This window comes from Marinobacter sp. (assembly GCF_039977835.1).
Taxonomy (GTDB): Bacteria; Pseudomonadota; Gammaproteobacteria; order Pseudomonadales; family Oleiphilaceae; genus Marinobacter.
Genome location: NZ_JBDWCL010000060.1, coordinates 1 through 57,671 on the forward strand (window position 1 = coordinate 1; position 57,671 = coordinate 57,671).

The following is a 57,671-nucleotide window of genomic DNA, read 5'->3' on the forward strand; positions in this document are numbered from 1 at the left end:
GGGATTGCTGGAGAGTGAAAGTACGCATGAGCCAAATGCACTGACTGGGTGAATGGATGTCAGGTGCCATTATATCGCTTAAGGCTCTGTTATTGCAGGCTTTAAGCGCAGTTTTAGCCGATTGAAGTCACTGATTCAGGAGTATATTCACAACGTTCACAGTCAAAAACTATGCGGCTATGCCTTCCAAAACATTTGGAAAAGAAAACCAAAAGCAAAGGGTAAACGAGACACGAGTAGATAATTACGCAAAATGCGAAGAAATTAAGCTGGGCCATGGACAACCTCTTATTAGCTCTTTTCCGAACTCAGTCATACTTGGGCAATCTCGGTCGCTTAACATGAGCCCAATCACTGCTTAAAGTTTCAGGCAGTACACAATTACGTAGACACTTACAACATGTATAATAGTAGCACATGTATATTCTATGGATAGCTCAAATAAACCAGGCGTCCTCAAGAAAGACAAAGGTTCGGAGGTCGTCGGCAAAGACACCTACCGCAGGACATATGGGCAGAAGACCAAACTCGATTTCTCACACCAGGGGGAGCCCACTGCCAATGCGACCCTGGAATCCTTGAGTAGGCGGCTACGACACGAGTGTCTGAACGCAAACGAGTTGTTGTCGCTGGCGGCCGCCCGAGAGAAGCTCGAAGCGTCGCGGACGCTCAATAACCAAGTTAGCCCCCACTCCGAATTGGAGTGGCCCACACCCTCTGACGACGCCAAAGAATATGCGGTTTATCCACTGAAACAGCACGCGTCGGAGCCAGATTTTTCCAAGTCTGAGTCGACCTAACACAGGGTCAGTAGGCCGTAGCAAAAAATTAACATCGCCGGAGGGCGGAAAGTATTTGTTTTAGGTATAGGGGCGGCTATGTTCACAACCACTAACTGCATACAGTGAATTTTCTTTATCTCACTGGGCATATGGGTGAAAGGTTAGCTCACTACTCACCCGATACTCAAATGAGCCGCTGCCCATTGCTCACCTTGTGATCGGCACTCACCAGTGTTATCGCACCTTCCTCCGTCTTGATCCCGGTGACCAGGCACTCCGACATGAAGGGGCCGATCTGTTTCGGCGGAAAGTTGGTCACGGCGAGCACCTGCCTGCCCACGAGCGACTCGGTGTCGTAAAGATCGGTGATCTGCGCACTGGATTTACGGACGCCAACCTCCGGACCAAAATCGACTTTCAGTTTGTAAGCCGGTCGGCGGGCTTCCGGAAATTCTGCCACTTCGATGATGGTGCCGATTCGCAGCTCTACGTTTTCAAAGTCTTCCCAACTGATCATGCCTGGTTTTTCCTCTGTTCGTTCAACACACGTCATTATTGTCGATGGTCTGCGAGCAGGGTTCCAACGGTGAACGCCACGTCCTCGTGGGCGGTATCCCGCCAGGGTTCTGCCAGCGCTTCCTCCTCCCACCGCTGCATGCTGCTCAATCCCAGAACCCTCTGCACATAGGCGGCAGGCTCATTGCTCAATTCCAGCCCGTAAGTACGTACCCGGAAGACCACGGGGGCGAAGAAGGCGTCCACGGCGGTAAAATGCTCGCCAGCCAGGAAGGGGCCACCAAACTGCTGCAGGCCATCGCGCCAGAGACTGTCAATTCGGTTGATATCCTTTTGCAGACTCTCGCTAATGGTATTCATGCGGATACGCAGGCCCACGTTCATGCTGCAGATATCCCGCAACAGCTGAAAGCCGGAGTGCATTTCAGCTGCAGCACAGCGGGCCCAGGTTCGAGCCCTGGCACTCGTGGGCCAGATACCATCATGGTGTTCGGCCAGATACTCTACGATTGCCAGGGAGTCCCAGACCATCGTGCCCTGGTCGACCAGGCAAGGAACCTTGCCACTCGGGCTTTGGCGCCGAAACGCCTGCCACGAGGATTCGTCCCCAAAGACGATCAGCTGTTCGGTGAATTCAATGCCCAGTTCCTTCATAAGGACCCAGGGCCGTAACGACCAGGACGAGTAATTCTTGTTGGCAATATGAAGGGTGTACATCCCTGTCTCCATCGCGGTGGTGTGGTGTTTGTTGCCGAATACTTTGGCTTCGTATACAACTAGTGTAAGTCCGTTAAAAATAACACAAGGAAAGCACTATGCCCTTCTCTTCCCACCACATTGATGAACTCAATCTGCTTGCCATGTTCGACCTGTCTTCCGCCCAGGAAGGCCTCAAGGTCCACCAGCACTCGGCAGCGCCGGAAATGGTTGCAGCCGCTGAGCGCCTTCACTCCAAGGGTTTGATCACGCAAAAGGACGGCGGATACCTGACAAGTCTTGGCAGTGAAACCGCCGAACACGCGCAAAGAGTGTTGTCGGTGCTGACCAGCCAGTAAACATTGAGGGCCAGAACCGACTATAAGCGAGTTCTCGGGTGTCTGATTAATTTACACTCGAGGCTCGACCACTTCCACTTAGCGAATGATTCAAAAAGATTTTTCAGTACTGGAACAGTACTTGCTGTTTCCTCATAACGACCTGGCGTGTACAGCCAACACCAGTCCCGGCCCCTGAATTTCGGGCGTGCTCCTTGCTTGGCTGCAAGATGGAGATCACAAACAATGGAACTCAGCAAGTTACTTAAGACCGCGTTTGTCACTACCGCTTTCATGATGGCCTCAGCGGCGTCACACGCATTGATACTGGAACCGGGCAACGCGGATTATGATGGCAATAATGTTGCTGGCCCGTATGGCCCCAGCAACTGTGAGCCTGACTGCATAAATGACCTGTTCGGAACGTCGTTCGTCGGCAACGACGCACTGCTGTACAAAAACGACTACGATGGTGGCGTCGAAGAGGGCAGTTTTACTGGCTCGTACAACATGAGCTGGTCCCTTGATGACGGTGAACCCTCAGGAGGCACATTATCCTGGGTGGTTGATACAGACTATATTGTGTGTGGTGAGTGCTACGTGGCCGTGAAGGATGGAAATATCGACCCTCGCTACTACTTCTACGATATCAGCGCTCTGTGGAATGGGCAGGAAGACCTTGTATTCAGCAACTTCTGGAGTAATGGCCCTGGCGCCATTTCCCATATATCTATATGGGGCGCCTCCGCAGTCGAGGTTCCGGAGCCAGGCACAATTGGACTTCTGGGCCTGGGATTGTTGGGTTTAGCCTATTCCCGGAAGCGCAAGGCAAACCAATAGCCCCGACGCTGTCAGAAATTTTTACGCTTTTAATAACCCCTCTCTGAGGGGTTATTTTTTTGCCTGCACCCAAAAACCCGCAACAGTTCACAACTCTCCGTAACAGAAAAAAACACTTTCCGGCCTGATAAGACTCTGTAATTCCGTCATTTTTAAACCATCTTTCACTGGCCAGTGGTCATTCCGACATCCAAAGCTGTCAAAAAAGCCAACGTCCCGATAAGACAAGAACACTACACTGCTTTTCGAACAAACGTACCAAGAACGGTAATCAGCCCTGACACCCACCACGGGTGCACGGCGAAGGTCAATAACAAGACAAATGAATGGAGTGTGTTTCATGGTCCCGACCTCCCGCTTTTCCCTGCGTGCGATGACACTCGCCGTGGCAGCCGCCTCTGCCGGCTTATCACTCAATGCCCACGCCAGCATGGGCAATCTGGGCACCACCTATGGCGTCATGCCGGTGGATGTTGCTACCGCCCAGTCTCTGTCGATGTTCAACGAACAGGTATCGGCTACCTATTACAACCCGTCCTACCTGACCAGCGACGAGCGCGGCGAACTCACTGGCGGCATACTCCACGCCGAGCAGGAGTTGCGGTCCAGCCGCTCTGATGCCGACGGCGATATCGTCTCGGATTCACCGAGCCAGCATGTGCTGATCGGCATGAAAACCAACCTTGCCTCCCTGACCCGTTTCAAGCATCCGATTTACCTGGGCTTTATTGCCGGTGTTGAGAAATATGGCAAAGAGATGCTGGCCTTCTCTTCCGAAACGTCTGAAACCGGTCAATATCTCCAGTACGGCAAGGAACCACTGTTTCTGAACATTGGCGGTGCCACCCCGCTCTGGCGCGGCATTTCGGGTGGGTTCTCAGTCCGGGTAACTCTGGAGGCGGCCGCGCAACTGGACGCCGTCTCCACGCTTGGCGGGGAAACCAGCCGCGAGCGCCTGGCAGTTAACGCAGAACCGTCCCTCAAATCCATTCTCGGCACCACCATCAAGTGGGGCGATACCTTCTGCCCGGAAAGCAACTGCTTCCTGGACGGATGGGAGTCTGCGCTGACGTACCGTACCAAGTCCTCTGCTTCCACGTCGGTTGACTCCAACATCATTGTCACCCAGACCATTCCGGATCCGGGCCTGAGTCTCGCGGTTGCCACCATTGATTCCTTCCAGCCGGAAACCATAGCGATTGGCACCCAGTACAAGGGCGATGGCTGGCGTGTCGGCGGCAGCATCGAGCAGCAGAACTGGTCGGAACTGGAAGACGAGTTCGCGCGCGACACCATCAAGGATCAGGAGAGTGTCAGCGCCGGGAACCGCATCGGCTTCGACGACATACTGGTTCCGCGCATAGGCGCCGAGTATCAGCTCAGCCGCAACTTCGCTCTACGAGGCGGCCTGGCCTACGAAGAATCTCCCCTTAAAACCACACGCAACCCAGAGCTGAACTATCTGGATACGGACAAGATTGTGGCGGGACTGGGCATCAGCGCTACCTACGAGCGCACCCGCCTGCTGGCCTACCCGGTGCGCCTGGATATTGGTTACCAGTACCAGCAGTTGCAGGAAAGGGATTTCACCATCGTTGACTTTGACGGCAACGAGCAGGAAGCAACCGCCGACGGTGATATTCATGTAATCAGCGGCTCCATCACCCTGAAGTTCTGAGGAGAGGTTTGCCATGAAATATAACAAAACACTGGCACTGATACCCGCAATGCTGCTTGCAGCCTGCGGGGGTGATAAACAGTCCGTTAACGAGCCCGCCACACCGGGTTCGGTTGTCTATTCCTACCCGGCTGACGGACAGAGCGAGGTCAGCCCGAAGGCCGACCTGGTGCTGCGGTTTTCCAATGCGCTCAGTGACAACGACCTGAACGGCAAAATACGCCTTACTGATGGCGATGAAGATATTGCGTTCTCAACGGAGAGCGTCGATCAGGGACGAAGCCTGAAGATCTCGCCGAACAAAAAACTTCGCCCTGGCACCGAATACACCATCGAGTTCAGCGACGATCTTGAGGCGGAAGGCAACCGACGTATCAGCACACCCAACGCCATTGGTGCCGAGGGCATCCAGTTCACCACACGTGGAGCCCTCAGCGGTATCGCTGCACTGGATAACCTCGACTCCAGATTCACCGTAACCGAGATGATTCCATCCCCGGGCAATACCTTCAAGCCAATGAACTTCTCCACCTTCCGGCTGCGTCTGACACAGGCAGTGCATCCCGAGTGGAAGGAGCGCGGCGGGGTTATCGAGCTCACAGACAGTGACGGTGAAGCCGTCCCGGCCACCGTGCTGGTCAATGGCCGCTACATCACCATCGATCCTTGCCTGGCCGAGAGCCCCGAACGTTGCGGCCGTGAAGACGACGTTCTGAACTCCGGTGAGACCTATACGGTTTCGGTCAGGAACTTACCAGGCATCAATGGCGATACACTGGCTGAGTTCAGTGAAGAAATAACCCCACGGGATACCAGTCCAACGGTTGTGCTCTTCCAGGAAGTCATCGATTCCGGGTTGAACGCCGGCCAGGACGACGACAGCGCCCGCCGCTCGCGTCTCAACGGCCAGATCATCAACGGCGTCACCCTGAACTCGGTTCTGCAAGGCATAGCCGGGCCTTCACAACAAACCGGCGGTCTGTTTGCAGAGCTGGCCTATGCGCCCGCTTTCGAAGCCGATGAGCCCCTGCCCCTGCGTGTTCCCAAAGGCAGTGTGCTGAACAGTACCAGCCTGGATGTGAAGATTAACGGTAGCGTGCCCGTCATTGACCCGGCCACCGGTGAGATGCAGCAGACCGGCAACATCAAGGTCACCATGCTGTCTGATGCAACCGGGTACCTGATGCCCAACCCGTACACCGATGACATGAACGCCCCGCGCCACGTCAAACTGTTCATGGACGTTTCCATGAACACGGAAGAGGCACAGCCAAACGCCTCCCTGTCACAGGACCTGCTCGGCGTGGAGCTTACCGGTATCGCCATCGTAGAAGACGGCGTGCTGACCATCGACGCCATCGGCATGGTTGAACCCAACCTTCTGGGCCAGGAATTCACCGACTCCACCATCGCCTTTCGCATCGAAGCAGCGACGGATTCCACATCCGCCCTCAACGCCGCAGACCAGCGCGATGAGGAACTGGCGGACACCACCGGCCCGCAACTGGTGAGCTGGATGCCGGGGCCCGAAGACGCCCTGCCCGATACCCGCCAGGATATGCAGCGCCCGGGCGACCCGGTAATACTGAACTTCGATGAGCCGCTGGCCGGCGCAACAATTGCCGAAGGCATCGTCCTGTATGAAGGTGGCACCCCGCTGACCACGGGCGAGGGTACACTCAAAGCCAAGCTGGACGGGACTGCCCTGGTGCTGAACCCAGAAGGCGGGCTGAAGCACGGAGTTAATTACACGGTGCAAATCAGCAATGCACTGACAGACCTGGCAGGCAATGGCACCATGCCTCAGGACCTGACCTTCGCCCTACCGGATGTAGGAGACGACTCAGTCCCCCAGAGGTCACCACTGGCACTGACCACCTACCCCGGCTACCCTTGTGTGACCACCGACGTCGACTTGAGTGCCGGCTCCCATGGCGTCTGTCAGGATGCGGTTAACACCTCCGGCGGAAACCTCGACTACCCGGCAGGCCAAACGCCAGACGAGTTACCCATTACCACGCTGCCAACAGACCGGCCGATCACCGTGGTCTTTTCCCAGTCCATGGATCTGAGCACCATAAACGCAGATACCGTCATCGTAGAGAAGGTTTCAGATCCCGCCACAACGGTGGGCGACGGCGAAATCGTTTTGGGGAGGCTCGAGAAGAGTAACCAGCGCATCCGCTTCTATCCGAACACTCCCTGGGAAGAAGGCACTCACTACCGGTACACGCTAGCCTCGTCCAGCTCCGGAACTTGTGATCCGGGTGCCATCTGCGGAGAAAACGGCCTTCCTCTGGAAACCAATCTTTTGGTAGATCCCACCGAGGCGCCCGGCGGCCCGTCCATGACCATTTACTTCAAGGGCGCACCTGCGAACCAGTCGGTGTTTACACCGCTGCGCAATCTGCCTATTCGCGACACCAACTCCAATTACGTGGTGGATTGCGGAACGCTGGGGGGCATTGACTGCCTGGAGCCATTTAAGCACGCAGATGATGGCGAGGGTGGCTTCCTGCCTTCGGCAAATGCTGCAAGGCTTGAGATTAACCCAGCACGAGACCCGAGAGTGCTTGGCAGCGACAACAGTGAAGCGCGTGTCGGTTGTCAAACAGCGGGGGCTGATTGCCCAGAGAAAAAGTTCATCTACCAGACCTACGGATTAAATACCGAAGTGATCGGCCCTGCAGTTGACCCAGAAACGGGCAAAGAGGGCGTGCGAGTACTTTTATATCCGACTCTGCTTGCGACCACCTCCATAGAGGTATATCTGGACGACGGGAACGGGCTGACCGACTTTCTTCTATCTCCCGAAGATCCACAAGTCACAGGGCCACAGATTCTACGCATGCGATACGCCAAGGACGACGCGGACTGCGAGGAAAACTGCACTCGAAACAGCTTGATTCGTGGAATCATTGTAGAGGGAGATGATGGCCGGCCAGTGTTCAAAACCGAGGCAGACCTGACGCTGGACGCACCCAATCTTGCATTGCCTTTGGGCGACGTTTTACGCCATAACCTCTTCAGCTATCCCTTCACGCTGAAACTGGAAGGCCCGATAAGCTTCTTTGATGACGGCCGAATGCAAATCGAACAACGCAACGTTGAGAGCCCGGAGATCAATGTTCTAGTCACCACGGAGAGCGAGGTATTGGACGGAGCCCTCGATCTGGGCACCTGCCTGATCGGCTTCCTTGGTTTTGACCTGGGAGCTTGCGAAGATTTGTTTAACCCACCCGCAGCGGACGAAGACGGCGCCGTCTTCATCCCCTTGGCAATCCCGGCAAATGGCCTGTACCTCAACTTCATCTCAAACCCAATCAAGGAAATCCCGGCAGAGTACTAACTTCAGGCTCCGCTACTTATGGCCAGCCTTCGGGCTGGCCTTTTTTGTGGCCTGACGAGCCAGAAAACCGGTTTCCCCCTCGTCTGAATTTCCTGCTAATCTGGTTGCCTGTTGAAACCAACTCCGAAGTCCGGGGCCAGGCGGGGACGGTGTTCCGAAACCGTGCGGAGCCATGGATGGCGGAGCCCGAGCGTACAGGGATGTATTTATAGCGTGTTTCGGAACACCGTCCCCGCTTGGCCATACTCAGATCAAGACAATAAAAACCTGTTTGGAGAGACCCATGGAAAACGGCACCCACTATCGCACCTGTCACCTGTGCGAAGCCATGTGCGGCGTAGCAATAGAGGTTAGGGACGGCCATATCGCCTCCATCAAGGGCGACGAAGACGATCCTTTAAGCCGTGGTCATATCTGCCCCAAAGCGATAGCGCTGCAGGATCTTCATGAAGACCCTGAACGGTTGCGTAAACCGGTACGCAAAACCGCCGAAGGCTGGCAGGAGATGGAGTGGGAGGAGGCCTTTGACCTGGTAGCAGAGCGCCTGCACAGTGTGCGCAAGAACCACGGCCGCAACAGCATTGGCGCATACCTGGGCAACCCCAACGTTCACAACCACGGTTCGCTGGTGGCAACAATGCCGTTCCTGCGGGCTTTGGGCACCCAGAACCGTTTTTCCGCTACCTCCAACGACCAGTTGCCCCATATGCTGGCGAGCCTGGAAATGTTCGGACACCAGGTCCTGTTTCCCATCCCCGATATTGACCGCACCGAACTGTTTATCTGCATTGGCGCCAACCCCATGGCTTCCAACGGCAGCCTGATGACAGTGCCTGACTTCCGCGGCCGGCTGAAAGCCCTGAAGGGCCGCGGCGGGAAAATGGTCGTGGTGGATCCGCGCCGCACTGAAACCGGCAAGCTGGCCGACGAGTTTCATTTTATTCGCCCCGGCACCGATGCACTGCTGCTGATGGCGATGGTGCACACCCTTTTCGAAGAAGACCTGGTAAATCTGGGCCACGCAGAACCGTTTACCAAGGATGTGGATCTGATACGGCTTGCTTCTCTCGGGTTCACACCGGAAGCGGTGACAGAACAGACTGGCATGCCGGCAGCCGATATCCGCAATCTCGTCCGCCAGCTGGCCACAACTCAACGAGCCGCCCTCTACACCCGCATGGGCACCAGCACCCAGGCCTTCGGCGGCGTCGCAACCTGGTTGGCTTACGTGCTGAATATCCTGACAGGAAAGCTGGACACTACCGGCGGCATGATGTTCACCCAGCCTGCAATTGATCTTATTGCGCTAGGAGGGATGGCCGGCCAGAAGGGACATTTTGCCAAGCGTTTCAGCCGGGTGAAGAAACTGCCCGAGTTTGGCGGGGAATACCCCTCCAGCACCATTGCCGATGAAATACTGACTCAGGGCGAAGGCCAGATCCGAGCATTCGTGACGGTGGCCGGTAACCCGGTACTGTCGAGCCCCAACGGCGGACGTCTTGACGAGGCCTTCAGCGGCCTGGACTTCATGGTTTCCGTGGATTACTACCTCAACGAAACCACTCGTCATGCGGATGTCATCCTACCACCGACTGCAGGCCTGGAACGCAGCCACTACGACCTGATTTTCAGCATGTTCGCCGTGCGTAATACCGCCAAGTACAGCCCCGCCCTGTTCGACGCCGGGAAAGATGCCCGCCACGACTGGCAGATTCTGCTGGAACTGGCCCATCGTCTTGAGAAAAAACGAAAAGGCGGGCAACTACCGATGCGGGCTGAAATGGGCTGGCGTGCGTTCAAGCAGATCGGGCCCGACCCGATACTCGACATGATGCTGCGTGCCGGCCCCTATGGTGCCGATATCGGCCGCGTCCGCGGGCTGGTTCAGCCAGCCATAGATCTGGTGATGGACATTCTCCCCGGGCGGCACCCGCTGCGCGGCCTGGCGAAGCTCAGCCCGTTGAACCGACACTGGCAGGACCTGCCCAAAGGGCTTTCGATCAGCACCCTGAAACAGCTGCCCAACGGCGTTGACCTCGGGCCGCTTAGCCCGTGTATGCCTGGCCGGCTGTTTACCCGCGATGGCAAGATAAATCTGGCCCCACGCCGCTATCTTCAGGACCTGGACCGTCTGCATGCGCTGCTGTCCGCCCCTTCCGCCGATGGCCTGAAGCTGATCGGGCGTCGGCATGTTCGCAGCAATAATTCCTGGATGCACAACAGTCAGCGGTTGGTAAAAGGCAAAGAGCGCTGTACCCTGATGATGCATCCTCAGGATGCCTCCCGTTGCGGGCTTCAGCCCGGTGATGCGGCCGAGGTTGCATCCTCTGCCGGCAAGATTGTTTTACCGGTGGAAATCACTGACGACATCATGGCCGGGGTGGTTTCCGTACCCCATGGCTGGGGCCACCATCGTGAAGGCACCCGCCAGTCAGTCGCGGTCGCACACGCCGGGGCCAGTATCAATGACGTCATCAGTGACCAGCTAACAGATCCGCTGGTAGGCACATCCGTACTTAATGGACAGACAGTGGATGTGAAAGTGTGGCGCTCGGAGCGCCCTCGCAAACGGGCCTGACCCCTGAACGGAGAAACCTATGCCCCCGTGGCTTCAATGGACACTGATTATTGCCGGCCTTCTGGCCATCGCCTTGCTGGTTGCGTTTATCCTTCGCCAGTCTCGTGCACTGCAGGAAGGGAGGAAACGACAGGCCAAAACCGAAACGTTCCAGAAGGAGCGCAGGAAAAGCATGGTGGAAAGTATTCGGGTGCTGGCAATGGCCGTGGAGGAGGACCAGGTGGAATACTCTGAGGCCTGCCTGCGCATCAAGGGGCTGCTGGATCACGTGGCTCCGGAATTGCTGGAACAGTCACCTTTCCGGATTTTTCAGGAAGTACATGATCGGATCCAGCACATGCCAACCCACCGGGCACGGCAGGAAACCGAGGGCAAATTTGTAGAGAAGATGGATCGGGAAAGACTTGCGGTTGAGAAAGAACACGCCGATGCCATTCGCCGTGCGGCGACAGCTATCCGCCACCACCCGTTTGGATAAACCGGTTCGAAATTGGCTCGGAGGAGCCAGGGATTCATTTTTGTAACTTTTTGTAAACGGATTTTGACTCATGAGGTATGATTAGCTTTACAAATCAACCTCTTCACGTTTTACAGATATATGACGCCCCGCTCATTCACCAAACCCCCAGCCGGCCAGCTTTTATTTCCTTCCATATTGGCTAAGTTAAATAGAGACCGTTGCCATTACCGACCCTGCAACGGTTCTGATTGTTATCTCCTGAACACGTTTGGTTTGATCTGCAACAAGCGGGTGAGCTTGCCGGCCTCAGGGCCGGCTTTTTTTGTGGTTACTGGTTCATCATCCCGGCCATGGCCATGATGCTGTCCTTGTTGTGAACGAGTTCATCGAACTGTTCCTCAACCCTCTGCGGATCAAGCCCGAGTGACTTATAGAATTCTGCAGTCACTGCCTCTCCCGCCCCGAGAGCAACACCACGGCGGGTCAGCAATTGCCGTCCCAGCCACAACAGTTTTGCGTAAACGGCATGGGGGCCCTCATAGTCCGGATTTTTCTGGTTGCGAATGGCAAGGCAGACTTCGTCCGGCATCCCCCAGTTCTGCATCAGCTCTGCCGCAATCTGCTCGCGGGTAACGCCCAGCAGGTAGTGCTCGATCAGCGATGAGTCCATATGGGGATTGGCTTCCAGGGCACGGCAAACCAGCTTGAAGTGGGGCGGAAACACCTGGGCCAATACCAGGTAACCGAAGTTATGGAGCAGTCCGGACAGGTAAGCCAGGCCGAAAACCGGGCGCTCACCGCGCGGCATCATACTGGCCAGGATGCCGGCTGACTGGGCTTGCCAGATAGCCTGCTGCCAGTAGTCCACGTAACCTTCGGGGTGATCCTGGGGTTGCTTCAGTGCACGCCCCAGGGAAAGTCCCATAGCCAGGTTCATTACCAGATCGAATCCCAGAATCCGCGACACGGCATCATGCACCGAGCGCACCTGCCCTGCAGCCGCGTAGAAAGACGACGATGCCCAGCTGACAACCTGGGCCGCCAGGCTGGGATCACTTTCCACAACGTCCACAAGATCGCCCATGACCGTATTGGGATTAACCCGCAGGTGAATGATCCGCTGGGCCGTTTCAGGCAGCGGAGGCAGTTCCAGTGTATCTTCCAGGCGCTGCTGGATGCGCAGGGTGGTAAATCGCCGGATAGCGGAATGTAACTGGTCGCGATCCCGTTCGGGGCTGTTCAGGTTTACAGCGATGGAGTCCGGCAACACCGTAAACGCCCGCCTGTCGGCGGCGGCGGTAATCGCCCTGAATTCATCGCCTGGCATAACCATGCAAAGGTTCTGCTCTCCCAGAACAAGGGCGACGTGGGCTTGCGCATCAACCCTGACGTCCACCACTGTGGGCCAGCCAGTCAGAGACGGCAACGCCGGCAGTTCAGTGAGCCCGGACCGCTCCCGCGCACGGGCCTGTTCACGACGCTTCATCACCCGCAGGTCCCGGCCCAGTTCTTTATTCAGGGCATTGATATCAAGCAGATCCCCCTGCCGACAGATGGCCTGGAGATTTCCCTGTTCGTCTGTGAGCAGCACCATGCGCAACAGTTCGTCATCTCTGGCCTGACTCACATCACGCAGGGAAACACCGGCGGCAGAATCGCCCAGTGCCTGCCGGACTACAACAGGTAGCTCCATAAGTCTCTCCCAAAATATTGACGGTACCGCTTGGGGCACATGAGTTATTGTGCAGTATAGGGTACAAACAACAACCCAACTTTGACGTCGGACTAGTTTCTGCCAGCTTCCGGCGCGAATCCGGCCCGGTTATACGTCGCCATAGCGAATTCGTTCACCCAGCCAGCGGCGAATCAGACCATTAACCACGGCCGGTTGTTTCATCAGGCCAGGCGCCATTTCCCGCACAGGCACAATCCAACCCTTGTCGCGCTCGAAATCCGCCAGGCGGAACTGCATCATGCCGGTCTGGCGCGTACCAAGCACTTCCCCTGGCCCCCGTATTTCCAGATCTTTCTCGGCAATCACGAAGCCGTCCTGACTTTCCCGGAGCGCCTGCAGTCGAGCCTTGCCATTCAGTGACAAAGGGGGGTGATACATCAGAACACAGAAGCTGGCCTCTTCACCCCGGCCAACCCTCCCACGCAACTGATGGAGCTGCGCCAGGCCCAGGCGCTCGGGGTTCTCGATAATAATCAGTGAGGCGTTGGGGACATCGACACCCACCTCAATCACTGTTGTGGCCACCAGAAGATCCAGCTCCCCGTTCTTGAACTGCTCCATCACCGCTGCTTTCTCGGCAGCCTTCATGCGGCCATGCACAAGTCCCAGTTTCAGGTCTGGCAGGCGTTCCGCCAGCTCCTGGGCAGTCACTTCCGCCGCCTGGCACTGCAACGCCTCGGATTCCTCGATCAGCGTGCATACCCAGTAGGCCTGACGACCTTCCCTGCAGGCTTTGCGGACACGATCAGTCACGTCATCACGGCGACTGTCGGGGATGGCGATGGTTTCAATGGGTTTGCGGCCGGGTGGCAACTCGTCAATCACCGATGTATCCAGGTCCGCGTATGCACTCATGGCCAGGGTGCGGGGAATGGGCGTTGCCGTCATAATCAGCTGATGTGGCACCAGGGTACCGCCGACACCCTTCTCCCGCAGAGCCAGGCGCTGATGCACCCCGAAGCGGTGCTGCTCGTCCACGATCACCAGCGCCAGCCGGCTGAAAACAACGTCTTCCTGAAACAATGCATGGGTGCCGATGACCACGGAGGCATTACCGCTACCAATGTCCTCCAGGGCGTCCCTGCGCGCCTTCCCCTTGATCTTCCCGGACAGCCATGCCACGGGGATATCGAGGGGCGCCAGCCAGCTTTGAAAGTTCTGGTAATGCTGTTCAGCCAGTATTTCTGTTGGCGCCATCAGGGCAACCTGTGCTCCGGCACCAATCGTTTGCAGCGCTGCCAGGGCGGCCACCACCGTTTTACCGGAACCCACATCGCCCTGAACCAGTCGCAACATGGGAACCGGCTGGCTCAGATCCTGGCGGATCTCGCTCATAACATGTTTCTGGGCACCTGTGAGCCTGAACGGAAGAAGTTCAAGAAAACGTTCCGGCAAATCACCGGTGGGTAGTAATGGCAAGGCTTCCCGCGCCTGAACCTGCTGGCGAACCTGCAGCAGGCTGAGCTGATGGGCGAGCAACTCTTCCATCACCAGGCGCTGCTGGGCCGGGTGCCGGCCTTCTACCAGCAAATGGACCGGGGCGCTGGCTGGGGGTGAATGCACCAGTTCTACCGCCTCGGTTATGCCGGGCAGTTGATAGTTTGCCAATAGCTCTGCTGGCAGCCATTCGCGGATCGGATAACGTTTCAGGTAACCCAGGGCCTGCTGGCACAGGCTCCGCACCCGTGGTTGCTGGATGCCTTCCGTCAGGGGATAGACCGGCGTCAGGGTTGCTTCGCCCCTGGCTGGCATAGGTGGAGGATTCACCTGATATTCCGGGTGATAGAACTCGTAACCGGCACGCCCTGGTCGTACCTCCCCAAAACAACGTACCCGCGCACCCTCTGTAAGCTGGTTCTTCTGCGCTGCGTTGAAATGGAAAAACCGCATGACCAGAAACCCGCTGTTATCTTTCAGGGTAACCTGCAGACTGCGTCGCCGCCCCATCACCAGGTCGGCCTTCATTACCTCGCCTTCCACCACCCCAACATCGCCGATACGAAGGTTCCCCATCGGAATAATACGGGTGCGATCCTCATACCGATGTGGCAGGTGGAACAACAGGTCCTGGAGCGACCGGATGCCCAGTTTTGCAAGCTTTTCCTCCAGGGCGCCACCAACGCCCTTCAGAGTGGTGACCGGGATGTCTTCCAGTGACGTCATATCCGGACTCAGGCGGTTGCAGCGGCGGCGGGGGTTTCAATCTTCGCTTTCTCGATGACACGGCACTGGCTGGCTGCCAGGGAAAGAACATCAATCGCCTTGGGACGGGGGAAAGTCACCCGCCAGGCCAGGGCAACCGTTCGGAAAGGCACCGGTGCCGCGAAAGGCCGTACCGCCAGGATGCTCTCGTCGTATTGCATTGCGGTCGCCGCGGAAAGTGGCAATACCGTGATGCCAAGGCCGGAAGCCACCATGTGGCGAATGGTTTCCAGGGAACTGCCCTCGGTAACCAGTGACGGCGCTTTGGCGCTCGGATTGCGGGTGACTGCATCCACCAGCGGAGGGCAGGACTCCAGCACCTGGTCACGGAAGCAGTGGCCAGGGCCAAGCAACAGCAGCTGCTCCTGGGCCAACTCTTCCGCCGTCAGGCTCTGCCGCTCGGTCAGCGGATGGTCGCCCGGCAGGAGCACCACAAAGGGCTCATCATACAACGGCAAAGTCACCACTTCGGGCTCTTCAAATGGAAGCGCGATGATTATGGCATCCAGTTCGGACTGGCGGAGTTTCTGGCGCAGGGTGGCGGTGTAGTTCTCCTCAATATACAGAGGCATATCCGGCGCTGCACGGCGCAACTCAGGCAAGAGGTGCGGAAACAGGTAGGGCCCGATGGTATAGATCGCGCCGACTTTCAGCGGTGCGTTAAGCTGATTCTTGCCATCCTGGGCCATGTCGCGGATAACCCCCACCTGGTCCAGAACCCGCTGCGACTGCTCAATAATCCGCTTGCCGGTTTCGGTAACGCGGATGCTGTTTTTGCTGCGTTCAAACAGGGGAATACCCAGCTCGTCTTCAAGCTTCTTGACCGCCACACTCAGGGTAGGCTGGCTGACATGGCAACGTTCGGCCGCGCGGCCAAAATGCCTTTCCCGTGCGAGGGTAACAACGTATCGTAACTCGGTGAGAGTCATGGTGGGCTCCGGTCATATCTCGTCCAGCTCAGGGGGCTGTGCAGCACCCTTTTAATTTATTAGCCAAAGCATAAGGATTGATATTGCCTATGGCAATCACTGAACACAAGCAAAGACCGCGCATACTGGTCGCCGGTTGCGGCAAACTCGGTGGCGCTATCGCAGAAACACTATCCCGCCACGCCGAGGTTTTTGGTGTACGACGCAATCCGGACAGGATTCCACAAGGGGTTCATGCCCTTGGCGCAGATCTGTTGGACCGCACACAGGTTGAATCAGTGATACCGGATAATCTCGACATCGTCATCTACTGCCTGACACCCTCCAGCTACGATGAGGAAGGCTACCGTAACGCCTACGTCCATGGCCTCGAGAATCTGGTCGCCGCGCTCGACTCAAAGCCCCTCAAGCGCCTTGTTTTTGTCAGCAGCAGCAGTGTCTATTCCCAGAACGACGACTCCTGGGTTGACGAGACAAGCCCCACGGAGCCGGCCCGGTTCAGCGGTCAGGCGGTTCTGGAAGGCGAACGGAGCGCACTGGACAGTGGCGCCCCGGCAACCGCTGTAAGATTCAGCGGCATTTACGGCCCTTCCCGTCAACAGTTTCTGGACGCGGTCATCAATGGCCGTATGGATCCGGCTTCCCCGGCCCCGTTCAGCAACCGGATACACGAAGCCGATGCCGTGGCGGTGGTATGCCACCTGGTTAACCGGGCGCTGGAAGGAAACCCCCTGGAGACGTGTTATCTCGCCAGCGATTGCGAACCGGTCAGATTGGACGAAGTGGTGGCGTGGGTACGTGAGCAGGTGCCGTGTGCAACGCCCGCCCCGGACGCTCGCAAAGGCGGCCGCGCAGGCAGCAAGCGTTGCAGTAACCGACGTTTGCTGGAGTCCGGGTTCGAATTTCGCTATCCGGATTTCCGGGCGGGGTACCGGGAAATGATTGCCCGGCACAAATAGAAAAGACGGCCTGCAGGAGGCCGCCTCATCGATTCGCGGGAGAGGCAATCAGCTCAGTACCATCACCGCTTCCATCTCTACCGGAACGCCCTTGGGCAGGGCGGCCACGCCTACGGCAGCACGGGCCGGGTATGGCTCCTGGAAATAGGTGGCCATAATTTCGTTCACCGTGGCAAAATTGCTCAGGTCAGTCATATAGATATTGACCTTGACGATGTCCTTGAGCTCTCCACCGCTGGCCTCGCACACAGCCTTGAGGTTTTCGAACACCTGGCGGGTCTTGGCGGCGAAGTCGCCTGCTGCAACCTCCATGGTCTCCGGCACCAGTGGAATCTGCCCGGAGATATAGACAGTATCGCCAGCCTTGACGGCCTGGGAGTATGTACCAATAGCCTGCGGTGCGCTTTCAGTCTGGATTACGGATTTATTGGTCATGACCTCGGAGCCCTCTGTTTCAAAACGCCAATCCTCACCTCTGGGCCGCTAACCTGTCAACAAGCGGAAGGTCGCGGCTCGGGCCTGTTGATTGTTCATTGCTTCAGTGTCTCACCCGGTTTATATGGGTGACCGCACGAATATTCCGGATCCGCCGCATTACCCTGGCCAGGTGCCTGCGTCCGTTCACGTGAACCACCAGGCTTACAATACCCAACCTGGCATTCTGCTCTTCGACGTTGATGCGTTCGATGTTGCCATCTGCCATGGCCACGGCGTTGGCCAGCTCTGCAATCACGCCGCGCTGGCGTTCCAGCTCGACCCGAAGCTCGACGGAAAACTCGTTGGCAATGTCTTTCGCCCACTTCAGGTGGGTCAGACGCGCCCGACCCTCGTCGTCTTCCGGCAACTTGGAGCAGGTATCCGAATGGATCACCATGCCCTTTCCGGAATCCATGACGCCCACCACCGGGTCCCCAGGGATTGGTTTGCAACAGCTGGCAAAGCGAACCAACAGGCCCTCAGTGCCCCGTATGGTGACCGGGCTGTTGTCGGATTTGTCCATGACAGGGGCCGATGCGACATCCGACTCTTCGCCCTCAACGCTGCCACTGACCAGTTGCCGGGCAACCAGGTAGGCCATGCGATTACCCAGGCCAATATCGCTGATCAGGTCGTCGAAGCTGTCCACCTGGTTATGATTGACCACAGCCTGAACCTGGTGCTCACTGATCCTGGAAAGGCTCGTTCCGAAGCCCTTGAGCGACTTCTTGAGCAGCGTTTTGCCAAGCTCCAGGGACTCGGCCCGCTTCTGGTTCTTCAATACGTGGCGGATGCTGCTGCGTGCCTTGCCGGTAACCACGAAACTGAGCCAGGCAGGATTCGGCCGGGCTCCCGGCGCTGTAATAATCTCCACCGTCTGGCCGCTTTGCAGAGGCTGGCTCAGTGAGCCCAGCGTACGGTTGATGCGACAGGCCACACAGGCATTACCAATATCGGTGTGTATGGCATAGGCGAAGTCCACGGGAGTAGCCCCGCTTGGCAACTCCATGATCTTGCCTTTGGGCGTGAACACATAGATTTCGTCCGGGAACAGATCCACCTTTACGTGCTCGATGAATTCCAGCGAATCGTCCGCCCGTTCCCGCATTTCCATCAGACCTTTTACCCAGCGGTCAACCCGTGACTGATTAACGCTGGTCACGTTGGAAGGTTCGTTCTTGTACATCCAGTGCGCCGCAATACCATTGTTGGCAATGTGCTCCATCTCCTCGGTGCGGATCTGGATTTCGATATTCACATGCATGCCAAAGAGGGTGGTGTGCAGCGACTGGTAGCCATTGGCCTTGGGCATGGCGATGTAGTCCTTGAAGCGCCCCGGCAGTGGCTTGTAGAGGCTGTGCACGGCACCAAGGATGCGGTAACAGTCATCTTCGGTATCAGTGATGATCCGGAAGGCGTACACATCCATGATTTCATGAAAGGACTTCTGCTTGAACTTCATCTTGTTGTAGATGCTGTTCAGATGTTTTTCCCGGCCCAGGATCCGTCCCGGCAGACTGCGCTCTTCAAGTTTCTCCTGCAGTTTGCCCCGGATGTCATCAATAATTTCCCGGTGACTGCCCCGCAGTTTTGCGACCGCCTTGGAAATGTACTTCGAGCGCATCGGATACAGCGATGCAAATCCCAGGTCTTCCAGCTCGGTACAGATCGAATGCATGCCCAGGCGGTTGGCAATCGGCGCGTAGATATCAAGCGTTTCGTTGGCGATGCGCTGGCGTTTCTCATAGGGCATGGGGCCAAGAGTGCGCATGTTATGCAGGCGGTCGGCGAGTTTGACCAGGATCACACGGATGTCCCGCGCCATGGCCAGAGTCATTTTCTGGAAGTTCTCGGCCTGGGCCTCGGCACGGGAGCGGAATTCAATCTGGGTCAGCTTGCTGACGCCGTCCACCAGTTCTGCCACGTCTTCACCAAACTGCTCCGCCAGCGCATCCTTGGGAATACCGGTGTCTTCAATGACATCGTGGAGCATGGCTGCCATCAGGCTCTGGTGGTCCAGCTTCAGGCCGGCAAGAATATGGGCAACCGCCAGAGGGTGGGTTATGTAACGGTCACCGCTTTTGCGCATCTGCCCTTCATGGGCCTGTTCGGCATAATAGTAGGCTCTTCGCACCTGATTGATGCGATTGGTATCAAGATAGGTACTTAGCTCGTTGGCCAGCACATCAACCGTTGCCTCTGCCGACACCGCGCCTCCGTGGGATACTGAATTTCAGGGATAAAAAAACCCGAATGCATGCATTCGGGTCCTTCCGACGTACGTCCGGTAATGCTTATAGATACACTATAAAACCGCAGTACCAGATTTCAATGCTTGCGACGGGTTAACAGAAAAATATTCCCGCCAAGGCACCCTACTCGTCGTCGTCCTCGGTGAGGAGATCACGACTGATCTTGCCTTCGGCAATTTCGCGCAGGGCAATAACGGTTGGCTTATCGTTCTCTTCGGCAACCAGTGGCTCGAAGCCTTTGGTTGCAATCTGGCGGGCGCGTTTGGTGGCCAGCATAACCAGCTGGAACCGGTTATCAACGTGCTCAAGGCAATCTTCAACGGTAACTCGTGCCATAACTTCCCCGACAATAGCAATAATGACTGATTTCAGCAGACCGCGTAGTTTAGTCTTTCTGGTTCAATTTGTATACAGGCAAAGCATCCGGCTCACTCAGCTGAAAGCCTGGCCAGCAATCCGGAATGTCGCACCTGCTGCACCTGCATGCGTAACCGCTGACTGCGGACAATCGACAATAGATCCTCAAGAGCGATCCCGAAATCGTCGTTGACCACCAGATAGTCGAACTCCAGGGCATGCCTGCATTCGTCCGACGCCTCCTTCAGGCGGCGCTCAACCACTTCAGGCGCATCAGTACCACGACCCGTCAGGCGTTCTTCCAGTGCTTCCCGCGTTGGCGGAACAATGAAAATACTGACACAGCCAGGCATCAGCCGGCGTACCTGCTCTGCCCCCTGCCAGTCAATTTCCAGGATGACATCCTTCCCTCTGGCCAGGGTCTGGTTCACCCAGACCTGAGAGGTACCGTAGTAATTCCCGAAAACATCCGCGTGCTCCAGAAAATCACCCCGGGCAATCATGGCCTCGAATTCGTCACGGCTGACGAAGTGATAATTTATGCCGTCCTGCTCCCCCACCCGCATGGGCCGCGTTGTGTGGGACACGGAAACGCCGATTTTCTCATCCTGCTCCAGCATTCCTGCCACCAGGCTGGTTTTTCCGGCGCCCGAGGGTGCGGAGATCACATACAGCGTGCCTTGTTCTGATTCGTGGCTCATGGGGAAAACAACTCCGGAGCTTGACTGATTTTCAGCTGGCGCGGGAAAAACCCACCACCACAATACTGGCGAGGGCGGGATTATACGGTTTTTATTCCAGGTTCTGCACCTGCTCCCGCATCTGCTCGATGAGCACCTTCAGATCGACAGCGGCCCGGGTTACCCGGGCATCAATACTTTTGCTACTGAGCGTATTGGCTTCACGGTTGAGTTCCTGCATCAGAAAATCCAGGCGGCGACCGATGGCATCGTCACTCTGAAGGGTTTCCGACACTTCGGTGATTTGGGCATCCAGCCGGTCCAACTCTTCGGCCACGTCGCTTTTCTGGGCCAGCATCACCATTTCCTGGGCTATGCGATCTGGGTCGATCTCCACCTTCGCCTGTTCGAAACGATTTTTAAGGTGTTCCTCCTGGGCACGGATTAATTCCGGCATGCGCTTGCGCACCTCGGAGACCAGTTTACCCATGGTGCCCAGCCGGTCCTCAAACAGCGGCCGCAGACGCTCGCCTTCCCGCTCCCGGACCGTTACAAGCTCACAGACCGTGCGTTCGAAAAGCTCGCCTGCTGCTCTGCGGGCCGGGCCGTAGTCCTGTTCGGTGGAGGCAAGCACACCGGGCCACCTGAGAATATCCAGGGCGCTGATGTGCGCCGGGTTATCAAGCATCTTGTTGATGTGATTCGCCGCCTCGTTCACGGCATGGGCCACATCCTCATCGATTTCGAAACCCCGGGAGAGGCTTTCCGTTGTCTGCAGTCGAATGGCTACATCCACCTTGCCCCGGCACAGTTGTTTGCGCAGCTGTTCGCGGAAACTGTTCTCCAGTTCCCGGAGGGCCTCCGGCAGTCGGAAGGACGGCTCCAGATAACGATGGTTGACCGTGCGAATCTCGCAGGTAAGCGTGCCCCAGTCCTCCTGGGTATCCTGGCGGGCAAAGGCCGTCATACTTCTGATCATGGTGACTCCGCGTTTGCAAAGTAGCAGAAACTTCAGTTTAGCAGGGTCACTGCCCACACAGCGAACAGGCGCCCCGAACTGCGTGTTATACTCCCCCGTCTTTCGATACTGCAATCGACCGGGACTGACGGCCCGCCTGGCTAATTCATTAACCCGGCGGGCAATTTCCCCGGACACTCACTACTGATACCAGGAATGACTATGAGACCGAGCGGAAGAACGCCGGAACAATCCAGAGATATTCGCATCACGCGTCACTATACCCGCCACGCCGAAGGCTCCGTACTGGTGGAGTTCGGTGACACCAAAGTGATCTGCACCGCCTCCATTGAAAACAAGGTTCCACCTTTTCTTCGCGGCGAAGGCAAAGGCTGGATCACCGCTGAATACGGCATGCTGCCCCGCTCCACCGGAAGCCGCATGGGTCGGGAAGCCGCCCGCGGCAAACAGGGTGGTCGTACCGTGGAAATCCAGCGCCTGATCGGCCGCTCCCTGCGTGCGGCGGTGGACCTGAGCGCCCTGGGTGAGCACTCGATTACGATCGACTGTGATGTTATCCAGGCTGACGGCGGCACCCGCACAGCGGCTATTACCGGTGGCTGCGTGGCGCTTGTGGATGCACTGAACCACCTGGTCAAGGAAGGCCGGTTGAAGAAGTCGCCGCTGAAACAAATGGTGGCGGCATTTTCTGTGGGTGTCTACAAAGGTACCCCGGTTCTGGATCTGGATTACCCGGAAGACTCCGAAGCCGAGACGGACATGAACGTGATCATGACGGATCAGGGCGGGTTCATTGAGATTCAGGGAACGGCCGAGGGTGCGCCATTTGAGCAGGAAGAGCTCGATGGCATGTTAAAGCTGGCCAAGCTGGGTATTTCGCAGTTGTTTGAGGCGCAGAAGGCAGCTCTAGCCAGCTAAGGTGCAACCTTTCCGCGTGTCCGGAGAGGATCTCTTTTCCGGACACGCTAACTTCCAGCAAGTCCTCTGACAGGCGTCAAATCAGAAGCCAATCTCGATGTCGTAGTCCATAACCACCGGCGCGTGATCGGAGAACCGGGTGCTGTCATCGATCCAGCCATCGCTGATGGTCTTTCGGATGCCCGGTGTCAGAAGCTGGTAATCCACACGAATGCCGGCATTCTTGCGGGAACCCTCGGCCTGCTCCGGCCACCAGGTGAACTGATTGCTTTGCTTGTTGATATCACGGAATGCATCAACACAGCCCATTTCATCAAACAGGCGGTCCAGCCATGCCCTTTCATGGGGCAGAAACCCGGAGAAATCCAGCTTGTGATACAGGGGGCTGGCGTCGGTCACGTGGTGAGCTGTCTGCAGGTTGGCGCAGAAGATGAACTGGCGGCGCTTGCGCAGGGTTTTCTGCATATGGAGGCCGAACGCTTCCATGAAGTCGTCCTTGTGATCCAACACGGTCAGGTCGTCATCACCAATCAGTTCCTCTTCCCGCCCAAGGGCGCATGGAGAGAGAACACAGGCAACGGACACCTTGTCAAAATCCGCCTGGATAAAGCGGCCCTCGCGGTCGGCCTGCTCGTTGGCGAAACCATACATGATAGCTTTGGGAAAGTGGCGGGTGTAGATGCCGACACCACCGTCTTCATTCCGCTCGCCGTCAATGAAATAGGCTTCGTAGCCCTCCGGGATAAGGTTGTAGTCCTCGATCTCGTAGGCCCGCATGCGGTGGTCCTGAACGCAGACCACGTCAGCGTCCTGCCTGGCCAGCCATTCAAAGAAACCTTTTTCAACAGCCTGGGCCAGGCCATTGACGCTGATTGATACTACCCGCATACGTGTTCCCTGATTCGGTTTGTGTGTATGATACCGGTTTTACGCGTTAATTAAAGATCCACACCCGCCAGAAGCCCTGTCATGTACGACTATCAGCAACAGTTTATTGAATTTGCCATTCGCCGTAATGTTCTTCGTTTTGGCGAGTTCACACTCAAATCCGGCCGCACCAGCCCCTATTTTTTTAACGCAGGACTGTTCAACACCGGGGAGGACCTGCTTGAGTTAAGCAAGGCCTATGCCGCAGCCCTGCAACGCAGCGGGCTGGATTATGACATTATTTTCGGCCCTGCCTATAAGGGCATACCGTTGGCGACTGTAACCGCAATGGCACTGGCAGCGGATGGTGAGAACAAGCCTTTTGCCTTTAACCGCAAGGAGAAGAAGGACCACGGTGAAGGCGGCACTATTGTCGGCGCCCCGCTACAGGGTAAGGTACTGATTGTTGATGATGTTATCACTGCCGGCACGGCTATCCGGGAATCCATCAACATTATTCGTGGCGCAGGCGCAACTCCTGCCGGGGTATTGATTGCCCTTGATCGGCAGGAACGCGGCGCGGGCGAGCTCTCTGCGATACAGGAAGTGAAGAAGGAATTTGGCATCCCGGTTGTCAGTATCATTACGCTCAACCAGGTGCTTGACTACCTGAAAAGCAGGCCAGGTTTCGACGAACATGCCCAAAAAGTCGCTGCTTATCGGGATGAGTACGGCGTCTGAAACCGGGCATGGTTTATCTCCCAGCTTTTGTTATGCTTCTTGCTGACACAATTCGTTTCTAGCGGAGCATCAGTCCATCACCATGAACCGTCTGACCAGGTTTTCAATCGCTGTATCTGCCGTGGCCGCATTGATGATGGCCACCATTGCAGAAGCCAGGATGTACCGTTACACGGATGAAAACGGCCAGGTTGTCATCAGCAACACCATTCCCCAGGAAGCCTCCAGAAGAGGCTACGACATCCTCAGCAAAAACGGGCGCGTCATCGAGACGATTGATCCCGAGCCCACCGAAGAAGAAATAGCTGCCAGAGAGGCGGAAGAAAAGCGCAAGGCCGAGGAAGCACGGCAACTAGAACAGGATCGCAAGCTGCTGGAGCGCTTCAGCCACCCGGACGAAGCTGTGCGTGCAATGCACAGAAAAATCCGGGAACTGCAGGGGCTGACTCAGCTTAAAAAAGGCAATATTTCCGTTATCGACAGCCAGCTGGACAGCGAGCAAAGCCGGGCAGCAGACCTCGAACGCTCCGGCCGCGACATTCCGGAAGCCACACTTGAGAAGCTAAGGCGGCTAGAGGCACAGATTCGGGATATCGAACGGGAGATCACCTCTCAAAACGCCGACATCAAGGCTTTGAGGGAACAGTTTGAACAAGATATCGAACGGCTTGAGGAAATAACGGGGAAGGAAAGAACCCTCCCGCTGGACCCGGATGAGGCAGAGAAGTAACAGCCAGACTTCCCCTGATCAGACCGGGCACAAAAAAGGTCACCTTAACGGGTGACCTTTTTAGCTTACCGAACTTCCGTCTGCGAATCAGGCAGTGGCAGAAGCTTTCTTGGCAGTGCTGGTGCTCTTGCGGGCTGTGGTTTTGCGCGCAGCCGGCTTCTTGGCCTGAGCAGTGGCCTTGGTGGACTGAGCGACGCTGGTCACTTCATCCGCCGCGTCGGAAACTGCATCAGCACCTTCCGCCGCTTCTTTTTCCAGTTTGGCTACCAGATCAGCGGCAAAGCTGCCGAAACGGCTGTTCAGATTACGCAACTGGTCAAACAGGTTTTCACTGTAGCCATAGTAACGGCTACGCAGGGTCTTTACGCTGTACTCGCGTGCTTCTGACTCCAGCTTTTCAGCGTATTCAAAAGGCTTGGAAGACAGCTTCTTCTGCTGCTCTTCTGCGGCATTGATACCCTTCTCTACGATGTCCTGCAGTTGTTCCTGATAGCTCTTGAGTTTACCCATAATGGATCTCCTTGGTTTGTGGATGCATAGCGTTAAATAGTTGCATCGTCTCGGCCGGCGAATCTGCACCGACCTGTGATTACAGGAGCCACACTACGGCTTTAAATTAGAATGTTCATACTAAACCCGGTTGTTTTCGTTTTTTCGATATGCGAACTGCTCACTTGATCATTATTTCCGTTTGGGCATAATTTGCGCCGACTATCGCATGACGAGACACACCATGGAAGGAACGAAAATCAACCGGAGAACTGCTGGCAAGGCGTCACTCCGCACAATGCTCGCTTTGGGACTGCTCCTGCTGGGACTGGCCGGCTGCCAGGAAGACTCCGGAGCCTCGCGGGCGGCCTCCAGCCAGGCTAATGAGGTGTCGGCGAAACGGCTTGATAATGCCATCTCTTCTTTTCGCGACACGCTTGGACAATCCGGCGAAGATTCCCCGGCTCCCAGAGCCTTGCGCTGGGAAGCTCCGCTGACCAGGGAAGACGGCTCCCGCCTCTATTCCGATGACATCAGTGGCTATCGCATTTATTATCGGCTGCGTCACGAAAAGAGGTTTGATGTGATCCGACTGCCGGGCGGCGCCGACGCCGAATACCCGCTGGACAGTTTCCCTCCCGGCGCTTACGAATTCAGCATCACGACCATTGACGACAACGGCCTCGAAAGCCGGCGCTCTGACGCCATCGTGGTTGATCTGATCTGAACCGTTACCAACGGAAAATAACCCAGCTGGGTACCAGCATGTCGGTTTCACTCTCACGTATCCAGCCGCCGCCATCAGCGGGCACCAGGTAGTACTCGGGGCCCACCTCGGGCACGACCTTGATCTCCATCAACTGGCCGTTGACCCGGTATTCATAGAACACTTCATTCTCACCGGGGCGGATGACAATCTGGGGCCCGCCGGCCGATGGCTGGTAGTCCGATACCACCAAAGGTTCCTGGGGTGTCTGAACGACGTCGCTGCCCTCCATGCCTTCCTGTGCCAACACAGGCCCCCACAACAGCCCCAAGACAAGTCCCGAGCAGGCGCTAAATTTGATTTTCATGTTACTCTTCCATTCAGTTTAAGGACGCTCAAAGCCGCCCTGACACTTCGAACCAATGCCGTCGTACTGTCAGAGTTGCACAAGCCATTCAATGCTTCAATCAGAATCCGGATCCGCTTTGATATGACACAACAACAGACTCCGCCCGTGGTTCTTGTCGACGGCTCGTCGTACCTTTTCCGCGCCTATCACGCCCTTCCTCCGCTGATGACCAGCAAAGGGCACCCTACGGGCGCCATCAAGGGCGTTATCAGCATGATCCGGAAGCTGGAACAGGACTTTCCCGGCTCAAAAATGGTGGTGGTGTTCGATGCCAAGGGCAAGACCTTCCGCAACGACCTGTACGAGGATTACAAGGCGACCAGGCCACCAATGCCTGACGACCTGGCCGTACAGATCCAGCCCATCCATGAGATGGTTCGCGCCATGGGCCTGCCACTGCTGATTGTCAACCGAGTGGAAGCCGACGACGTCATCGGCACCCTTGCAGACGAGGCCACAAGCAAAGGAATTGACGTGGTGGTCTCCACCGGCGACAAGGACATGGCACAGCTGGTGAGCGACCACGTTACCCTGATCAATACCATGACAGACACGCGCATAGATCGTGACGGAGTAGTGGCGAAATTCGGTATTGCGCCGGAACAGATCGTGGACTACCTGGCGCTGGTGGGGGACAAGGTAGACAACATTCCCGGGGTGAACAAATGCGGCCCGAAAACCGCCGTTAAATGGCTGCAGACCTGGAATAACCTGGACGACATTATCGAGCATGCCGATGAAGTGAAGGGCAAGATTGGCGAGTACCTCCGGGAGGCCAAAGAGACCCTGCCACTGAGCCGCGAACTGGCCACCATCAAGACCGATGTTGAGCTTGAATTCGGGCTGGAAGATCTCAAGCTGAGAACGCAGGACGACGCGAGTCTGCTCGAACTGTTCCGAGAGTACGAACTGCGCTCCTGGATTGCGGAACTGGAGGAGGCTGACAACAATGACGCTTCCAGCCAGGAGGACAACAACACCGGCAGCGGCAGCAACAACCAGCCTGCCCCGAAAACGAACAGGTACTCTGTGATTACCGACCAGGCAGAGCTGGACGAATGGGTCGACCGGCTCGGCAATGCCCCGTTGTTTGCATTCGATACGGAAACCACCAGCCTGCGTTACATGGATGCTGAAGTCGTTGGCGTTTCATTTGCTATCGAAGCTGGCGAAGCGGTCTATGTTCCTTTCGGCCACGATTATATGGGCGCACCGGAACAGCTGGACCGGGATAGCGTACTGGCGCAGCTGAAACCGCTGCTGGAGGACCCGAAAAAAGCCAAGCTCGGCCAGAATCTCAAGTACGACAAGAACGTTCTGGCCAACCATGGCATCAGCCTGGAAGGCATTGCCGAAGACACCATGCTGGAGTCCTACGTGCTCAATTCAGTGGGCTCACGTCACGACATGGACTCGCTGGCCATGCAGTACCTTGGCGAGAAGACCATCACCTTTGAATCCATTGCCGGCAAAGGCGCCAAACAACTGACGTTCAACCAGATTGACCTGGACCAGGCAGGCCCCTACGCCGCCGAGGATGCTGACATCACCCTGCGCCTGCACCAGGTGCTGCGCCCGCAACTGGAGAAGACCGGCCGGCTGCAAGAGGTATACGAGCGCATTGACCTGCCACTGGTGCCGGTGCTCTCCAGGATGGAACAAAGGGGCGCCATGATCAGCGCCAGCACTCTGCGCAAGCACAGCCAGGAGCTGGCCGAGCGGATGGCAGAGCTTGAGAGAGAGGCCCACGAAGAAGCCGGTGAAGCCTTCAATCTCGGGTCCCCCAAACAACTGCAAGCCATCTTCTACGACAAGATGGGACTGCCTGTGGTCAAGAAAACACCGAAAGGTGCCCCATCCACGGCCGAACCCGTGCTTCAGGAACTGGCCCATGAGCACGCCCTGCCCCGGCTGATTCTGGAGCATCGCAGCCTGAGCAAGCTGAAATCCACCTACACCGATACCTTGCCGGAGCTGATTCATCATCGCACCGGCCGGATCCATACCTCCTACCATCAGGCGGTGACGGCCACCGGCCGGCTATCGTCGTCGGAGCCTAATCTGCAGAACATCCCCATCCGCAGCGAACAGGGGCGTCGTATCCGCCAGGCCTTCGTGGCACCGGACGGCTACAAACTGATGGCGGCAGACTACTCCCAGATTGAATTGCGGATCATGGCCCACCTGTCTGGCGACAAAGGCCTGTTGACTGCGTTCGAGAAAGGCGAGGATATCCACCGTGCAACGGCGGCGGAAGTGTTTGGCGTGACAGTGGAAGAGGTTTCCGCTGATCAGCGCCGCAGCGCCAAGGCCATCAACTTTGGCCTTATCTACGGTATGTCGGCCTTCGGCCTCGCCCGTCAACTGGATGTGGGCCGTAACCAGGCCCAGGAATACATTGATCGTTATTTCGAGCGTTATCCCGGGGTTCTCCGTTACATGGACAACATCCGCAAGCAGGCACACGAGGACGGATACGTTGAAACTCTCTACGGCCGCCGCCTTTACCTGCAGGAGATCAACGCCCGCAACAAACAGATGCAACAGGCCGCAGAGCGCACTGCCATTAACGCCCCCATGCAGGGAACCGCGGCGGATATTATCAAGCGGGCAATGGTCAGCGTGGAAGACTGGCTGCTGGCCAATCACAGGGATGACGCCCGGATGATCCTGCAGGTGCACGACGAACTGATCCTTGAAGTGCGGGAGGCCGCGGTGGACAGGATTCGCGAAGGCCTGGAGCAGCGCATGTCAGCTGCAGCGACGCTGGACGTTCCCCTGTTGGTGGAAGCCGGCGTCGGCAACAACTGGGACGAAGCCCACTAGACCACCCTGCCGCGCGCCGGTTTGGGGCATTCCCTAAAGGAATGCCCTGTTTGCGACCAGTAGTTGGGCGCCGGATCGCGTAACCACGCCTTTTCATAAGACGGCATGAAATTCGCTTGGTACCAGAGTGTCGGCCCCTGCCTGACCGGGCAGGGGCCAGGTTGTGACACATCTTTCCCGAGGCCGTTACCATGACATCTCTGTCATCTCAAAGAAGCTGGCTATTAAACCCCGGCCTGCTGAAACTGGTTCACCAATGCCGACGCCTGATTCACACCGAATTCGGAGTCAAACTGCATCTCACGGAAGAGCATCTGGAACAGCAACTGGCAGACTACGCCCGCAAAACGCGCTCCAGTCAACTGACCCGCACCTGGGCAATGCTGACCGAGCAGGTGCCGCAGCTCAGAATGGCAGAGCCCGAAGAGAAGAAGGAAGCTGACGAGCAAACCTATCGTGGACAGGCCGTCGCAGAGGAAGAAACGCCCCGGCCACAGCGATCCAAGCGGATCTATCGTGGCCAGGTGGTCGGCTGACCGGTAAAGCCGGTCAGCTCAGGGGAGGTATTATCAGAACGACTTGCTGACCTGGACCCCGGCGCTCCAGGCATCGAGTTCGTAGGTGCCCTGATAACGAGCCGCACCCGGCATCGGGTCATCGTTGACGTCGTAATTCTGCTCATCGACGTCCTGATCATCAAACAGCAATACACCCGCCGCAACGTCAACTGTCCAGCCGGAACGGGCATCGGCGTACTGCGCACCCAGGGTCACCCAGTCACGGTCACCCGACGGAATTCGCGCCGTACGGAAATCGTCGTTCACCGGCGATTCATCCCAGGCGTAGCCCGCCTTGAATGCCCATTCCGGAGTGGCTTGCCAGATAGCACCAATATTGGCTTGCCAGGTATCTTTCCAGTTCTCAGACACGTGGGCAATCAGCCGCTCATCACCCAGTCCCGGTCCTGCCTGGGAAGAAACCGGACCGTTACCCTCACGGCTCACGATGTCCAGAGCTTCAAAGCGGCTCCACTTTGCCCAGGTTGCCCCTGCCAGGAGCGTCACCGTGTCGGTTATCCGGTGCCGGGCACCAAAGGTGATACTCTCCGGAATTTCCAGGGGAACTGTCGCCTTTTCTGTGACTGTGGACTGCCCGAACGTGATGCCGCCGGGGCCGATGCCGCCCTGGGGGAAATTGCGAATCTCCGCCTCGCCATCAAGGTCGAGCTCGGCTCCGGTCTGGGCAGAGATGCCAAACTGGGTTCGCTCGGAAAGCTCCCACAGCATCCCGAAGGCAAAGGTGAGCGCAACGTCATCCCCCTCAACATCCGCGTACCCGTCATCCAGGGTCCCGGGGGGCAAGCCAAAGCGTGCTTCCGTGCCGCTGTAATCCTGAAACTTGGTAAGTTTGCCCTCGGCATAAATAACGTTGATACCCGCCCCCATGGACAGACCATTGCCGTCATTGACGGCAATGGATGGACTGAATGCGATGGCAGTCAGCTCGGTCTTGTCAGCGAAAAAGCGGCCCTTGAAGTCATTCTCATAATCGGCAGCCAGACCATAGGGCGCGTGCAGCCCGAAGCCCACGTCCAGCCAGTCGTTAACTTCATGGGTCATGTAAAGGTTCGGGAGAGCCGCCGGGTCGGCGATATCACCGCCATTACCACCGCTAACAGGACGACCGTCATCACGGACGGCCCGGCCGGTGCCTTCTTTGAGTTCCGCATCGATATCAAGTACTGCAGCACCAAATGAAAGGTTGGTGCCCGACAGCTGGCTCATACCGGCAGGGTTGAAGAAGACCGTTGTGGCGTTCTCGGGGTTCGCTGCCGTTCCGGCATTGGCAACCCCCATGGCGCTGGCGCTTTGTTCATTCAGGGAAAAACCGCCAGCCATGACGCTCGCCGGTGCAGCAGCGGCGAGCACGGAAAAACGGATAGCTGAGTACAGGTTGGATTTTTTGTTACGCATAAGTCCTCCGGATGACATTGCCGGGAAGTATACGCACCATGAACCAACGGCCTCAATTGCCAAACCTAATGGTTAACCCCCCTAACCGTTTAATACTAAAGTCTAATTTGGCGACATATCGATCAATCGTCCTGGATCGACAGCTTGTCGACACTCGAAGCCAGCTTGTCAGCGCCCTGCGAGTCGGTACCCAGTTTGATCATCAGACGCAGGTCGTTGGCGGAGTCGGCGTGGGCAAGCGCGTCTTCATAGGTGATGGAGCCCTCGGCATAGAGCGTATAAAGCGCCTGGTCAAACGTGCGCATACCGGTTTCATTCGATTTGGACATCAGTTCCTTGAGCCGGTGCACTTCACCTTTGCGAATCAGGTCCGCAACCAGCGGCGTATTGATGAGCACTTCGATCACCGCTTTCCTTCCCTGCCCGTCCGGAGTCGGGATCAGCTGCTGGGCCACGATAGCTTTCAGGTTCAGGGACAGGTCCATCCAGATCTGATTGTGCTGTTCTGGCGGGAAGAACTGGATAATCCGGTCCAGCGCCTGGTTGGCGTTATTGGCGTGCAGCGTGGCCAGACACAGGTGGCCGGTTTCGGCAAACTGCACCGAGTATTCCATGGTCTGGCGGGTACGCACCTCACCAATCAGGATAACATCCGGTGCCTGGCGCAGCGTATTCTTGAGCGCCACCTCAAAGCTTTCGGTATCAATGCCCACTTCCCGCTGGGTAACAATGCAGCCCTGGTGCTGGTGAACGAATTCGATGGGGTCCTCGATGGAAATGATGTGACCCCGGCTGTTGCGGTTGCGGTGACCCAGCATGGCTGCCAGCGAGGTGGACTTACCGGTACCGGTGGCACCGACAAACATGATCAGACCACGTTTGGTCATGGCCAGTTCCTTGATCACCTCTGGCAGAGCCAGGTCATCGATCTGCGGAATTTTCACCTCAATCCGACGCAGTACCATGCCACAGAGGTTACGCTGGAAGAAGGCACTGACACGGAAACGGCCAATGCCTCTGGCACTGATGGCGAAGTTGCATTCGTGAGTTTCCTCGAACTCGGCCCGCTGCTTGTCGTTCATGGAACCGTAAACGAACTCACGGGTCTGCTCCGGGGTCAGGGCGTTCTTGGTGACGGGCAACACCTTGCCATTAACCTTCATGGAGGGTGGTACACCGGCGGTTATGAAAAGGTCTGAGCCGCCTTTTTCCACCATCAAACGAAGCAGTTTTTCGAATTCCATGACTTTTTACCTAATTCTGACTATCGGTGTCCGGGTGTCGGGCAGGACCTGTTCCAGGGCACGCTGTGAATACGTCCTGCCCGACACCCTCCGCACATGTGCCAAGCCTTCTACCGAATTTAGAAGTTGTCCGGCATTTTCGCCTTCATTCTCGCCGCTTCGCGGGAAATGAGGCCTTTCTTCAACAGTTTTTCCAGACACTGGTCCAGGGTCGTCATGCCCAGCGAGCCACCGGTCTGGATGGCCGAGTACATCTGCGCAATCTTGTCCTCGCGGATCAGGTTACGGATCGCCGAGGTGCCGATCATGATTTCATGGGCCGCAATCCGGCCCCCGCCCATCTTCTTCATCAGGGTCTGGGAGATAACCGCCTGTAACGACTCCGACAACATGGAACGGACCATGGATTTTTCTTCCGCGGGGAACACATCCACCACCCGGTCAATGGTTTTTGCCGCCGAGGTGGTGTGCAGGGTGCCGAATACCAGGTGACCGGTTTCCGCGGCGGTCAGCGCCAGGCGGATGGTTTCCAGGTCCCGCAGCTCGCCCACCAGGATAATATCCGGGTCTTCCCGCAGCGCCGAGCGCAGGGCTTCATTAAAACCCAGGGTGTCGCGATGCACTTCCCGCTGGTTCAGCAGGCATTTCTTGGATTCGTGTACGAATTCGATGGGATCCTCAATGGTGAGGATGTGCTCGTAACGGCTGTCGTTGATATAGTCGATCATCGCCGCCAGCGTTGTCGATTTACCGGAGCCGGTAGGCCCCGTAACCAGCACCAGGCCGCGGGGCACCGATGCGATGTCCTTGAATACCTGGCCCATGCCAAGGTCTTCCATGGTCAAGACCTTGGAGGGGATGGTCCGGAATACAGCGCCGGAACCCCGGTTCTGGTTGAACGCATTGACACGGAAGCGGGCAACCCCCGGAACCTCGAAGGAAAAGTCGGTTTCCAGGAACTCTTCGTAATCCTTACGCTGCTTGTCGTTCATGATGTCGTAGATCAACCCGTGGACTTCTTTATGTTCCATGGGCGGAAGGTTGATTCGGCGAACGTCGCCATCAACACGAATCATTGGAGGAAGGCCGGCCGAAAGGTGCAAGTCTGATGCGCCCTGTTTGGCCGAAAAGGCAAGCAGTTCAGTAATATCCATAGGGGTCCTCGGAAGGCTTTTTGCTTTTATTCCGGTATGCGCCAGCTTCCGGCAGCAGGCCCCGAATAGCTTCACTTGGCATTTCAGTGACCTGCGGGTAACGTGTCACCCTATCAGGGACAGACCGGAGACGGCGGATTCGCACTATGAGCAGCATAGCAGACAACATCGGGAGCGTAACCCGACGCATACAAAAAGCAACATTGAAGGCGGGCCGCAAGGCAAGCTCGGTGAAGCTGCTGGCTGTCAGCAAGAAACGGCCTGCGGATGACCTTCGTGCCGCCTTCGACGCCGGTCAGCGTGCGTTTGGTGAAAGCTACGTCCAGGAAGCGCTGGACAAGATGGAAGCCCTGGCTGATCTGGACTCGATTGAGTGGCACTTCATCGGCCCGGTCCAGTCCAACAAGACCCGCCAGATTGCCGAAGCCTTTCACTGGGTTCACAGCGTCGACCGCATCAAGATTGCCCAGCGGCTGAATGAGCAACGGGACAGCGCCCTGCGACCGCTGAACATCTGCCTGCAGGTAAACATCAATAACGAAGACTCCAAGTCCGGCTGTACACTGGAGGAGCTTACTGAACTGGCAGACGCCATCGAAGAGATGCCCAATCTCTCACTCCGGGGCCTGATGGCGATTCCAGACCCGGACCAGCCAGAGGCGGAATTGCGCGCCAGCTTCCGTAGACTGGCCAATGCCCTGAAAAAGCTCCGCCAGGAAGCACCGGCATCAGGCCCCCTGGACACGCTGTCCATGGGTATGTCCGACGACCTGGAAATGGCGATAGAAGAGGGCTCTACCTGGGTCAGGGTTGGGACTGCCCTGTTCGGCCCCAGGTAAGCGGAGGCTGACCGGCCCAGTTCCTGTTATCATCACCAGCAGATCGACAACTGACCTTACTGATCCAAATGCGGAGTCTACCTTGAGCACATCACCAACGATTTCCTTTATCGGCGCAGGCAACATGGCCCGCGCCATTATCGGTGGCATGCTGGACAGCGGCTTCAAGGCCGCCAACATCTGGGTAAGCGCCCCCGATGACAATCACCTTCAGTCTATCCGCAAGCAGTTTGGCGTCAGCGTTACCACTGACAATCGCTACTGCGCCCAGCAGGCGGACATGGTGGTTCTGGCCGTCAAGCCCCAGGTAATGGCGGATGTCTGTTCAGATATCGCCCCGGTGGTGCAGAATACCCGACCGCTGATGGTGTCTATCGCGGCAGGACTGGAAGCAGCCACCCTGGACGAGTGGCTGGGGGGCGGCCTGCCACTGGTGCGGGTGATGCCCAATACACCGTCACTGGTGGGCAAGGGGGCAGCGGGCCTCTATGCCAACAACCAGGTCAAAGACAAACAGAAAGCCATGGTGGAGTCCGTCTTCAACAGCATAGGCTCCGCCCTGTGGGTGGACGACGAATCCCTGCTGCATGCGGTCACGGCTCTGTCCGGCAGCGGCCCTGCCTATTTCTTCCTGATGCTGGAAGCCCTCGAGGAAGCAGCAACAGAGGCGGGGATCGCCAGCGAAACTGCCCGTGCCCTGGCCATCCAGACGATGGCCGGAGCTGCCGAGATGGCCGGCCGCAGTGAGCATGACCCGGGCCAGCTCAAGCGCAATGTCATGTCTCCCGGCGGCACCACCGAACAGGCCATCCATGCCTTTGAAGATGGCGGCCTCAGGGACCTGGTGAAAAAAGCCTATTCCGCAGCCTATAAGCGCTCCGGAGAAATGGCCAAAGAACTTGGCAAAAAACAGTAACCGATAACGGGAGACACGGCTTCATGCTGGCTGACATTCTGATCACTATTCTGCTCATTGCCTCAACGTTTTACCTGACGGTTGTGCTGCTGCGCTTCCTGCTGCAACTGGCAAGAGCCGATTTCTATAACCCGATATCGCAGTTTGCAGTCAAGGCCACCAATCCGCTGCTGCGCCCTCTGCGTCGTTTCATTCCTGGCTGGGGTGGCATCGACGGCGCCGCACTGGTGCTGGCGGTCATCATACAGGCCATCACCTTTTTCCTGATTCTGGTTGCCCTGAACGGCAGCATCCCCGCCATCAACCCTCTGACCCTCCTGAGCTGGTCAATACTCAATGTGCTGGATCTGATCGTGAAAATCTACTTCTGGTCCGTCATCGCCGTGGTCGTGGTCAGCTGGATAGCTCCACATAGCAACCACCCCGCTATTCAGCTGGTCGCCCAGATCACCGAACCGGTGATGCGCCCCGTGCGCAGCGTTATGCCATCGCTCGGTGGGCTGGACCTGTCACCCATCATCGTCTTCCTGATCCTCAATGTCATTTCCGTGGTGATTGATCATATGAAGATTGCCGCCGGCATGGGATCCATTGTCGGAATGTAGACTGGCTCTCAAAAACACATTCCGTTACACAACCCGACAATAAACCAACCTTCCCCTGTAGCTGCTTCATCTCCCTGAATCAGCTACATTTTTTATGTATAATCCGTCGTTGTGCTGTACATACTCGTGACCTGCCTCGCAGATTTCACCGGCATGTGCGGTAACATTAACTATATTTTTGACGCAGCTTTACCCAACCACAGCCAATGCAGTCGCCCGGAAGTCGAGCAGAAGGATGGTCCGATGAACAAGCAAGGTACCCTGTCGCAGCAGGTTGAGGCCTACCACGGCTGGAAAAAGGAACTGATCAGGCAGATCGGCCGCTATCGCCTTTGGCTTCAGGACAACAATCTGTTCTCGGACGATGTCAGCAGCCGTATCCGCCATGGGCTGGAATTGCTGATCGAGGACGAACTCACCATTGCCTTTGTCGGCGAGTATTCTCGCGGCAAAACCGAGCTGATTAACGCCCTCTTCTTCTCGGAATATGGCCAGCGCATGCTGCCCTCCCAGGCCGGCCGCACAACCATGTGCCCCACTGAGCTGTTTTTTGATCGCACGGCCAACAGCAATTACCTGCTACTGCTTCCCATCGAAACCCGCACCGGCGAGCATTCTCTGCAGCAACTTCGTAAACAGCCGGAGCGTTGGGTCAAGCACGACCTGGATGAGCGCAACCCGGAAGTCATGCGGGAAGTGCTGGCCGAAGTAGCACGGGTCAAGAGTGTTACCCCGCAGGAAGCCCGCAGTCTCGGCTTTGATGAAGACATGCTTGAGCATGACCGTAACCGGCCCGGGAACGTACTGGTTCCTGCCTGGCGCAACGCCCAGATCAGCATCCGCCATCCGCTGTTCGAACGTGGGCTGAGAATCCTGGATACCCCAGGCCTCAACGCCCTCGGCTCCGAGCCGGAACTGACTATCAGCATGCTGCCCCGCGCTCACGCCATCATCTTTCTGCTCAGTGCCGACACCGGTGTTACCGCCAGCGACATGACCATCTGGAAGGAGCACATCGATACTGAGCACGCCGACCACCGCGCCGGACGCTTTGCAGTCCTGAACAAGATCGATGTGCTCTGGGACGACCTCCAGGGTGAAAAACACACCCAGGAAGCCATTGACCGGGTCCGCGGCTATACTGCCGACCACCTTGGCATGCGCCAGCAGGATGTCATCCCTCTCTCCGCGAAGCAGGGCCTGCTTGCCAGGGTGAAGGGCAATGAGGAGCTGTTCGGGCGCTCCAATCTGGGCCAGCTGGAGCAACTGATTATCCAGCGCATACTGATGCACAAGGAACAACTGATCACCCAGAGCCTGATCAACGACATGCTGGGCATGTTGCAGAACAGCCAGGCGGCGATGCAGACCCGGCTCGAGGCACTCGAGGAAGAGCTGCACGCCTGCTCCGGCATTACCATGGACAAGGACGCACTGCGCCGGCTCGCTGACAGGGCACAACGGGACTACGATTTTTACTACAAGAAACTGATCACCCTGCGCTCCAGCCGCCGGCTGATGGACTCCCAGGGCGACATGCTCAAGGGGCTGGTCAGTGAGGAGCGATTCGAGGCGCACGCCGATAAAATTCGCCAGAAGATGTCCAAAAGCTGGACCACCGCCGGCATGAACCACAGCATGGACCATTTTTTCGAGCTACTGGAAAGTGACCTGACCAACCTGCTGAGCGAAGGGCACCTGGCAGAAAAAATGGTCGGTGCCATCTATCGCCGCTACAACGAGGATACCCGGGCCCGTCACCTTGAGCCTATCCCCCTTCGGGCGGGGAGACATGTGATCGCCGTACGGGAGTTGCGCAAGAAAGCCCGGCGGTTCCGCATCAGCCCGAAGAACCTGCTGACGGAGCAGTCGCTGCTGGTGCGTCGCTTTTTCAATGTGATGGTAGAAGAAGCACGCACGCTGCACCAACGGGTCAGAGTCGATGTCGAGCGCTGGCCTTCGGAAGCGCTCCTGCCCATCATGCAGTACTCGATGGAGCAAAAGCAGTTGCTTGAACACCAGATCCGCCGCCTGAGGGACATGGTGCGCAGCGATCGCGACAGCCGCGCCGAACGGGAGCGCCTGCAGAACACCATCACCGACCTCAAGCGACAGCTGGAACTGGCCGACGCCATGCAACGGCAAATCCGCAAACCGGCCCCAACCCTGATTCAGCAGAAGGTGGTCAACATTTCCGGCGCTGTCTGAGCAGCGCCGGAAACGGCGGTTGCAGCCGCGCTGGGCGGCCTTTAAACTGCTTGGCTGGCAATCCGCCGGCCAATATCATCAAGCCCGCTCCATCCGGGGCGTGTCTGCGCGGCCATTGCCTCAGTCTTATTGCAGATATTATGGACCGAATCAGGAACCTGTCGCGCCAATGCCCGATCCCTTGCCAACGGATTCTGTAGGGATAGTCACCCCGCAGACACTGCACTTCGACACGCCGATCACCCTGGCGTGCAACCGGACACTGGAAAGTTACGATCTGGTGATCGAGACCTATGGCAAGCTCAACGCCGACGCCAGCAATGCGGTGCTTATCTGTCATGCCCTCAGCGGCCACCATCATGCTGCCGGATACCACAGCAAGGATGACCGCAAACCCGGCTGGTGGGAGAGCTGTATTGGCCCCGGCAAGCCCATCGATACCAACCGTTTTTTCGTGGTCAGCCTGAATAATCTGGGAGGCTGTCATGGCAGCACCGGTCCCGGAAGCACCAACCCGCAAACCGGCCAGCCTTATGGACCCGACTTTCCCGTTATCACGGTTCGTGACTGGGTACACACCCAGGCCCTGCTGGCAGACCGGCTGGGTATCAAATGCTGGGCCGCGGTGGTTGGCGGCTCCCTGGGGGGCATGCAGGCCCTTCAATGGAGCCTGGACTATCCTGATCGCCTGCGGCACGCCGTGGTCATCGCATCCACGCCACGCCTGAGTGCGCAGAATATTGCCTTCAACGAGGTCGCGAGGCAGGCCATCACCTCGGACCGGGATTTCCACGACGGCCGGTATTACGAACACGATACCCTCCCGCGACGGGGGCTGATGCTGGCAAGGATGGTGGGGCACATCACCTACCTCTCCGATGCCTCCATGGGAGAGAAGTTCGGCCGCGAATTGCGGGACCAGGCCTACAAGTTCGGCTACGATGCCGAATTTCAGGTCGAGAGCTACCTGCGGTATCAGGGTGAGCGGTTCTCGGAATCGTTCGACGCCAACACCTATCTTCTGATGACCAAGGCTCTGGACTATTTTGATCCCGCCTATGAACATGACAATGACCTGGCGAAAGCTCTGCGTGGTGCCCGCTGCGAATTTCTTGTGCTTTCCTTCAGCACCGACTGGCGATTCACCCCGGCCCGTTCGGAAGAGCTGGCGAACGCCATGATTGCAGCCCGCTGCAAGGTCAGCTACGCGGAAATTGACGCGCCCTGGGGGCACGATGCCTTCCTGATACCCACTCCCAGATACACGGCCATCTTCGAGGCGTACATGGATCGCGTGGCGCGGGAGGCAGGGGTATGAGAACCGACCTGAAAATCATCGAGCAATGGATCAAACCCGGAAGCCATGTGCTGGACCTGGGCTGCGGCGACGGTACCCTGCTGGACTACCTGCAACGGGAGAAACAGGCCACGGGCTTTGGCCTGGAAATCAACCCGGACCACATCACCACGTGCATGGGGCGTGGCGTATCGGTGATTGAACAGAATCTGGACACTCAGGGCCTTGGCAACTTCGAAGACGACACTTTCGACACCGTGTTGATGACCCAGGCATTACAGGCCGTGCGCCGTCCAGACATGGTGCTTGATGAAATGATGCGGGTCAGCCGGGAAGGCATCGTAACCTTCCCCAATTTTGCCTACTGGCGGCTGCGCTGGTACCTGATGCGCCGCGGCCGTATGCCCGAATCAGAAACTCTGCCGTATAAATGGTACAACACGCCCAACATTCACCTGTGTACCTTCAAGGATTTCGAAGCCTTGTGTTACCGCAAAGGTTTCCGCATTCTGACTCGTACGGTGGTGGACGGCGAACATCAGGATCGCTGGCTTAGCCGCCTGTGGCCTAATATGTTGGGACAGATTGCCATTTACCGGATAACCCGGGAGGATTCATGATCAAGACCATCCGTACCCACTGGCTTGCCCTGCTGTCGCTGGCATGCCTGGCTTTTCTCTCCGGTCACAGCCACGCCGGCTCAAAGGATTTCGGCGAGTTCCAGGTGCACTGGAGCGTTTTCCCGAGCACGTTTCTGGCGCCCAAGATCGCCCGTGAAAACGATCTGAACCGCAGCAAGAGTATTGGCATCGTTAACATCGCCATCATGAAAGAGACGGAAAACGGTGGCCTGGAACCAGTGTCGGGGCAGGTAGAAGGCAAGGTGCTGAACGACGTACAGCAGCCGACGTTTCTGGCTTTCCGCCGTATCCAGGAAGGTGATGCCGTCTATTTCATCTCGGAATATCAGTACAGCAATGCCGAGCTGATGACCTTCCAGATAACTGCCCGGCCGTCCGGCAATAGCGGGGAGCTTCCCATTCGATTCGCCCATACATTGTTCAACGACTGATGACCGAAACCACTGACAGACTGGTTATCGCCAGTAACAACAAGGGTAAGATCGCCGAACTGACCCCCCTGCTGAAGCCCCTGGGAATGACACCCGTCGCCCAGGGCGAGCTGGGCGTCAGTGAAGCGGATGAGCCGGCTGTCACCTTTGTGGAAAACGCCATCCTCAAAGCACGGCATGCCGCTCGTGTTACCGGGTTACCGGCCCTGGCCGACGATTCCGGGCTCGCGGTTGACGCCCTCGGGGGTCAGCCTGGCGTGCGCTCTGCGCGCTATGCAGGCGAATCAGCCAGTGATGACGACAATGTACGCGCATTGTTAGCGGCCATGAAAGACGTCCCCGAAAATCAACGCACTGCCCAGTTCCACTGTGTACTGGTCTACCTGCGCCACGCCGATGATCCGACACCGATCGTATGCCATGGTCGCTGGCCCGGCCATATCCTGGAACAGCCGAGGGGGGAAAGCGGGTTTGGCTACGACCCGGTATTTCTGGTTCCCGAAACAGATACCAGCGCTGCTGAACTCTCTCGTGAAGACAAAAGCCGGATAAGCCATCGTGGACGGGCACTGGCCCAGCTCCTTGAGCAGCTGGCAGCCGGGACGGCGTGACCGTGGTCGTGTCGGATGCCTGGCCCAACAGTGCGCTACCCCCACTCAGCCTGTACATTCACGTGCCCTGGTGTGTAAAGAAGTGCCCCTATTGTGATTTCAACTCTCACGCCCTGACCGGTGACATCCCGGAAGACCGCTACCTGAGGGCAATCCTGGAGGACCTCGCCAGCGACCTCGCGTTGGTCGAGGGCCGAAGCATCCAGACGGTGTTTATCGGGGGGGGTACTCCGTCACTGATGTCGCCTGGTTTCTATGAAAGCCTGTTCCGCGAGTTACGTGAACATCTTGTCTTCGCCGATGACGCGGAAATCACCCTGGAAGCCAATCCCGGAACCGTTGAGCAATACCGATTCCAGGGTTTCCGGGCTGCGGGGATCAACCGCCTCTCTATTGGCATTCAGAGCTTCAACGCGCAACGCTTACAGGCATTGGGCCGTATCCACGACGACAGGGCGGCTCACAATGCCATTGAATCCGCCCGCAATGCGGGCTTCGACAACTTCAACCTGGACCTGATGCATGGACTGCCCGGCCAGACCCCGGAACAGGCCCTTGCCGACCTGGAGGCTGCCCAGACGTGGGGGCCTCCGCACCTGTCCTGGTACCAGTTGACGCTTGAGCCCAACACGGAATTCTACAGCCGCCCACCGCAGTTGCCGGACGAGGACCACCTGTGGGAAATTTATCGTCAGGGCTCGGACTATCTGCACCAACAGGGATTCGTGGATTACGAAGTGTCAGCCTGGAGCCGGCCCGGAATGGCCTCCCGTCACAACCTGAATTACTGGATGTTCGGCGATTACCTGGCACTTGGTGCCGGGGCTCACGGGAAAGCGACCTTGCGCAATGGCGGAATAAGACGTTTCTGGAAAACCCGGCAACCCGAGGCTTACCTGAACCGGATTGGCAGTCGCACAGCCGGCAGTCAGGCAATCGAGCCTGACGAGCTTCCCCTGGAATTCCTGATGAATGTCCTGCGCCTGACCTCCGGTGTGCCGGAAAACCTGTTCACAGAACGTACAGGTTTACCATTGGGCACAGTTGCGGTAAAACTTCAGGCACTAAGAATGGAAAACCTGCTGGAACCGGGGCGAATACAGACTACAGAACTCGGACAGCGATACCTGAACAGCGTGCTGGAGCGCTTTCTCTGATGTCATCACCGCGCCTTCTGACCCTGCTGCCCAAAAGGCTCAATCTTAGCCTGCTGGTAACGGTGGTCCTGTTGCTCGTTCTGGTGCTGGTCAATCAGCCGCTGCAGACTGGCTCGGCGCCACAGGGCATCGTAAGCTTCCAGATGGCAGCGACGGCAGACCAGTCCATGGCAATCATCCGGAGCTGGCGCGAGGGTGGCCTTCTGTGGGCCCATGTTTCCTTGTGGCTGGACTTCCTTTTCGTCCCGGCTTACCTGTTCACACTGATTCTTCTTACCAGTCACCTGACCAGGGACCGGCCCGGTGTTCGGGAACGCAACGTTGCGCGCTGGGTCAAAGCGCTGTTCGTGGCTGCCGGCACCGGTGATATAGCGGAAAACATCCTGCTGCTGAACAACATGGACCCGCCCACGGATATGCTCAGCCTGTCTGCGACCGTATGTGCGCTGATCAAGTTTACCGGACTTATGCTGGGGGCCGCAGGCCTGGTAGTTATTCGCGCTGCCAGGCGTCATCCGCTGGCGCACGGATAAAGCCACCCGGCAGCTTCGTCAGTTGGTGCGGTAGAACACCAGGTCACGGACCCCGTGCCCCAGGTTTTCACCGCGCTTCTCGAACTTGGTCACCGGGCGATCCTCGGGACGGGGTGAGTACTGGCCAGGCTCCTGCGTATTCGCGAAGCCTTCCGACTCGCTCATGATTTCCATCATGTATTCCGCGTAGTCCTCCCAGTCTGTCGCCAGGTGCAGAATACCGCCCACCCGAAGTTTGTGGCGCAGGCGCTGAACGAAATCGTGCTGTATCAGCCTGCGCTTGTGGTGCCGCTTTTTGTGCCAGGGATCCGGGAAGAACACCATCACCCGATCCAGTGCCGCATCCGGCAGGCACAGGTCGATCACGTCATTGGCATCGATGGCATAGATCCGGACATTTTCCAGCCCCCTGTCTTCGATTTCCTTCAACAGAGCCCCGACCCCCGGAAGATGTACCTCCACACCGATAAAGTCCTGTTCCGGCAATGCTTCCGCCATGTCCGCGAGGGATTTGCCCATACCGAACCCGATCTCAAGATTCAGCATGTTGTCCCGCCCGAACACCTCGCGCGGATCAATCATACCCTGCTCGCGGGTCAGCCCGTACTTGGGCCAGCTGCGTTCATAGGCCTTCTTCTGCCCCTCCGTCATTCGCCCCTGGCGCAATACAAAACTGCGCACGCCGCGGCGCGTGGTAACGGGTGAATCGCCCGAAACATCATCGTGATCAGTCATCTGACGTCCTCAACCGCCTTTTCGCGGTTCATCTTCAATGGGTTATATCGACAGTTTACCAGAGTGAATTGCTGCAGACGCCACTATACCGCCAGGTTTCTGTACCCGTCAGCCCCCCGCCAGATATGACTGGCTCACACCGATACCTGTGCACTCCGGGTCTGCTGCCGGTCCAGTTTGCGATAACCCAGAGCCTCCACCAAATGGCAATTGCCGATACGCTCCTGCCCCTCCAGGTCAGCAAGGGTTCGCGCTACCCGCAGAATGCGGTGTAAAGCTCGGGCAGACAACCCAAGGCGCTCCATCGCCGAGGACAACATGGTTTCCCCGGACTGGTCCACCCGGCAGTGGTCATGAAGCTCGCTACCGCTGAGGGTGGAATTCACAGTCCCGCGCTGAACCTGCCGCTGCCGGGCACGGTTCACCCGCTCCCGCACCACAGCGCTGGGTTCACCATCGCCCTCACGCTGCATCAATATTTCACCGCTCTGAACCGGTACTTCCACATGCAGGTCGAAGCGGTCCAGAAGAGGCCCGGAAATTTTTGCCCGGTAACTTAGCACCTGCTGCGGCGTACACTGGCAATCGATTGAGGGGTGCCCCAGGTAACCGCAGGGGCACGGGTTCATCGCCGCCACTACCTGAAACCGGGCCGGAAAGGTCACCTGCCTCGCAGCCCGGCTGATGGCAATTTCCCCGGACTCCATGGGCTCCCTGAGCACTTCCAGCACCCGGCGCCCAAACTCCGGGAGTTCGTCAAGAAACAGTATGCCACGATGGGCGAGTGAGATTTCTCCCGGCCGCGGGCTGCTGCCACCACCCACCATGGCGACGGAGGAGGCGGTATGGTGTGGCGCCCGGTAAGGGGGCCGGCACCAGTCGCCGTCCTGAACCGGAAGGCCCGCCACAGAATGAATGCTGGCCACCTCCAGGGCGGACTCGGTAGTCAACGGCGGCAGAATGCCGGGCAGCCGGCTTGCCAGCATGCTTTTACCGGTACCCGGAGGACCGAACATCAGCAGGTTGTGCCCACCTGCCGCCGCGATCTCCAGCGCCCGGCGCGGTACATTCTGACCACGTACGTCGGCCAGATCCGGACCGGGCCTGACGCTCTCCTCCGGCACGGCTGCAGGCACGGGAGAAATACGAGCCCGGTCGCACAGATGCTCACATACCGTTAGCAAGTGACCGGCCGGAAGAACGTCGCCCTGACTGGCGAGTGCAGCTTCGGCGGCGTTGGCCTGGGGGATCAGTAACTGCCGGCCCTCGCTACGCGCGGCCAATACCGCAGGGAGGACTCCCTTGAGCGAGCGCAGTGCACCATCAAGAGACAGCTCACCCACGCACTCGTATTGCGCAAGGCTCTCAGGCGGAATCTGGCCGGAAGCGGCAAGAATCCCCAGTGCAATAGGCAGGTCAAAGCGACCACCTTCCTTGGGCAAGTCGGCGGGGGCCAAATTGATGGTTATCCTGCGGGCGGGGAACTCGAAGCCGGCGTTGAGAAGGGCGCTGCGCACCCGCTCCCGGCTCTCACGGACACCGGTTTCCGGCAGACCGACAATGGAAAGCGCCGGCAGACCGCCGGACAGATGGACTTCTACAGTAACGGACGGAGCAGACACGCCAATGCTGGCGCGGGTATGAACTACGGCAAACATGACTACCTTCCCTGGCTGTGGGTATCAGCGGCTCAGCCGCCTGACGGGCTTCCTGCCGGTCAACTGTTCCTGGATTTCTCCAGCTCTGCCACGCGCTTTTCCAGTGCCTCAACCTTTTCACGGGTTTTCATGAGCACTGCCTGCTGGGCATCAAACTCTTCCCGGGTGACCAGCTCGAGGCGTGACAGCACAGTCATCACCGTCGCCCGGGCCTGGGCTTCGAAGTCTTCACGGGCCGCACGGGCCATATCGGGAACAAACTGGCCGAACTGTCCCTGAAGCTGGGTAAAGAAATCCTGCGGACCTTTCACATTTCACCTCACTGGCTTGAACGCTTTTGAGCTCTATTGAGCCTGCCCGGAGCTGGCGCCGGCACGAAGGTCGGAAGTGTAACACATTGCCCGCCCTGCCATACTGTACCCTATCGGCAGTATAATGCGGCTGTAGCACCTGTTAATGACTGCACAGGATTTGTGCATCATTATGGTTCGCTTCAGACAGGCCAGCCCCGAAATGGTGCAGCCTGCCGGTCCACTTTGGACCAGCATATACTCAAGATGCTGATAATACAGTTATTTTTTGCGTTGGCACACACGATGCTAAAAACCTTGTACGCAATCCGCACAATTGGTGTGCGAGGTGGCAGCATCCCGACCTCAACAACGGGCCGAAGAGTTCCAGATGTTGAGACGGCTTTACCAAGGAGAAAGCAATGAAACTTGTGACAGCGATCATCAAGCCTTTCAAGTTGGATGATGTCCGTGAGGCACTATCCGAGATTGGCGTACAAGGCGTAACGGTCACTGAAGTCAAAGGCTTCGGTCGCCAGAAGGGCCATACCGAACTCTACCGTGGCGCAGAATACGTGGTGGACTTTCTGCCCAAGGTCAAGGTTGAAGTTGCTATCGGCGACAACCTGCTGGACCAGGTCATCGAATCCATCACCAAGGCCGCCAACACCGGAAAAATAGGCGACGGCAAAATTTTCGTGACCGAACTGGAACAGGCTATCCGGATCCGGACCGGGGAAACCGGCGAAGAAGCGGTCTGATCTCAGCCTGATCAAACCAGACAGCCAACGCAAAAAAACTTATAACCTGAAAAGCCTCGTGCGGAGGGCTTCACATGGAAAGCAATCTTAATCATATTTTTGAACTCCAGTATGCGCTGGATACCTTCTACTTCCTCATTTGCGGCGCCCTGGTCATGTGGATGGCCGCGGGTTTCTCGATGCTCGAAGCAGGCTTGGTGCGTGCCAAGAACACCACCGAGATCCTGACCAAGAACGTCTCCCTGTTTGCCGTAGCCTGTACCATGTACCTGATCTGCGGTTACGACATCATGTATGGCGGCGGGCTCTTCCTCAGCGGCGTTACCACGGTCGCTCAAATGGACGACGCAGCAATTGCCGGGGTCCTTGCCGCTTCCAACGAAGCCGGTTTTGGTGAGATGGGCGAATACGCCGGAGCGTCTGACTTCTTCTTCCAGGTAGTCTTCGTTGCCACAGCCATGTCCATCGTTTCCGGTGCCGTGGCCGAGCGTATGAAACTCTGGGCCTTCCTGGCATTCGCCGTCGTCATGTGTGGCTTCATCTACCCGATGCAGGGTTCCTGGACCTGGAACGGCGATGCTGTTTTCGGTCTCTACGAGCTCAGCTACAGCGACTACGCCGGTTCCGGCATCGTGCACATGGCGGGCGCTGCTGCTGCCCTTGCCGGTGTCCTTTTGCTGGGCCCCCGTAAAGGCAAATACGGCGCCAAGGGCCAAATCAATGCCTTCCCGGGCGCAAACCTGCCGCTGGCAACTCTCGGCACCTTCATCCTGTGGATGGGCTGGTTCGGTTTTAACGGCGGCTCTACCCTCAAGCTGGGTGGTATCGGTGTGGCCAACGAGGTGGCCAACGTCTTCCTGAACACCAATGCCGCCGCGGCCGGCGGCCTGATCGGTGCCCTGATTGTTGCCCGCATCATGTTCGGCAAGGCGGATCTGACCATGGCTCTGAACGGAGCCTTGGCTGGCCTGGTGGCCATCACGGCCGAGCCAGCCGATCCTTCGCCCCTGCTGGCAACCATCATCGGCGCTATCGGCGGCATCGTTGTGGTGTTCTCGATCGTCACCCTCGACAAGCTGCGTATCGATGATCCGGTCGGTGCCATCTCGGTGCACGGTGTGGTTGGTATCTGGGGTATCTTCGCGGTGCTGCTGTCCGACGCCGATGCGACCTTCATGGGTCAGCTGGTAGGATTGCTCACCATCTTCGTCTGGGTCTTCGGCACCAGCCTGATTATCTGGGGTATCCTCAAGGCGATCATGGGTATCCGGGTAACCGAAGAGGAAGAGTACGAAGGCGTGGATCTGTCCGAGTGTGGTATGGAAGCCTATCCGGAGTTTGTCAGTAGCAAGTAGTATTCGCTGACACTGAGTCGAAAGAGGGGCGCTTGCGGGCGCCCCTCTTTTTGGTTTGCATTACCGCTCGCTCAACATCACCTCATCCTCCAACGCATCCACCATAAACTGCGGCATCGCCAGCGCCCCACGGTGAATGTCGGCGTTGTAATACCGGGTCACGAACGGCCGTTGATCGGCATCCTCCTCGCGGAAATACACCACCGGCTTTTCCTTGCCCGCCATGGTGCAGCTCCACCACCCGGTCGGATACACCGGTTGTGGGAACGGCAGGGTGCGAACGTGGTCGAAGCCGGCCTTTTTCATGTCATCGTGGATACCCTTGATGATGGTGTTGGTATGCAACAACGGAGATTCGCTCTGCTGGACAATAATGCCGCCGTCGCGCAGGGCAATCATGCAGTCGCGGTAGAAGTCCAGTGCGAACAGACCCTCGGCCGGGCCGACCGGGTCGGTGCTGTCGATGATAATGACATCGAGGCTTTCAGGCACCGCGTCGCGTATCCACTGGATGCCGTCACCGAAGAAGAAGTTGGCGCGGGGGTCGGTGTTGGATTCACAGAGCTCGGGAAAATACTGTTCCGACACGCGGGTGACGCGTTCGTCGATCTCCACCTGCCAAGCTTCCTCCACTCCCGGGTGTTTGAGGACTTCTTTCAGCGTACCGCAGTCACCGCCACCGACGATGACCACCTTTTTCGGGTCCCTGTGGGTGAACAGGGCCGGATGGGTCATCATTTCGTGATAGAGGAAGTTGTCACGACTGGTCAGCATTACGCAGCCGTCCAGCACCATCAGGTTTCCGAAAGTTTCTGTTTCCCATATCTCCAGCTTCTGGAATCCGGTCTGCTCTTCGTGCAGTTTCTTTTTTACCTGTAGGGAGAATGCCGTCCCCTGGTCCTGAAATACTTCAGTAAACCAGCCGTCGTTCAATGCAGTCATTTCATGTCTCCGGATTAACGTGTCGAGGCAGATCGTATTAAAGGTATTGTAGGTGGGGAGACCGCACACCTAAAGGACTATCATCCTGTAGGGTCATGGTTTTTTTCCGGTTCGGTTCTTTCAGCGGGCTGGCGGAATCCATACAATAACCGCCATAGGCCGGTACAGTGCCGGCTCCGGATTCAGCACAGGAAAGCACCATGAACGAACCCACCGGCAGTACCGCCCACAAGGTGTACAACATCGCCCACTGGAGCGAAGGCTATATCGATGTGAATGCCCACGGTGAGGTGTTGATACGGCCAGACCGGGGGCAAAGTGGCGAGGACATCAACCTGCCCGATCTGACCCGTTCCCTGGTCGATGAGGGAGTGCAGTTGCCGGTGCTGATCCGCTTCACGGACATTCTTCACGATCGGGTCAACAAACTTTGCGGTGCTTTCAACAGGATTGCCCGGGAACAGGGCTATCAGGGCGCCTACACAGCGGTCTATCCCATCAAAGTGAACCAGCAGCGGCGGGTGGTCGAGGAACTGCTCTGTGCGGAGCCCGCTGCCAGCGATAACCAGATCGGCCTGGAAGCAGGCAGCAAGCCGGAGCTAATGGCCGTGCTGGCACTTTCCCGGCAAACCGGTTCGGTGATTGTCTGTAATGGCTACAAAGACCGTGAATACATCCGCCTGGCTCTTATCGGGCAAAAGCTGGGGCACCGGGTGTTTATCGTGGTGGAGAAGCAGTCCGAGCTGCCGCTGATCCTGGAGCAGGCCCGCGCTCTCGGGGTAACACCGCTAATAGGTGTACGGGCCCGGCTGGCCACCATCGGCAAGGGGAACTGGCAGAATACCGGCGGCGAAAAGTCGAAATTCGGCCTGTCCGCCAGCCAGGTGCTGGACGTGGTCGAAACCCTGCGCAGTGCCGGCGCTCTGGCATCCCTGCAACTGCTGCATTTTCACCTGGGATCGCAGATTGCCAATATCCGCGACATCCAGACCGGATTGAGAGAGTGCGCCCGCTTCTACAGCGAGTTGCGGCAGATGGGGGCGCCGGTGGGTACCGTTGATATCGGCGGAGGCCTTGGCGTGGATTACGAGGGCACCCGTTCCCGCAGCAGCTGCTCCATGAACTACAGCGTGCATGAGTACGCCTATAACGTGGTTCACATTCTACAGGCGGAATGCGACCGGGCCGGCATTCCCCACCCCAACCTGATCAGTGAATCAGGCCGGGCGTTAACCGCCCACCACTCGGTGTTGGTCACCAACGTGATTGACCGCGAGGTGCCCGATAAACGTCTGCCGGAGCGCCCCCCCGGCGATGCGCCTGCCCCGCTCCAGGACCTGTGGCGGGACCTGGAAAGCCTGCGCGACGACCGCACGCCCCGCTCTCTCGCCGAGATCTACCATGATGTGCTCCATGCCATGGCCGACGTCCATACCCAGTTCGCCCATGGCCTGATGTCTCTGGCCGACCGGGCGCGGGCAGAAACGCTCTACACCACCTGCTGCCGGGCACTCCGTGACCAGCTCAATTCCGCTAACCGCGCGCACCGGGAGATCATTGACGAACTCAACGAAAAGCTGGCGGAGAAGCTGTTCGTGAATTTTTCGCTGTTCCAGTCGCTGCCGGATGTGTGGGGCATTGACCAGATTTTCCCGGTCATGCCCATCAACGGGCTCAATCGCCCCCTGAACCGGCGTGCGGTTATCCAGGACATTACCTGCGATTCCGATGGCCGGATTGACCGCTACGTGGACGGTCAGGGCATTGAGACCACCTTTCCCCTGCCGGAAGACAATCCGGAGGAAGCCATGCTGATGGGCTTTTTCATGACCGGCGCCTACCAGGAAATCCTCGGTGATATGCATAACCTGTTCGGCGACACCCACTCTGTGGATGTAAGACGCAACACTGGCGGTGGTCACACTATCAGCGAGCCGATTCATGGCGACACCGTGGCAAGGGTGCTGCAGTACGTAAACTTCGAGCCTGCCGTGCTGCTGCGGGCCTACCAGCAGAAGTTCGCCGCCAGCGGGCTACCGGAAGAAGAACAGACCGCTCTGCTGGAAGAGCTTGGCAACGGGCTGGAAGGCTACACCTACCTGGAAGAGTAAGCGTAGCCCCACACAAATTAATACCGAAAAAACAGCTCCGGGCTGATCCGGCTGCCTGAACGCCCCGTAAATATCGTGACTGACAAACCCGGGGCGAGTGCATAGAATGATGAACAGAACAATTTCAAATCATGCGACAGTCAAGGAGCGTCCGGTGACCACACTGGATCAGAAACCGGCACGGGCCGAGGGCCGCAAGGATCCCTGGAGCCAGATGCTCGAAAAGGTGGGAAAGAACCAGGATCGCCAGGCCTACCATGCCCTGTTCGAACACTTTGGCCCACAGATCAAGTACTACGCCATGGCCAACGGCCTGGCGAGTCATGCCGAAGAGCTGGTACAGGAAGTGTTCGTATCCATCTGGCGCCGGTCCTGCCTTTACGACTGGCGCAAGGCTGCCGCGTCCACCTGGATTTTTACCATCGCCCGTAACCAGCGTATCGACATGCTGCGCAAGATGAAGCGCACCAGTGCAGAGATGCCGGTTGAGACCGAAGATTTGTGGCAGATCCCCGGCGAGAATGAAGACGAGCCGGTGACATCACTGCACCGCCTGATGTCTGAGCGGCGGGTGAGGGAATCTCTCAGCCACCTTCCGGAAGAACAGATTACCGTTATCGCCAAGGTTTACATGGAAAGCAAGTCACACCAGATGGTGGCCGACGAGCTTAATATACCGTTGGGTACCGTAAAAAGCCGGGTTCGCCTGGCGCTTAACAAACTGAAAGTGATTCTGCAGGACCAGAACGTATGACTCGGCATCACCCAGACACCCTGACTCTGATGGAATACAGCGCGGGCAACCTCAGCGAGCCCTACGCGCTGTGTATTCGCCTTCATCTGGACCAGTGCCCTCACTGCCGTAGCCGTGTTGATACGCTCGACAGCCTCGGTGCAGTGATGATGGAAAGCCAGCCCCAGGTGGGTGTTTCGTCAGACATGTTCGACTCGATCCTGTCACGCATCGACAGCGAGCCGGACATGACTGAAAAGTATATCCAGACCCAGGCCAAGCGCATGAGCCCGCTGCAGAAGCTGCTGGGGGATAACCTCAATGACCTGCCGTGGAAACGGCAGCTGGGCGATGTCAGTGTGCTGGATATCAGCGAAAGGTTCCCTGGCCAGAGCGAACAGGTTGTATTGCAGAAACTGGCTGCCGGCGGCAAGGCCCCCGCCCACACGCACCGCGGTGACGAAACCACCATTGTGCTTCAGGGCGCATTCGCGGACCAGAAAGGCGTTTTCAATCAGTGGGACTTTGTAGTTCTCAACCAGGAAGATGAGCACAAGCCCGTCGCGGTTGGTTGCGAAGACTGTATTACGCTCTCGGTATTGAGTGCGCCGGTCAAACTCACGGGCACGTTCACCCGGCTGCTGAATCCATTCATACGGTGAGGCGGCCAGCGCCTCCACATCCCTTCTACCATGGAATAACGGAGCCATCCCAACTGAGGAAGGTTCCGTTATCGTCTTCCGTCAGACGCTCCGCCACACTCAGAATATTTGCTGCGGTTTCCTCGGGCTGGTGGACCCTGAGCTGCGCCAGTGAACGGGTAAAAGGCTTGCTCAGTGGCGATAATGTCGTGCCCGGGTGCACCGCCACACACGCCAGCGGGCGGTACTTCCTGGGCAATTCAATAGACAGGTTACGCACCAGCATATTCAATGCGGCCTTGGAGCTTCGGTAGGCATACCAGCCACCAAACCCGTTATCGGTAATGGATCCAACCCTGGCAGAGACTGCAACGATGCGCTTGAAACGCCGGTGACGAAGCCAAGGAGACATAGCCTGGATCAGCATCGCAAAACCGGTCGCATTCACGGCAAACGCATGGGCAATAGCCTGGGCGTCCAGGTCTTCCAGCCGCTTCTCGGGGGCCATTCCGGGACCATGAAGTATCCCTGCGGCATAAATCACGGCATCCAGTCCGGTCTCTACGGACAAAACCGCTTTGAGTTTTTCAGCCGCCGCCGGGGCACTGCAGCTGTCGGCAGCGTTCCACGGAACCAGCAATATCCGGCCTGAATAATCCTCGCTGAAAGCAACCGCTGACGGATCGCGGCACAGCCCCACAACCGAAACCCCCGGATCCTGCTCCAGCAGCCGCACGGCCAGTGCGTGGCCAATAGCGCCGGATATCCCGGCAATCAATACCTGCTTCATAGACACTCCCGGCCCATATCACATCATCAAGTGAAACCCTCAGAGGGATACGAATATTTCTGGTTTCAGACCGGCCCTCGCAGTGAACCGGAAATTAAAACGGGCGTATGAATAGAGGCGTTGACACCAATTCCTGCATTGAGGAGAAACTTCCATGCAATACCAGGCTCCGGCGAACGACCTTCGCTTCTTGCTGTTTGATGTCCTTGGCGCGGACAAGCTCCATGAACTGGAAAAGTACGCAGACGCCACCCCTGACCTGATTTCGGCGGTCATCGATGAGGCCGGCAAGCTTGCTGCGGAGGTGATCCAGCCTACCAACCAGGTCGGCGACCGCCAGGGTTGTCAGTACAACCCGGAAACCCACGAGGTGACCACACCGGATGGTTTTCGCGAAGCCTACACCAGATTTGTGGAGGGTGGCTGGACCGCACTGGATGCCCCGCTGCAATACGGCGGTCAGGGACTGCCCCATACACTGAAGTTTGTAGTGGATGAGATGGTTTGCTCGACCAACCTGTCACTGGGCATGTACCCGGGCCTGACTCACGGTGCCATAAGCGCTCTCTATGCCCACGGCTCCGAGGAGCTGAAAGACACCTACCTGGAAAAACTGATTTCCGGCCAGTGGACCGGCACCATGTGCCTGACCGAACCCCAGTGTGGTACCGACCTGGGTCTGATCCGCACCCGTGCCGCCCCCAACGACGACGGCTCCTACGCCATCGAAGGCACCAAGATCTGGATCACCGGTGGCGAGCACGATCTGGTGGACAATATCGTACACCTGGTACTGGCCAAGCTGCCCGGCGCGCCAGACACCACCAAGGGTATTTCCCTGTTTGTCGTGCCCAAGGTGCTACCGGATACCGGTGAGCGCAACCGGGCCTTCTGTGGCGGGCTGGAGCACAAAATGGGCATCAAGGGCTCGGCCACCTGCGTGATGAACTTTGAAGGTGCCAAAGGCTGGCTTGTGGGCGAACCGAACAAGGGTATGAGCGCCATGTTCACCATGATGAACGAGGCCCGCCTGATGGTCGGCATGCAGGGGCTGGGTCTGGCAGAAATGGCGTATCAGGAAAGCCTGGGGTTTGCCCGTGAGCGCCTGCAAAGTCGTTCCCTCAGTGGGCCCAAGAACCCGGACGGCTCGGCTGATCCGATCATCGTGCATCCAGACGTACGCCGCATGTTGATGCGCCAGAAGGTGCTGAACGAAGGCATGCGTGCGCTGGCCCTGTTCACCGGCCACAAGCTGGACCTGTCGGTGGCCCACGGTGACGCTTCGGTTCGCGAATCCGCGGATGATCTGGTTCAGCTGCTGACCCCGGTGGTGAAGTCTTTCCTCACCGACGAAGGCTTCAACAACGCCAACACCGGCCTGCAGGTGCTGGGCGGTTCCGGTTTCACCACTGACTGGCCATTGGAGCAACTGGTCCGGGATGGCCGCATCGCCCGCATCTACGAAGGCACCAACGGCATACAGGCGATGGATCTGGTGGGGCGCAAGCTCAGCCTCAAGGGCGGTCAGCTGGTACGCACTCTGTTTGCGGAACTGACCGGCTACCTCAAAGAAAATCCGGAATCGCCACACCGGGAGGAGTTGAAGGGTGCCATAAAGTCGCTGGAGTCGGCGACGATGTGGATCGCCAGCAATGCTCCCACGGATCCGGAGCAGGCCGGAGCGGCCGCAACGCCTTACCTGCGCCTGATGGCCCTGACCGTCATCGCCTATCTCTGGTCTCGCATGGCCGGTGTGGCCAAGGCTCAACTGCATGCCGGCGAAGGCAACAAGCCGCTACTGGAAGGCAAACTGGTCTCGGCCCGCTTCTACTTCGAGAAGCTGCTGCCGGAGATCCAGTGGCTGCAGCAGGACATTGAGAGCGGAAAAGAGTCGCTCATGGCGTTCGAAGACGACCACTGGGCAGCATAACCTGGCATTTCCGGCCATGCCTGAAACTATGGCCGGAAATGACTGATATTTGTCAAGCACTGACCTTCCGGGCGACACGTTTATAAACGATACTGATTACGTTGATTAGTGTCTCTGAACTAGTCCGGCCCACCCCCGTCGGGTTGGGCACTTGCTTGCCGGCCACGCTCTCGCGTGGCCGTTTTTTTTTGCGCCTGGCAGTCACTCCCTCCGATATCCTGACCCACCATCCATTAGAGACAGCCGGTAGGCCTGGGGTACAATCGGGACTTTTCGGCGGAGATGCAGTATGACGGGTGACGATTTCCACTTCCGCTTCGGCGGTATCGAACGATTGTATGGTCGCAGGGCCCTGGAGCGCTTCCGTCACGCTCATATTGCCATTGTTGGCCTGGGCGGGGTCGGCTCATGGGCAGCGGAAGCCCTGGCTCGCTCAGGTATTGGTATCTTGACGCTGATTGATATGGACGACATCTGCGTTTCCAATACCAACCGTCAGCTCCACGCTCTGGCAGGCCAGTACGGCCGCACCAAAACCGATGCCATGGCCGAGCGCCTGCGGAGCATCAACCCGGAAGCCGATATCCGTATTCACTTCGGATTTCTGAATACCAAAAACGTCGACGAACTGATCACTCCGGACATGTCTGGAGTGGTTGACGCTATTGATAGCGTCAAAGCCAAGGCCGCATTGATCTCACATTGTCAGCGGCAGAAGATTCCGCTGGTTTGTGCCGGCGGTGCCGGAGGCCAGATGGACCCGGCCCAGATTCGCGTCGGTGACCTCAGCAAGACGACTCAGGATCCACTGCTGGCAAAAGTTCGCAATCTGCTGCGCAGGGAATACGGTTTCTCACGCAATCCCAAACGGCGTTTCGGAATCGAAGCCGTGTACTCCCTTGAGCAGCTCACGTATCCTGCAGGAGACGGTGAGGTGTGCCTTCAGAAGCCGGCCACCGAAGGCCCGGTCAGGCTGGATTGCGCCTCAGGATTTGGCGCCGCCAGCCCCGTCACCGCCAGTTTCGGTTTTTTCGCAGCGGCCAGGCTTCTGACCCGACTTGCGCGCAAGGCGGAAGCGGACACCGCAACAACCTCCCCTGCCGGACAACAGAACTAACCCACCACTCAATGGAACTGATGCCAATATGACCGTCAGCACTGTTTTTCTACTTGCCTGCATCGGTGTGCTCTCGCTGTTCTGCCAGTGGCTCGCCTGGCGCGTGCGCATGCCTGCAATCCTGTTTCTGCTGGCTGGCGGTATAGCGGCCGGCCCGTTGTTCGGCTTTCTGGACCCGGAGGCCGTGTTCGGCGATCTGTTATTCCCGGTAATTTCCCTGGCGGTCGCCATCATCCTGTTCGAAGGCAGCCTGACCCTGCGGTATGAAGAGATCCGCGGCCACGGCAAGATGGTTCGCAACCTCATTCCTGTCGGCTCTGTGGTCACCTGTTTTATCGGCACTCTTGCTGCCCGCTGGATACTGGAGGTGTCCTGGGAAGTGGCGCTGCTGTTCGGGGCCATATCCATTGTCACCGGCCCAACGGTTATTGCACCCCTGCTGAGATCTGTCCGGCCGGACGCCAAACTTGCCAACATCCTCCGGTGGGAAGGCATCATCATTGATCCGGTCGGCGCCCTGCTGGCGGTTCTGGTATTCGAGGGCATCGTGTCATGGGGCCAGGGCAATGTGTTCGGCCATTCCATGTACATCTTCGGAAAAACCCTGGCGGTGGGCTTTGTGCTTGGCGCAGTAGCGGGCTGGCTTAATGGTATTGCCCTGCGCAAACACCTGTTGCCCCAGTACCTGCATAACGCCGGCACCCTGACGTTCATGCTCGGCGTCTATGCCCTGTCCAACGAAATGGCTCACGAATCGGGCCTGCTGACGGTCACCGTGATGGGCATCTGGATGGCCAACATGAAACAGGTGCCCATCGACGCCATTCTGGAATTCAAGGAATCCCTCAGCGTGCTGCTGATCTCGGCTCTGTTCATCATCCTCGCCGCACGGGTCGAGTTTGGAGCCATTGCCCAACTGGGCTGGGGCCTGGTGATCGTGCTCGCGCTACTGATGCTGGTGGCGCGCCCTGTGAGCATTTTTCTGTCGGCCCTCGGCACTAACCTCAAATGGCGCGACAAGCTGTTTCTGAGCTGGATTGCCCCCAGGGGCATCGTGGCCGCAGCGGTATCCGCCCTGTTCGCGTTCCAGCTACAGGAGCTGGGATACGAGAGTGCCGGTGCCCTGGTGCCTCTGATTTTCATGCTGATCATTGCCACCGTCACCCTGCAGAGCCTCACCGCGCGACCACTGGCCAAGTTGCTTGGGGTGGCCGAACCGGCCGCCTACGGCTTCCTGATTCTGGGCGCCAATCCGGTAGCACGAAAAATCGGCCTGGCCCTGAAGAAACTGGAAGTACCTGTCACTCTGGCAGATACCAACTGGGAGAACGTCAAGCAGGCGAGGATGGAGGACCTGCAGGTGTACTTCGGCAACCCGGTGTCCGAACACGCGTCGACCCATCTTGACCTGACCGGCATTGGCAACCTGCTGGTCATCTCCCCCTACAAACACATGAACTCACTGGCCACCTATCACTTCCTGGACTGGTTTGGTAAGAATTCGGT

At 57.7% G+C, this 57,671-nt stretch carries 53 protein-coding genes (1 of these 53 running past the window's edge); 32 read left to right on the forward strand and 21 right to left on the reverse strand.

The features are described from left to right. The first annotated feature begins 428 nt into the window (after positions 1-428). Complete coding sequence (locus tag ABJM11_RS22545; protein WP_407070008.1) at positions 429-800, forward strand: integrase core domain-containing protein; 372 nt, start codon at positions 429-431, stop codon at positions 798-800. 166 nt (positions 801-966) lie between these two features. Here ABJM11_RS22545 and ABJM11_RS16695 read toward each other — a convergent pair whose 3' ends face one another. After that, entirely contained in the window at positions 967-1,299 is a 333-nt protein-coding gene (locus ABJM11_RS16695) for a tRNA-binding protein (RefSeq protein ID WP_348293654.1), read from the reverse strand. A gap of 35 nt (positions 1,300-1,334) precedes the next feature. After that, positions 1,335-2,015: a glutathione S-transferase family protein gene (locus ABJM11_RS16700; RefSeq protein WP_348293656.1), complete on the reverse strand. Its 681-nt coding sequence runs from the start codon at positions 2,013-2,015 to the stop codon at positions 1,335-1,337. A 98-nt stretch (positions 2,016-2,113) separates the two neighbouring features. On the opposite strand from ABJM11_RS16700, the gene ABJM11_RS16705 reads away from it, so the two are divergent. The 6 genes from ABJM11_RS16705 to ABJM11_RS16730 all read left to right on the forward strand — a co-directional run bounded on the left by ABJM11_RS16705 (position 2,114) and on the right by ABJM11_RS16730 (position 11,255). Then, positions 2,114-2,353, forward strand: coding sequence for a TIGR02647 family protein (locus ABJM11_RS16705; protein ID WP_348293658.1), 240 nt, complete (start codon positions 2,114-2,116; stop codon positions 2,351-2,353). Positions 2,354-2,578: 225 nt separating this feature from the next. Next, the gene (locus ABJM11_RS16710) at positions 2,579-3,172 is read left to right on the forward strand and encodes a PEP-CTERM sorting domain-containing protein (protein WP_348293661.1); all 594 of its coding nucleotides are present in this window, start codon (positions 2,579-2,581) and stop codon (positions 3,170-3,172) included. Between the two features lie 340 nt (positions 3,173-3,512). Continuing rightward, positions 3,513-4,850 (forward strand): alkane uptake protein AupA, encoded by a 1,338-nt coding sequence (gene aupA / locus ABJM11_RS16715; protein ID WP_348293663.1) that lies wholly within the window; start codon positions 3,513-3,515, stop codon positions 4,848-4,850. A 13-nt stretch (positions 4,851-4,863) separates the two neighbouring features. After that, positions 4,864-8,199, forward strand: coding sequence for an Ig-like domain-containing protein (locus ABJM11_RS16720; RefSeq protein ID WP_348293665.1), 3,336 nt, complete (start codon positions 4,864-4,866; stop codon positions 8,197-8,199). Positions 8,200-8,482: 283 nt separating this feature from the next. After that, on the forward strand, positions 8,483-10,777 hold the full coding sequence (locus tag ABJM11_RS16725) for a molybdopterin-dependent oxidoreductase (RefSeq protein WP_348293667.1): 2,295 nt from the start codon (positions 8,483-8,485) through the stop codon (positions 10,775-10,777). 19 nt (positions 10,778-10,796) lie between these two features. Then, positions 10,797-11,255, forward strand: coding sequence for a DUF2489 domain-containing protein (locus ABJM11_RS16730; protein WP_348293669.1), 459 nt, complete (start codon positions 10,797-10,799; stop codon positions 11,253-11,255). A gap of 310 nt (positions 11,256-11,565) precedes the next feature. On the opposite strand, the gene ABJM11_RS16735 is transcribed toward ABJM11_RS16730, so the two are convergent. From ABJM11_RS16735 to ABJM11_RS16745, 3 genes are all read right to left on the reverse strand, one after another. Further along, the gene (locus ABJM11_RS16735) at positions 11,566-12,930 is read right to left on the reverse strand and encodes an HDOD domain-containing protein (protein WP_348293671.1); all 1,365 of its coding nucleotides are present in this window, start codon (positions 12,928-12,930) and stop codon (positions 11,566-11,568) included. 129 nt (positions 12,931-13,059) lie between these two features. After that, positions 13,060-15,135, reverse strand: coding sequence for an ATP-dependent DNA helicase RecG (recG, locus tag ABJM11_RS16740; RefSeq protein WP_348293673.1), 2,076 nt, complete (start codon positions 15,133-15,135; stop codon positions 13,060-13,062). 8 nt (positions 15,136-15,143) lie between these two features. Continuing rightward, positions 15,144-16,103 carry a hydrogen peroxide-inducible genes activator gene (locus ABJM11_RS16745; protein WP_348293675.1) on the reverse strand — a complete coding sequence of 320 codons (960 nt, stop codon included), beginning with the start codon at positions 16,101-16,103 and terminating at the stop codon, positions 15,144-15,146. Positions 16,104-16,192: 89 nt separating this feature from the next. Here ABJM11_RS16745 and ABJM11_RS16750 point away from each other — a divergent pair, with 89 nt between their 5' ends. After that, a complete protein-coding gene (locus ABJM11_RS16750; protein WP_348293677.1) occupies positions 16,193-17,062 on the forward strand; it encodes an NAD-dependent epimerase/dehydratase family protein in 870 nt (289 codons plus the stop codon). A gap of 48 nt (positions 17,063-17,110) precedes the next feature. Here the strand turns inward: ABJM11_RS16750 and ABJM11_RS16755 are convergent, their stop codons facing one another. The 5 genes from ABJM11_RS16755 to ABJM11_RS16775 all read right to left on the reverse strand — a co-directional run bounded on the left by ABJM11_RS16755 (position 17,111) and on the right by ABJM11_RS16775 (position 21,807). Beyond that, on the reverse strand, positions 17,111-17,497 hold the full coding sequence (locus ABJM11_RS16755; RefSeq protein WP_348293679.1) for a RidA family protein: 387 nt from the start codon (positions 17,495-17,497) through the stop codon (positions 17,111-17,113). Between the two features lie 103 nt (positions 17,498-17,600). Next, positions 17,601-19,748: a RelA/SpoT family protein gene (locus ABJM11_RS16760; RefSeq protein ID WP_348293681.1), complete on the reverse strand. Its 2,148-nt coding sequence runs from the start codon at positions 19,746-19,748 to the stop codon at positions 17,601-17,603. Positions 19,749-19,914: 166 nt separating this feature from the next. Then, on the reverse strand, positions 19,915-20,127 hold the full coding sequence (gene rpoZ / locus ABJM11_RS16765; RefSeq protein WP_036203173.1) for a DNA-directed RNA polymerase subunit omega: 213 nt from the start codon (positions 20,125-20,127) through the stop codon (positions 19,915-19,917). A 92-nt stretch (positions 20,128-20,219) separates the two neighbouring features. Further along, a complete protein-coding gene (gene gmk, locus ABJM11_RS16770; RefSeq protein WP_348293684.1) occupies positions 20,220-20,849 on the reverse strand; it encodes a guanylate kinase in 630 nt (209 codons plus the stop codon). 91 nt (positions 20,850-20,940) lie between these two features. Next, a complete protein-coding gene (locus ABJM11_RS16775) occupies positions 20,941-21,807 on the reverse strand; it encodes a YicC/YloC family endoribonuclease (RefSeq protein ID WP_348293686.1) in 867 nt (288 codons plus the stop codon). Between the two features lie 201 nt (positions 21,808-22,008). Between ABJM11_RS16775 and rph the strand changes: the two genes are divergently transcribed. Further along, positions 22,009-22,725, forward strand: a complete 717-nt coding sequence (gene rph, locus ABJM11_RS16780) for a ribonuclease PH (RefSeq protein ID WP_348293688.1) — start codon at positions 22,009-22,011, stop codon at positions 22,723-22,725. 81 nt (positions 22,726-22,806) lie between these two features. On the opposite strand, the gene ABJM11_RS16785 is transcribed toward rph, so the two are convergent. Beyond that, entirely contained in the window at positions 22,807-23,613 is an 807-nt protein-coding gene (locus ABJM11_RS16785; RefSeq protein ID WP_348293690.1) for an exodeoxyribonuclease III, read from the reverse strand. A gap of 81 nt (positions 23,614-23,694) precedes the next feature. Between ABJM11_RS16785 and pyrE the strand changes: the two genes are divergently transcribed. Next, positions 23,695-24,333 carry an orotate phosphoribosyltransferase gene (gene pyrE, locus ABJM11_RS16790; protein ID WP_348293691.1) on the forward strand — a complete coding sequence of 213 codons (639 nt, stop codon included), beginning with the start codon at positions 23,695-23,697 and terminating at the stop codon, positions 24,331-24,333. An 82-nt stretch (positions 24,334-24,415) separates the two neighbouring features. Next, positions 24,416-25,063, forward strand: a complete 648-nt coding sequence (locus ABJM11_RS16795) for a DUF4124 domain-containing protein (RefSeq protein ID WP_348293693.1) — start codon at positions 24,416-24,418, stop codon at positions 25,061-25,063. An 87-nt stretch (positions 25,064-25,150) separates the two neighbouring features. On the opposite strand, the gene ABJM11_RS16800 is transcribed toward ABJM11_RS16795, so the two are convergent. Further along, entirely contained in the window at positions 25,151-25,573 is a 423-nt protein-coding gene (locus ABJM11_RS16800; protein ID WP_348293694.1) for a hypothetical protein, read from the reverse strand. Positions 25,574-25,796: 223 nt separating this feature from the next. Between ABJM11_RS16800 and ABJM11_RS16805 the strand changes: the two genes are divergently transcribed. Beyond that, positions 25,797-26,279, forward strand: coding sequence for a fibronectin type III domain-containing protein (locus ABJM11_RS16805; protein WP_348293695.1), 483 nt, complete (start codon positions 25,797-25,799; stop codon positions 26,277-26,279). 4 nt (positions 26,280-26,283) lie between these two features. On the opposite strand, the gene ABJM11_RS16810 is transcribed toward ABJM11_RS16805, so the two are convergent. Further along, the gene (locus tag ABJM11_RS16810) at positions 26,284-26,625 is read right to left on the reverse strand and encodes a DUF2782 domain-containing protein (protein ID WP_407070009.1); all 342 of its coding nucleotides are present in this window, start codon (positions 26,623-26,625) and stop codon (positions 26,284-26,286) included. 123 nt (positions 26,626-26,748) lie between these two features. Here ABJM11_RS16810 and polA point away from each other — a divergent pair, with 123 nt between their 5' ends. Together polA and ABJM11_RS16820 are read left to right on the forward strand one after the other, a co-directional pair. Further along, entirely contained in the window at positions 26,749-29,493 is a 2,745-nt protein-coding gene (gene polA / locus ABJM11_RS16815; protein WP_348293696.1) for a DNA polymerase I, read from the forward strand. 191 nt (positions 29,494-29,684) lie between these two features. Continuing rightward, on the forward strand, positions 29,685-30,029 hold the full coding sequence (locus ABJM11_RS16820) for a hypothetical protein (RefSeq protein WP_348293697.1): 345 nt from the start codon (positions 29,685-29,687) through the stop codon (positions 30,027-30,029). Positions 30,030-30,062: 33 nt separating this feature from the next. Here the strand turns inward: ABJM11_RS16820 and ABJM11_RS16825 are convergent, their stop codons facing one another. From ABJM11_RS16825 to ABJM11_RS16835, 3 genes are all read right to left on the reverse strand, one after another. Continuing rightward, positions 30,063-31,466 (reverse strand): outer membrane protein transport protein, encoded by a 1,404-nt coding sequence (locus ABJM11_RS16825; RefSeq protein WP_348293699.1) that lies wholly within the window; start codon positions 31,464-31,466, stop codon positions 30,063-30,065. Between the two features lie 122 nt (positions 31,467-31,588). Then, positions 31,589-32,710: a PilT/PilU family type 4a pilus ATPase gene (locus ABJM11_RS16830; protein ID WP_348293701.1), complete on the reverse strand. Its 1,122-nt coding sequence runs from the start codon at positions 32,708-32,710 to the stop codon at positions 31,589-31,591. Positions 32,711-32,829: 119 nt separating this feature from the next. After that, positions 32,830-33,864, reverse strand: a complete 1,035-nt coding sequence (locus ABJM11_RS16835; RefSeq protein ID WP_027830795.1) for a type IV pilus twitching motility protein PilT — start codon at positions 33,862-33,864, stop codon at positions 32,830-32,832. 146 nt (positions 33,865-34,010) lie between these two features. Here ABJM11_RS16835 and ABJM11_RS16840 point away from each other — a divergent pair, with 146 nt between their 5' ends. The 10 genes from ABJM11_RS16840 to ABJM11_RS16885 all read left to right on the forward strand — a co-directional run bounded on the left by ABJM11_RS16840 (position 34,011) and on the right by ABJM11_RS16885 (position 43,102). Continuing rightward, positions 34,011-34,703 (forward strand): YggS family pyridoxal phosphate-dependent enzyme, encoded by a 693-nt coding sequence (locus ABJM11_RS16840; protein WP_348293703.1) that lies wholly within the window; start codon positions 34,011-34,013, stop codon positions 34,701-34,703. 82 nt (positions 34,704-34,785) lie between these two features. Then, on the forward strand, positions 34,786-35,619 hold the full coding sequence (gene proC / locus ABJM11_RS16845; protein ID WP_348293705.1) for a pyrroline-5-carboxylate reductase: 834 nt from the start codon (positions 34,786-34,788) through the stop codon (positions 35,617-35,619). Positions 35,620-35,642: 23 nt separating this feature from the next. Further along, complete coding sequence (locus ABJM11_RS16850; protein ID WP_348293707.1) at positions 35,643-36,224, forward strand: YggT family protein; 582 nt, start codon at positions 35,643-35,645, stop codon at positions 36,222-36,224. Between the two features lie 243 nt (positions 36,225-36,467). Continuing rightward, the gene (locus ABJM11_RS16855; RefSeq protein ID WP_348293708.1) at positions 36,468-38,432 is read left to right on the forward strand and encodes a dynamin family protein; all 1,965 of its coding nucleotides are present in this window, start codon (positions 36,468-36,470) and stop codon (positions 38,430-38,432) included. 169 nt (positions 38,433-38,601) lie between these two features. Beyond that, positions 38,602-39,750 (forward strand): homoserine O-acetyltransferase, encoded by a 1,149-nt coding sequence (locus tag ABJM11_RS16860; protein WP_348293709.1) that lies wholly within the window; start codon positions 38,602-38,604, stop codon positions 39,748-39,750. After that, positions 39,747-40,349, forward strand: coding sequence for a methionine biosynthesis protein MetW (gene metW, locus ABJM11_RS16865; protein WP_348293710.1), 603 nt, complete (start codon positions 39,747-39,749; stop codon positions 40,347-40,349). The genes ABJM11_RS16860 and metW overlap by 4 nt, the downstream gene beginning before the upstream one ends. After that, positions 40,346-40,801 carry a DUF4426 domain-containing protein gene (locus ABJM11_RS16870; protein WP_348293712.1) on the forward strand — a complete coding sequence of 152 codons (456 nt, stop codon included), beginning with the start codon at positions 40,346-40,348 and terminating at the stop codon, positions 40,799-40,801. The genes metW and ABJM11_RS16870 overlap by 4 nt, the downstream gene beginning before the upstream one ends. Beyond that, positions 40,801-41,412: an RdgB/HAM1 family non-canonical purine NTP pyrophosphatase gene (gene rdgB / locus ABJM11_RS16875; protein ID WP_348293713.1), complete on the forward strand. Its 612-nt coding sequence runs from the start codon at positions 40,801-40,803 to the stop codon at positions 41,410-41,412. Before ABJM11_RS16870 ends, rdgB begins: the two co-directional genes overlap by 1 nt. After that, positions 41,409-42,569 (forward strand): radical SAM family heme chaperone HemW, encoded by a 1,161-nt coding sequence (hemW, locus tag ABJM11_RS16880; RefSeq protein WP_348293714.1) that lies wholly within the window; start codon positions 41,409-41,411, stop codon positions 42,567-42,569. Before rdgB ends, hemW begins: the two co-directional genes overlap by 4 nt. After that, positions 42,569-43,102: a hypothetical protein gene (locus ABJM11_RS16885; protein ID WP_348293715.1), complete on the forward strand. Its 534-nt coding sequence runs from the start codon at positions 42,569-42,571 to the stop codon at positions 43,100-43,102. Before hemW ends, ABJM11_RS16885 begins: the two co-directional genes overlap by 1 nt. An 18-nt stretch (positions 43,103-43,120) precedes the next feature. Here the strand turns inward: ABJM11_RS16885 and trmB are convergent, their stop codons facing one another. From trmB to ABJM11_RS16900, 3 genes are all read right to left on the reverse strand, one after another. After that, on the reverse strand, positions 43,121-43,837 hold the full coding sequence (trmB, locus tag ABJM11_RS16890) for a tRNA (guanosine(46)-N7)-methyltransferase TrmB (protein WP_348293717.1): 717 nt from the start codon (positions 43,835-43,837) through the stop codon (positions 43,121-43,123). Positions 43,838-43,971: 134 nt separating this feature from the next. Next, a complete protein-coding gene (locus ABJM11_RS16895; protein ID WP_348293718.1) occupies positions 43,972-45,495 on the reverse strand; it encodes a YifB family Mg chelatase-like AAA ATPase in 1,524 nt (507 codons plus the stop codon). Between the two features lie 59 nt (positions 45,496-45,554). Beyond that, the gene (locus ABJM11_RS16900) at positions 45,555-45,806 is read right to left on the reverse strand and encodes an accessory factor UbiK family protein (RefSeq protein WP_348293719.1); all 252 of its coding nucleotides are present in this window, start codon (positions 45,804-45,806) and stop codon (positions 45,555-45,557) included. A gap of 401 nt (positions 45,807-46,207) precedes the next feature. Here ABJM11_RS16900 and glnK point away from each other — a divergent pair, with 401 nt between their 5' ends. After that, on the forward strand, positions 46,208-46,546 hold the full coding sequence (gene glnK / locus ABJM11_RS16905; protein WP_004578958.1) for a P-II family nitrogen regulator: 339 nt from the start codon (positions 46,208-46,210) through the stop codon (positions 46,544-46,546). A 74-nt stretch (positions 46,547-46,620) separates the two neighbouring features. Then, on the forward strand, positions 46,621-47,901 hold the full coding sequence (locus tag ABJM11_RS16910) for an ammonium transporter (RefSeq protein ID WP_348293721.1): 1,281 nt from the start codon (positions 46,621-46,623) through the stop codon (positions 47,899-47,901). Positions 47,902-47,961: 60 nt separating this feature from the next. Here the strand turns inward: ABJM11_RS16910 and speE are convergent, their stop codons facing one another. After that, positions 47,962-48,843, reverse strand: a complete 882-nt coding sequence (speE, locus tag ABJM11_RS16915) for a polyamine aminopropyltransferase (RefSeq protein WP_348293722.1) — start codon at positions 48,841-48,843, stop codon at positions 47,962-47,964. Positions 48,844-49,043: 200 nt separating this feature from the next. Between speE and speA the strand changes: the two genes are divergently transcribed. From speA to ABJM11_RS16930, 3 genes are all read left to right on the forward strand, one after another. After that, positions 49,044-50,954 carry a biosynthetic arginine decarboxylase gene (gene speA, locus ABJM11_RS16920; RefSeq protein WP_348293724.1) on the forward strand — a complete coding sequence of 637 codons (1,911 nt, stop codon included), beginning with the start codon at positions 49,044-49,046 and terminating at the stop codon, positions 50,952-50,954. Between the two features lie 154 nt (positions 50,955-51,108). Then, positions 51,109-51,708, forward strand: coding sequence for a sigma-70 family RNA polymerase sigma factor (locus ABJM11_RS16925; protein WP_250093855.1), 600 nt, complete (start codon positions 51,109-51,111; stop codon positions 51,706-51,708). Next, positions 51,705-52,349: a ChrR family anti-sigma-E factor gene (locus ABJM11_RS16930; protein WP_348293726.1), complete on the forward strand. Its 645-nt coding sequence runs from the start codon at positions 51,705-51,707 to the stop codon at positions 52,347-52,349. The genes ABJM11_RS16925 and ABJM11_RS16930 overlap by 4 nt, the downstream gene beginning before the upstream one ends. 25 nt (positions 52,350-52,374) lie before the next feature. Here the strand turns inward: ABJM11_RS16930 and ABJM11_RS16935 are convergent, their stop codons facing one another. Then, positions 52,375-53,118, reverse strand: a complete 744-nt coding sequence (locus ABJM11_RS16935; RefSeq protein WP_348293728.1) for an SDR family oxidoreductase — start codon at positions 53,116-53,118, stop codon at positions 52,375-52,377. A gap of 154 nt (positions 53,119-53,272) precedes the next feature. Between ABJM11_RS16935 and ABJM11_RS16940 the strand changes: the two genes are divergently transcribed. The 3 genes from ABJM11_RS16940 to ABJM11_RS16950 all read left to right on the forward strand — a co-directional run. Continuing rightward, positions 53,273-55,048, forward strand: coding sequence for an acyl-CoA dehydrogenase C-terminal domain-containing protein (locus ABJM11_RS16940; protein WP_348293730.1), 1,776 nt, complete (start codon positions 53,273-53,275; stop codon positions 55,046-55,048). A gap of 289 nt (positions 55,049-55,337) precedes the next feature. Next, the gene (gene tcdA, locus ABJM11_RS16945; protein WP_348293731.1) at positions 55,338-56,165 is read left to right on the forward strand and encodes a tRNA cyclic N6-threonylcarbamoyladenosine(37) synthase TcdA; all 828 of its coding nucleotides are present in this window, start codon (positions 55,338-55,340) and stop codon (positions 56,163-56,165) included. A gap of 28 nt (positions 56,166-56,193) precedes the next feature. Then, positions 56,194-57,671, forward strand: partial view of a sodium:proton antiporter gene (locus ABJM11_RS16950; protein ID WP_348293732.1) — the 5' portion only. 370 nt of this gene lie beyond the right edge of the window; the window shows 1,478 of its 1,848 coding nt (coding positions 1-1,478); it begins with the start codon at positions 56,194-56,196; the stop codon falls past the right edge of the window.

Excerpts from the sequence above, each read along its gene's own strand:
- ABJM11_RS22545 (WP_407070008.1), top strand. The coding sequence starts at position 429 with ATGGATAGCTCAAATAAACCAGGCGTCCTCAAGAAAGACAAAGGTTCG.
- ABJM11_RS16695 (WP_348293654.1), bottom strand. The coding sequence starts at position 1,299 with ATGATCAGTTGGGAAGACTTTGAAAACGTAGAGCTGCGAATCGGCACC.
- ABJM11_RS16700 (WP_348293656.1), bottom strand. The coding sequence starts at position 2,015 with ATGTACACCCTTCATATTGCCAACAAGAATTACTCGTCCTGGTCGTTA.
- ABJM11_RS16705 (WP_348293658.1), top strand. The coding sequence starts at position 2,114 with ATGCCCTTCTCTTCCCACCACATTGATGAACTCAATCTGCTTGCCATG.
- ABJM11_RS16710 (WP_348293661.1), top strand. The coding sequence starts at position 2,579 with ATGGAACTCAGCAAGTTACTTAAGACCGCGTTTGTCACTACCGCTTTC.
- aupA (WP_348293663.1), top strand. The coding sequence starts at position 3,513 with ATGGTCCCGACCTCCCGCTTTTCCCTGCGTGCGATGACACTCGCCGTG.
- ABJM11_RS16720 (WP_348293665.1), top strand. The coding sequence starts at position 4,864 with ATGAAATATAACAAAACACTGGCACTGATACCCGCAATGCTGCTTGCA.
- ABJM11_RS16725 (WP_348293667.1), top strand. The coding sequence starts at position 8,483 with ATGGAAAACGGCACCCACTATCGCACCTGTCACCTGTGCGAAGCCATG.
- ABJM11_RS16730 (WP_348293669.1), top strand. The coding sequence starts at position 10,797 with ATGCCCCCGTGGCTTCAATGGACACTGATTATTGCCGGCCTTCTGGCC.
- ABJM11_RS16735 (WP_348293671.1), bottom strand. The coding sequence starts at position 12,930 with ATGGAGCTACCTGTTGTAGTCCGGCAGGCACTGGGCGATTCTGCCGCC.
- recG (WP_348293673.1), bottom strand. The coding sequence starts at position 15,135 with ATGACGTCACTGGAAGACATCCCGGTCACCACTCTGAAGGGCGTTGGT.
- ABJM11_RS16745 (WP_348293675.1), bottom strand. The coding sequence starts at position 16,103 with ATGACTCTCACCGAGTTACGATACGTTGTTACCCTCGCACGGGAAAGG.
- ABJM11_RS16750 (WP_348293677.1), top strand. The coding sequence starts at position 16,193 with ATGGCAATCACTGAACACAAGCAAAGACCGCGCATACTGGTCGCCGGT.
- ABJM11_RS16755 (WP_348293679.1), bottom strand. The coding sequence starts at position 17,497 with ATGACCAATAAATCCGTAATCCAGACTGAAAGCGCACCGCAGGCTATT.
- rpoZ (WP_036203173.1), bottom strand. The coding sequence starts at position 20,127 with ATGGCACGAGTTACCGTTGAAGATTGCCTTGAGCACGTTGATAACCGG.
- gmk (WP_348293684.1), bottom strand. The coding sequence starts at position 20,849 with ATGAGCCACGAATCAGAACAAGGCACGCTGTATGTGATCTCCGCACCC.
- ABJM11_RS16775 (WP_348293686.1), bottom strand. The coding sequence starts at position 21,807 with ATGATCAGAAGTATGACGGCCTTTGCCCGCCAGGATACCCAGGAGGAC.
- rph (WP_348293688.1), top strand. The coding sequence starts at position 22,009 with ATGAGACCGAGCGGAAGAACGCCGGAACAATCCAGAGATATTCGCATC.
- ABJM11_RS16785 (WP_348293690.1), bottom strand. The coding sequence starts at position 23,613 with ATGCGGGTAGTATCAATCAGCGTCAATGGCCTGGCCCAGGCTGTTGAA.
- pyrE (WP_348293691.1), top strand. The coding sequence starts at position 23,695 with ATGTACGACTATCAGCAACAGTTTATTGAATTTGCCATTCGCCGTAAT.
- ABJM11_RS16795 (WP_348293693.1), top strand. The coding sequence starts at position 24,416 with ATGAACCGTCTGACCAGGTTTTCAATCGCTGTATCTGCCGTGGCCGCA.
- ABJM11_RS16800 (WP_348293694.1), bottom strand. The coding sequence starts at position 25,573 with ATGGGTAAACTCAAGAGCTATCAGGAACAACTGCAGGACATCGTAGAG.
- ABJM11_RS16805 (WP_348293695.1), top strand. The coding sequence starts at position 25,797 with ATGGAAGGAACGAAAATCAACCGGAGAACTGCTGGCAAGGCGTCACTC.
- ABJM11_RS16810 (WP_407070009.1), bottom strand. The coding sequence starts at position 26,625 with ATGAAAATCAAATTTAGCGCCTGCTCGGGACTTGTCTTGGGGCTGTTG.
- polA (WP_348293696.1), top strand. The coding sequence starts at position 26,749 with ATGACACAACAACAGACTCCGCCCGTGGTTCTTGTCGACGGCTCGTCG.
- ABJM11_RS16820 (WP_348293697.1), top strand. The coding sequence starts at position 29,685 with ATGACATCTCTGTCATCTCAAAGAAGCTGGCTATTAAACCCCGGCCTG.
- ABJM11_RS16825 (WP_348293699.1), bottom strand. The coding sequence starts at position 31,466 with ATGCGTAACAAAAAATCCAACCTGTACTCAGCTATCCGTTTTTCCGTG.
- ABJM11_RS16830 (WP_348293701.1), bottom strand. The coding sequence starts at position 32,710 with ATGGAATTCGAAAAACTGCTTCGTTTGATGGTGGAAAAAGGCGGCTCA.
- ABJM11_RS16835 (WP_027830795.1), bottom strand. The coding sequence starts at position 33,864 with ATGGATATTACTGAACTGCTTGCCTTTTCGGCCAAACAGGGCGCATCA.
- ABJM11_RS16840 (WP_348293703.1), top strand. The coding sequence starts at position 34,011 with ATGAGCAGCATAGCAGACAACATCGGGAGCGTAACCCGACGCATACAA.
- ABJM11_RS16850 (WP_348293707.1), top strand. The coding sequence starts at position 35,643 with ATGCTGGCTGACATTCTGATCACTATTCTGCTCATTGCCTCAACGTTT.
- ABJM11_RS16855 (WP_348293708.1), top strand. The coding sequence starts at position 36,468 with ATGAACAAGCAAGGTACCCTGTCGCAGCAGGTTGAGGCCTACCACGGC.
- ABJM11_RS16860 (WP_348293709.1), top strand. The coding sequence starts at position 38,602 with ATGCCCGATCCCTTGCCAACGGATTCTGTAGGGATAGTCACCCCGCAG.
- metW (WP_348293710.1), top strand. The coding sequence starts at position 39,747 with ATGAGAACCGACCTGAAAATCATCGAGCAATGGATCAAACCCGGAAGC.
- ABJM11_RS16870 (WP_348293712.1), top strand. The coding sequence starts at position 40,346 with ATGATCAAGACCATCCGTACCCACTGGCTTGCCCTGCTGTCGCTGGCA.
- rdgB (WP_348293713.1), top strand. The coding sequence starts at position 40,801 with ATGACCGAAACCACTGACAGACTGGTTATCGCCAGTAACAACAAGGGT.
- ABJM11_RS16885 (WP_348293715.1), top strand. The coding sequence starts at position 42,569 with ATGTCATCACCGCGCCTTCTGACCCTGCTGCCCAAAAGGCTCAATCTT.
- trmB (WP_348293717.1), bottom strand. The coding sequence starts at position 43,837 with ATGACTGATCACGATGATGTTTCGGGCGATTCACCCGTTACCACGCGC.
- ABJM11_RS16895 (WP_348293718.1), bottom strand. The coding sequence starts at position 45,495 with ATGTTTGCCGTAGTTCATACCCGCGCCAGCATTGGCGTGTCTGCTCCG.
- glnK (WP_004578958.1), top strand. The coding sequence starts at position 46,208 with ATGAAACTTGTGACAGCGATCATCAAGCCTTTCAAGTTGGATGATGTC.
- ABJM11_RS16910 (WP_348293721.1), top strand. The coding sequence starts at position 46,621 with ATGGAAAGCAATCTTAATCATATTTTTGAACTCCAGTATGCGCTGGAT.
- speE (WP_348293722.1), bottom strand. The coding sequence starts at position 48,843 with ATGACTGCATTGAACGACGGCTGGTTTACTGAAGTATTTCAGGACCAG.
- speA (WP_348293724.1), top strand. The coding sequence starts at position 49,044 with ATGAACGAACCCACCGGCAGTACCGCCCACAAGGTGTACAACATCGCC.
- ABJM11_RS16930 (WP_348293726.1), top strand. The coding sequence starts at position 51,705 with ATGACTCGGCATCACCCAGACACCCTGACTCTGATGGAATACAGCGCG.
- ABJM11_RS16935 (WP_348293728.1), bottom strand. The coding sequence starts at position 53,118 with ATGAAGCAGGTATTGATTGCCGGGATATCCGGCGCTATTGGCCACGCA.
- ABJM11_RS16940 (WP_348293730.1), top strand. The coding sequence starts at position 53,273 with ATGCAATACCAGGCTCCGGCGAACGACCTTCGCTTCTTGCTGTTTGAT.
- tcdA (WP_348293731.1), top strand. The coding sequence starts at position 55,338 with ATGACGGGTGACGATTTCCACTTCCGCTTCGGCGGTATCGAACGATTG.